The sequence below is a fragment of the Polaromonas sp. P4_F9 genome, from assembly GCF_056401235.1.
In genome coordinates this window covers 1-57,671 of record NZ_JBFUJT010000005.1, presented here as the reverse complement: position 1 = coordinate 57,671, position 57,671 = coordinate 1, and the positions used below count along the sequence as shown (strand labels likewise).

Below are 57,671 nucleotides of genomic sequence, written 5' to 3'. Positions count from 1 at the left end.
GTCCTGGTAGGCGCGCTGGTAAAGCTTCCACTGCTTGCGTACCTGCAAATCATCCATACTGAACTTCCAGTGCTTGGTGGGGTCGTCAATGCGCTCCTGCAGCCGCTGGCCCTGCTCCTCAAAGCTGATGTGCAGCATGAATTTCAGGATCACCGTACCGGTTTCGCTGAGCATGCGTTCAAAGTCGTTGATGTGCTGATAGCGCTGCAATGTCTGCGCCGGCGTGATCCAGCGATTGACGGCCGGCACCAGCACATCTTCGTAGTGGCTGCGGTTGAACAGCATCATCTCGCCGGCGCCCGGCGCCCTCTGGTGAATGCGCCACAGGTAGTCGTGCGCGCGCTCGTCTTCGGTGGGGGCCTTCCAGGAGGTCGTGTGCACGCCCAAGGGGCTGATGCGCCCGAACACGCCACGCAGCGTACCGTCCTTGCCGGAGGTGTCGGTGCCCTGCAGGACCACCAGCAGCTTGTGGCGTTTGTCTGCATAAAACAGGTTCTGCAGTTCATCGAGCTCCAGGGCCAGGGCTTCGACCGCCGCCTTGTCGCGCTGTTTGTCCCCGCTGGAAAACGGCTGGGCCGACGGGTCGAAATCGGCCATGGCACTACCCCTGGCTCCCTTGGCTGGCTTGGCCCTCTTGCCATCCGCTGCCGTGCCTGCCACGGGCGGCTGCCATTGGGCCATGATCTGGGCCAGGGACTTGGGCGTCATGCGTGAGTTGGCACGGGGGCGGGTCGAGGGCATCGTGGTCTCCGGTGGTAGCGGTGGTCGTTCGCCGTGAAGCAGATTCTGCACCGCGTCCGGCGTTCATGCCGCATCCGCCGGTGCATCGCCGGCGCATTTCACCCCGTCACCCATGCGGTTGGCGCCGGGAGAATAAACTTGATTTGAATGCTCGCCCAGCCCGGCATCCTGCCTGGGCGGGCCGTGCAGAATAGATCAATAGACATAAAACACAGGAGTTCCGCCATGAATACCGTTGCCGCATCGAATGCTTCCACGTCACCTCAGGTCCGGCCAGCATCGGGCTATGCCGGCGATATTCCGGTGCAGCTTGCCTATCAATGGATGCAGTCGGGCGAAGCGGTCCTGGTGGATGTGCGCACCGACGCCGAGCGCGAATGGGTGGGCTACGTGCCTGGCGCCATTGCCCTGGCCTGGAAACAGTGGCCCGGCATGGCCATGAATCCCCATTTTGACGAAGGTCTGAAAAGCGCGGTGCCGGCCGGCAAGAAAGCCGTGCTGCTGTGCCGCAGCGGCGTGCGTTCCATCGCTGCCGCGAAACGGGCGACCGAGTTGGGCATAGAGGCCTACAACATCCTGGAAGGCTTTGAGGGTGATGCCGATGAACAGGCGCAGCGGGGTCGAAAGGGCGGCTGGCGATTTCGGGGTTTGCCCTGGCGGCAAAACTGAGCGGGCGTGCCGGGCGCGTTGCGAAGAATCTGAAGGAGCGTGAAGGAGTTCACAAAAGGCGCCTGGAAAGCGTGGCGCAAGCACAACTTTTTGTGACACAAATTGCAGGAGTGAGGTGTTGATTTCTGCTCGACTGTAAGTCGATAGTTAACAAAAAAACCGACTGAACAGCCAGTCTGGGGCCGCACCCTGTCAGTTCTGACAGGGGAGGGGACGTATCAATTTGTGATAGCGCTTTCAATGGGGTTTCTTTACCAAGGAGCGACCCCATGCAAGTTCTTGAACGCAAGCCAGACCTTTCCCCCAAGATCTATCGTGAACCACCGCTGCTGCCGGGCCTGCGCGAGCGTCTGGACAAGCAGTTCATGCCGCACTGGAACACTCAGTGGGGTGGCAAGTGCATTCTGCACGGACGCAACCCGGGACCCGACTCTATTCGGCTCGATGGCAACGATTACCTCAACATCTCCGGGCACCCCGAGATCGTCAGCGCGCAGATTGCCACTTTGCGCCGCGACAACGACAGCGTGATCCAGTCGGGCGCCTTCCTGCTCGATGCGCATCCTTCCCGCCGGCTGGAGGCGTCCATGGCCGCGTGGATTGGCAAGGAGGATGGCTTCATCTGCCAGTCCGGCTATGCCGCGAACGTCGGTTTGCTGCAGGCCATCGCCGACGAGAAGACGCCGGTGTACCTCGACACCCTGGCCCATACCTCGCTGTGGGAGGGCGTGCGTGCCGCGCGCGCCCCGGCCCATCCGTTTCGTCACAACGACCCGGCCCACCTCTCGCGCATGATTGCCCGCAACGGGCCTGGCGTGGTGGTGGTGGATTCGGTGTACAGCACCACGGGCGCCCTGTGCCCGCTGGTGGAAATGGTGGAGGTGGCAGAGGAGCACGGCTGCACCATCCTCGTTGATGAGTCGCATTCGCTGGGCACCCACGGCCCGCAGGGGGCCGGCCTGTGCGCCGAGCTCGGGCTGGTGGACCGCGTGCATTTCATCACCGCCAGCCTGGCCAAGGCCTTCGCGGGACGGGCCGGCTTCTTCACGGTGCCGGCGGAGTTGCGCTACTACGTGCTGCACCACAGCTATCCCAATATCTTCAGCTCCTGCCTGCTGCCCCATGAAATCGCCGGACTGGCGGCCACGCTGGATGTCATTCGCGCCAGTGACGAGGCGCGTGAGCGCTTGCACACCAACACGCAGCGACTGCGTGCCAGCTTGTCGGACATGGGATACCCGATTCACCAGGGCAGCCAGCAGATCATTTCGCTGGAGGCCGGGACCGAGCCGGACACCATGGTGCTGCGCGACCGGCTCGAGGAGCGCCAGCTGTTCGGTGCCATCTTCTGTGCGCCGGCCACCAGCCGCAACCGCGCCATGGTCAGGCTGACGCTCAATGCCGGCCTGACAGCCTCGGAGCTGGACCGGATCGAAAAGGTGGCGCGGGAAGTGGCGCCGCTCGTCAAACCCTGGGACTGGCCGATTGCGCGGCGTGCGCGCGCCGGCCAGGCTGAAATCTAGTACTCCGACCCAGAAATATCGAAACATGAAAGCGCGCCTTCGAACCCATGCCGTCGTTGCAAATCCTCGCCATGGCTACGGCTATGTCTGCGGTTTGCGCCTAGGCCTGGGTCCGAATCCATCGCTTTCATTGTGCTCCGATACCTCTGTGTCAAAGTACTAGTGGACTGTAACGGAAGAAAGAGAGTGGACATTTCCCTCTGTAGAGCACTTTCGATTCAATCGTTACAGTCCACTAGTCCAGCAGTTTTCTCTCGCCCCGGGTCGCTATGAAGCGCTCATGGCTGTTCATGAACCCCGGGCTGAGGGCCTCGTCGACCGAAAAAAGAGCGGCGTAGAGGAGGGGCGGCTCGGAAGCGATGGCAAATGCCTGGCGGGGCTGGGGTGGCTGGCTGGCCCCCAGCGCCAGTTGCAACTCGAGGTCGATGAGTTTTTTTCCGGTCCGGATGTCCTGGACCGTCGGCGCGTCCCAGCCCTGGGATTCAGCCATTTCCGCGAGTTCCGGCAGGTTTTCGGCCGGCTCCAGCTGCAGCCAGCTCACACGGCCTTTGGCGTCCAGTGCGAGCACGCCAAAAGGCGCGCCGATCACGACGTGTTCCACCCAGCCCTGCCTGAGCACCAGGCTTTCCAGCTCCTGGGCGATGGATGGGGCGCACAGCAGCGCGTGTTGCTCACGCGTCAGGGTGGCACGCCAGGTCTGCTGATGCCGTGGATCGGGAAGGCGGCGCAGGCCCTGGATGGCGTCGGTCAGGCGCAGGCGGATGCCAGGGGCCTGTTTGGGGATGAACTGCTCGATCAGCCCGCGATTGAATGCCGAGACGGCCAGTTGCTCGTCCGCCCGGCCGGTGAGCAGCACGCGCGCGCCCGACCAGCCGTTCAGCTCGCTCAAAACGCGCAGTCCACTCATGGCCGGCATGGAATAGTCCACCACGCATACCCGGGTGAAGGCAAAGCGTGCCGTGCCGTCCTCACGCCAGTACTGCAGAATTTGTGGAAGCAGTGCGGCGCCCTCGCGCCAGCGGTTGATGATTTCCTGCTGGCGCCATGCGTCCGCTTCCCACAGGGGGGGCTCCTGCATCAACGTGTCGATGCAGCCCACCGGCCGCAGGAACAGCTGCACGTGCCAGTCAGGGGGCATGACTTGCGCCAGCATTTCGAGGTAGTCCGGATCATCGTCCAGAAAGACAACGCCGCCCGGGCGGCGATAGAGTGCAAAGGTCATGGTTGTCGGGTTTCTCGGGTTGTCAAATTCAGCCCTGTATAGGTGCTTGCCAGGGGCAACTCAATGGTAAAAATTGCACCGACGGCAAACTCTGATTTCACATGAATCTTGCCGCCTGCACTTTGCACCACCTGCTGGCAAAAAGCCAGTCCAAGGCCGTGGCCGGTGCCGCGGTTGCTGGAGAAAAAAGGTTTGAATATCTTGGCCTGCAGGGCGGGGTCAATCCCCATGCCATCGTCGGCCACCACGATGCGGCCGCGGTTGCGCGCCACGCCGACCTCGATGCGCAGCGCGCCATGGGGGTATTTCGAGTCGGCCGCCATCAGGGAGTGCAGCGCATTCTTGATCATGTTGTCAAGCACCTGGGAAAACTGCGTGAAGGAAGCGCGGAATTCGAAGTCGGTGCGGATGAGTACCTGCACGCATTCCCGCTGGCGCGTGGACTGGTAGGGGTAGTTGCTGGTGACCTCGTTGACCAGCTTGCTGGCCAGAATGCGCTGGTCGTAGCGCGGCAGCTGCAGCAATTTGGCATTGGCAATCTGGGTGTCGATCTGGTGGTTCATGTGGCGCACCAGGCCGTGCAGGCGCACCGCCAGCTTTTCGAATTGCTGCGCCCTCGGGTGATCCGGCTGGCGCTCGATCTCCAGCTGGATCGCATCCCCGATCAGCGCCGCCGTTGACAGTGGCGTGCGCAGCTCATGCGCCATGATGCCGATGGTCGTCAGTGTGTGGGCCAGGTGCTCACGCCGCAGGTTGGCCGACGACAGCCCGAGCAGCATGGCGCAGCCCCAGCTGAAGGCGATCACCACGGCATCGACGGCGCCCAGGTTGGCGAGGCCAGCGAGGGGTGCGCCCAGGTGGGGCAGCCAGCTGAGCAGGCCCCAGGCCACCAGCGCGCCGCTCACGGTCCCCACGGTGGCGATGCGCCAGTCGGTCAGGTGGTAATAAATCAGGATCATCGCGCACATGCTCGACAGCCAGACCATGCCGCCGGCATTGTTGAGGTACATCCAGCTGAAGAAGAAGGGAAGTTCAATCCAGGTGATCACCGGAACGATCACGCGCGTGAGCGGGCTGGAAAGATCGCTGATCACCGGCGGAAGCATCAGGACCCCGGCCAGCGCGCTCATCACGCCGCGCAGCCAGGCGTTTTCGTAAGGCTGAATCAACCAGCTGGACCAGATCCAGCCGAACAGCGGATTGCCGAGCAGCAGCGACAGGCCGAGCAGGCGCAGCCGCCACGGCGATGGGTGCAGAATCGGCTCCAGGGGCGAGGGTACCCCGTGCGCAATAAGATGCCGGGAAAGCCATGGTGGGACACGAGATTTTCTCAAGTGCAGAAGATCTCCGGCGAAACTTGTGAGCTGACCAGGAATGCGTTTGGCATTTGCCTGTATTGTCCCTGTTTTGTTTTAGGCAAGCGAATGCAACTACCTGCTAACTTTGACAGTGTCAACCTGGACGGCGTGATCAGCGACTGGCTGTGTGCCCTGCGCGAGTTTTCGGTGGAGGCCCTGATGGTGCTGGGTCCGGATCCCTTTGGCGGCCAGGAGGATAGGCTGGTGCTGGCTTTGCACCCGCCGCGCTTGCTGGATGCGGCCGAGGCGCTGGCGGAGAGCCGGGACTTCGGTGCGCCCTGGCGGGACTCCGATGCTCCGCTCGTGGCCTGGCAGGACATTTCAAGGTCCGCCTTCGAAAACCTGGGCCGCTGGCGCAGGCTCTGGCTGGGCCATGGCTACCAGAGCGTCGTGCGCATCGCGTTTCCGCTGACCGTGGGGCGCGCGTTCGAATGCTATCTTTTCAGCCCGCGCCAGTGGCATGACCGCAGCGAGGCGGCATTGCTTGCCTGGTCGGCACTCAATATCTGGCCTTTGCTCAAGCGCGTGCTGGCCGAAGCGCGCAGCCCCCTGAGTCCGCGCGAGCTGGAATGCCTGAGCCTGGCCTTTCAGGGCAGGACGGCGCGCGAAAGCGGCGACATCCTCGTCTGCAGCGAACGCACCGTGAACTTTCACCTCTCCAATGCGATGGCCAAGCTCAAGGTCGACAACAAGCTGGCGGCCATTCAGCGCGCCTGCTGGTTTGGCCTGATTTGAGGTCGGCGTCCCGGCAGGGCGCCTGGCGCCTACTGGTAAACCCTTTGACTTACAGGCGGCCGGGGTGTGGCAAATCTGTTCATAATCCAGCCAAATGACCTTTCTTGCGCTTGACGTGGGCAACACCCGCCTGAAATGGGCCCAGTACGAGGCCCCTGCCGTTGGCGCCAGACTGCTGGCGCATGGGGCGGTGTTTCTGGAAAACATCGACAAGCTCGCCGAGGAGGAATGGAGCGAGATGCCCCCGCCGACGCGGATTCTCGGCTGCATTGTGGCCGGCGACGCGATCAAGCGCCGCGTGACCGAGCAGATGGAACTGTGGGATGTGGCGCCGCGCTGGGTGGTGTCGAGCCCGCAGGAGGCGGGCCTGATCAACGGCTACGAGCATCCGGCGCGGCTGGGCGCTGACCGCTGGGTGGCCATGATCGGTGCGCACCATCGCTTGCTGGCACGCGGCGTCAGCAAGCCCTGCATCGTGGTCATGGTCGGCACGGCCGTGACGGTCGAAGCCATAGACGCCTCCGGCAAATTTCTCGGCGGCATCATCCTGCCCGGCCACGGCATCATGCTGCGGGCGCTCGAGTCCGGCACAGCCGGCCTGCATGTGCCGACCGGCGAAGTCCGCGACTTTCCCACCAACACCAGTGACGCGCTGACCAGCGGCGGGACCTTTGCGATCGCCGGCGCCGTGCAGCGCATGGTGGAAAACATCACGCGCCATTGCGGCGAGCCACCCGAGTGCATCATGACCGGCGGCGCGGGCTGGAAGATGGCGCCCAGCATGTCCGTCAAGTACGAACTGGTGGACAGCCTGATTTTTGATGGCTTGCTGGAGATCGCCTCGCGCCGCTTCGCCCCCTGATTCCGTTCCCAATTCCACGCGATATGTCGTTGCGGCCCCTTGCCGTGCTAAAGCACTGTCTGCGGGGCCGCGCCTAATCTCGCGCGGAATTGGAAACGGAATGAGCGGCCTGCGCAGCTGCCGTACAAGTCAAAATCCGTCACTCGCCCCAGGGCAGCATCAGCGTCACGATGGACAGCTTGGCAAACTCCGGCACAAACTCGTCAATGATGCGCTGCGGCTCGGGGCACAGCAGGCAGTCGGTGATCACGCCAAACTGCACACCGCCGCCGTAGCTGAGGATGGACACCCCCAGCCCCACGTCGCCCGACTGCGGCACCCAGAACATGCTTTGCTCCAGCGTGGCGCCGCAGAACTTGAGCTTTTCGCGCGGCCCCGGCACGTTGGTCATCACGGCCGTCGTCTTTTTGGAAAACAGGTTGAGCATCATGTCCTGCGCGGGCTTGATCAGCAGGCCCGCCACGGCCAGCAGGCTGAAGGCCAGCAACGGCTGGTAGCTGCCCTTCAGGGCCGCCATGCGGCGGCGCACTTCGTACACGCGCTCGACCGGGTTGTCCATGCCGATGGGGAGCACCAGCGGTACCAGGCCAAAGCGGTTGCCAAGCTTGTGGGCCTGCTCCATGGGGCGCAGGTTCACCGGCACCATGGCGCGGATTTCCTGGCCCGCCACATCGTCGCCGCAGGACTTGAGGTATTCACCAAGCGCACCCGCCACGCAGCTGAGCAGCACATCGTTGATGGAGCAGTTGAGCGCCTTGCCGACGGCCTTGACCTCGTCCAGCGGGATCGGCTGGCACCAGGCCACCTTCTTGGCTCCGCCGGGCTTGCCCTTGAGGCGGGTTTTGGCGTCGTCCGGCATCAGGGCCAGCGCGGCCGAGTCCGAGATCAGCTGGAGCAGTACCCTGGCCATGTCGAGCGAGCCGCTCACGCCTTTTTCCAGGCCTTGCGCCATGCCCTTTTTCGGATCGCCCAGCAGGCCCAGCGAACGGGCCGCCCCTTCACCGACGGCGCCCAGCGCCTTGACGGTGATGTCGGTGAAGGGCTTGAGCAGGGTGTCGGTGATCCAGTCTTCGGCGCTGCCGGTGCCGGCCGCCTTCCGGGGGCGCTCGGGCGGCGGTGCGCCGCCGTCGACCAGGGACATGGTCACCGAGATCAGCGCAATGCCGTCGGCAATGCAGTGGTGGATGCGCACGATCATGGCGCTGCCCTTCACGCCATCCGCACCCAGGTAGTCCTCGATCAGATGGATCTGCCAGAGCGGGCGCTTGCGGTCCAGCGGCTGGGCTGCGAGCTCGGCCACGCGGTCCTGCAGCGCTTCTTGCTGGTGGCCCTGCGCGGTGCTGGCGGATGGCGGCAGCTTTTCCAGCACCACATGCCTGGCAAGGTCAAAGTTCCGGTCGTTCACCCAGGTGGCGCCCGCCGCATCCTCGACCACGCGTTGACGGAAGCGGTCGTACTTGAGCAGGCTGCCCTCAATGCGCTCGCACACCGCGGCGTACTTGACGCCCGGCGCCAGCTGCCACACGCCGACAATCATCATGAGGTTGGCGGCGCTGTCCATGCGCAGCCAGGCAGTGTCGATCTTGCTCATGCGTTCGCCCGACAAACCCAGCGTGCCGGAGACGGCCCGCCTGAGATTGGCCTGAAGGTTTTTCTGAACGCTTCCAGCGCCTCCCTGAGCGCTTCCCTGAACGTCTTCCCGGGCACTGTCCTGAACCCTTGTTGCCACTTTCTGGGCGGCTTTCCTGCCAGTAGCCTGGGCGGTAACGCGTGTGACCATGAACTTTTCCAAAATGAATAAATCGGGCGAGCTTGCCAATTTTCCGCCGGGCCGTCACAAGAAAAATCAGCCTTCCTCGGAGGGCAGCGCATGACACGCGGTGAAAAGCGTGGAGGCAAGCCTCTATTTTGCGGGCAAGCGTGTGGCTAAGATACCGGGCAGTTACCCCAAGCACCATCTTTGGTGCCCCACTTCTAAAAACGGAGCACGCTTATGTCAGACCTGAAAGCCGCCTTTGAGAAGGCCATGGCCGATTCGAAAAACCTCAGCGAGCGTCCCGACAACGCCACGCTGCTGAAAATCTACGCCCTCTACAAGCAGGGCAGCGCGGGCGACAACACCGAGAAGAAGCCGGGCTTCGGCGACATGGTGGCCCGGGCCAAGTGGGACGCCTGGAACAGCCTCAAGGGAGCCTCGCAGGACGACGCGATGCAGCAGTACATCGACCTGATTGCCGAGCTGAGCTAAGCCCAATACGGTTCAGTGAGCACACCGCGTGCAGTGCCGATCATCTGCTTCCCCCGCTGGGGGAAGGCCGGGATGGGGGCTCACGGCGTGGGCGTCGGGCCGCCGTGCTTGGCTGGTCGCCGCAGGCCCCCACCCCAACCCTCCCCCAGCGGGGGAGGGAGTTTTACGGGTCCTTGACTGAACCATACTGGAGCTAAGCCCTCGACCAAGCGCCAGGAGTCACCCGGGACAAGCGTGGCTTGAGCCAAGCCGCAACCGCGCCGCGAAGGGCCGCCCCAAGCAAGCTCGGCCCCCGAGGGGCTGGAGCTTGCGGCCCCAAACCTGCTTGAGCAGGTTTGGACAGGCGACAGAGGTGAAGCGTCTCGCGAGCCGCGGCCTGCAAGGCCTCGCGCGCTACACGCAGTGAGCGAGCGTGGGGGCTCTTCATCCCAGCAGGGGCCGCGGGACTGGCTTTGCCAGACCGCAGGCGCAGCGGCCCCCTCGGGGGGCAGAGAGCTACACGCAGTGAGCGAACGTGGGGGCCCTATTTCTAGTCAGCCTTGATATTGGCCACTTTGACGATGCGTCCCCACATCTTGCGTTCGTTGCTACCCAGCGCATCCAGTTCCGTGCCATTCATGGCGATCGCCTTTGCGCCCTGTTCCTCGGCGCGCTTCCTGAAGTTGTCCGATTCGACCACCTGCCGGATGGCCAGGGAGAGGCGATTCTGCAGGTCCGCAGACACACCCGTCGGGCCGTAGACCGCAAACCAGGAAGACGCCACCAGCGGCACTCCCATCTCGGTCGCGGTCTGCACATTGGGCAGTGCGGCCAGTCGCGTGCGACCGGTCACCATCAGCGCTTTCAGCTTGCCGGCACGGATGTGCGGCAGCAGTGGCGGCGGCGTGGTGATGGTGCAGTCCACCGTGCCGGCCAGCAGGTCGTTCAGTGCAGGGCCCGTACCGCGGTAAGGGATGTGCACCATGAAGGTTTTGGTCAGGTCCTTCAGCAGCTCGGTCGTGACATGCTGCAGTGATCCGTTGCCGCTGGACGCGTAGTTGACCTTGCCGGGATTGGCTTTGACGTAGTTGAGAAAATCCGCGAAGTTGTCGGCCGGGAAATTAGCGCGTACCACCATCAGTTGCGGCGCGTCGATCAGATGGCCCAGCGGCTTGAGGTTGGTGGCCGGGTCAAAGCCGGCCACCGGCTGGATCAGCGGCGTGATGCACTGGTAACCTGAATACTGCACCAGCAGGCTGGTACCGTCGGCCGGTCCGCGCGCGACGGTCTGGCCGGCAATGTTGCCGTTGCCGCCGCCCCGGTTGTCCACGACGACCGAGGTCTGCAAAATCCGCCCCAGCGGTTCGGCCAGCATGCGCGCCGCGATGTCCGTGGTGCCGCCGGCCGCCGCGGGAACGATCAGGGTGACCGGCTTGCCTGCGAGCTGCGCGCGCACCGGGTTCAACCATGAGGCAGCGGCCAGGCCGGCAACGGTTACAAGGGTTCTGCGGGAAATGAAAGTCATTTTTGTCTCCTGGAATGGTGTTGTGAATGCCGGTTCAGGCCAGCTCGGAAATCTCGATCAGGTTGAGGTCGGGGTCGCGTACATAGACCGAGCGGATTTTTTGCGTGGCGCCAGTGCGTACAACCGGCCCCTCGACAATCGGCCAGTGTTCGCGCTCCAGCCGTTCCATCACCTGCTGCAGGGGCACGCTGGCGATGAAACACAAGTCCAGTGCGCCCGGCACCGGCAGATGCGCCTTGGGCTCGAACTCGGCGCCCTTGACATGCAGATTGATTTTCTGGTTGCCGAACTTGAAGGCCTTGCGCTCCACCGGCGGCGTGCCACCGACAAAGCTTTCCAGCGTCATGCCGAGCACCCGGGTATAAAAATCGACGCAGGCGGTTTCGTTGGACGTGGTCAGTACCAGATGGTCCAGATGGTTAATCACGCGAACTGCTCCCGCAGGGCCGCCACAAATTCCGGCGCCGGATGCAGGTCCTCAATGCGCCCCGCCTTGGCCACCTGGCCCGGCACCTCGTGGCCGACGATCTGCGGCATCTGCCGCGCCACTGCCAGCAATCTGGGCAAATCGATGCCGGTGTCGTAGCCCATGGCGGCCAGCATGTGGATGGCATCTTCGCTGCTGATGTTGCCGCTGGCGCCGGGCGCGTAGGGGCAGCCGCCCAGGCCGCCCAGCGAGCCGTCGAAGCGCGTGATGCCGCCTTGTACCGCGGCCAGCACGTTGGCCAGACCCATGCCGCGCGTGTTGTGAAAGTGCAGGGTGAGCTGCAGCTGTTCAAAACGTCCTTGCAGCGCCTCCACCATGCGGCTGACCTGCGCCGGGTGCGCCATGCCGGTGGTGTCGCAAATCGTGACGCCTCTGACCCGGTCCTCGCCCAGCTCGGCAAAGCGGTCAACCCAAGCCAGCACGCTTTCCTGCGGCACATCGCCTTCCATCGGGCAGCCAAAGCAGCAGGACAGCGAGATGTTGATGGGCGTTTTTCCGTCAACATGCTGAATCACTTCCGACAGCGCCGCAAAACTGCGCGCCATCGGCATGCGCAGGTTGGCCAGGTTGTGCGTCTCGGAGGTGGACATGACAAGGTTAAGCTCATCGGCCCGTGATTCCAGCGCGCGCTCTGCCCCGCGCAGGTTGGGCACCAGCACCGTGTACTCGACACCGGGCACACGGCGTATGCGGCCCATCACCTCTTCGGCGTCGCGCAGCATCGGGATCGCCTTGGGCGAGGTGAACGAAGTCACTTCGATCTTGGCGTAGCCGCATTCGCTGAGGGCATCAACCAGCGCCACCTTGGTGTCTGTGGGGATGAAGGTGGGCTCGATCTGAAAGCCGTCGCGCGTCGCGACTTCATTGAAGAAGATCCGTGTTGTCATGATTGGGCTCCTGTAGCAGTGCATGAAACGATGCCTTTGTCCTTGAGGCCCTGAATCTGTGCGGGCGTGAGGCCGAGTTCGTGCAGCACGGCGTCGGTGTCCTGGCCCAGCACGGGGGCGTTGCGCCGGTGGCCACCGGGTGTGAGCGACAGTTTGGGCGTGATGCCGGGCACGGTCAGCGTGCTGCCATCGTCCATCTGCACGCTGTCCAGCATGCCGCGCGCCTGGTAGTGCGGGTCGGCGGCGATGTCGGCCACCGTGTAGATGCGGCCTGCCGGCACCGAGGCCTTGTCGAGCGCTGCCAGCGCCTCATCCACGGTGCGCTGCGCCGCCCACTGGCCGATGGCTTCGTCGATTTCGGCGACGCGCGCAACCCGGCCGGCGTTGTCTGCCAGCGCCGGGTCGGCGGCCAGGTCGTCACGGCCAATTACGGCCATCAGCCGCTTGAAAATGCTGTCGCCATTGCCGGCGATCAATGCATAACCTTCATCCTTGCAGCGGTAGGCATTGCTCGGCGCAATGCCGGGCAGGGCGCTGCCGGCCGGGCCGCGCACGGCGCCAAACGCGCTGTACTCGGGCAGCAGGCTTTCCATGCAGTTGAAGACCGCTTCATACAGCGCCACGTCGATCACCTGGCCGACGCCGTGGGCCGTGCGATGGTGCAGCGCCAGCAGGATGCCGATCACGCCATGCAGTGCGGCCAGCGTGTCGCCAATGCTCACGCCGACGCGCACCGGCACGCGGCCCGGCTCGGCCGTGAGGTGGCGCAGGCCGCTCATCGCTTCGGCCACCACGCCAAATCCGGGGCGGTCGCGGTAGGGGCCGGTCTGCCCGTAGCCGCTGATGCGCAGCATGATCAGGCGTGGGTTGAGTTTGAGCAGTTCGTCGGGCCCCAGGCCCCAGCCTTCCATGGCACCGGGCCGGAAGTTCTCGATCAGCACGTCGGACTCTAGCGCCAGCTTGCGCACAATTTCTTGCGCCTGGGGGTCTTTGAGGTCGAGCGCCAGCGAGCGCTTGTTGCGCGACTGCACCTGCCACCAGACCGAGGTGCCGTCCTTGAGCAGGCGCCACTTGCGCAGCGGGTCGCCCGCGCCGGGCGGTTCGATCTTGACGACGTCGGCGCCAAAGTCGGCCAGCGTTTTGGCGGCAAACGGCCCGGCAATCAGTTGCCCGAGTTCAAGAACCTTGAGGCCGGCCAGCGGGCCGGGATTGGCAGATGAGGTGGTGTCCATGGCTGCATAGTGTGCGGTTGCCACCCCCTGGCGTCCATTACTGTTTGTGGCGCGCGGCCTTCGCATTTTGCGAAGGCTGAATCAGAAAGTTCACCAGCGAAGCGATGGATGCATCACTTTCATTGCCGCTGGTGGCGACCAGCAGGCGGCGCTGCGCCCAGCTGTCTGCCAGCGGCCGCCAGCTCAGCTTCATGGCCTTGACGATAGGCAGGCTGGCCCCTTTGGGCAATATCGCAATGCCCAGGCCAGAAGCCACCATGTGGCACACCGCGTCAAAACTGCGCACCTGCATGCGCAGCTTGAGCGGCCGGTTGGCCGCCAGGGCCGCCTGCTGCTGCTTTTGCAGCATGGCGGCGCCGGAAGTCAGGCTGATCCATTCTTCGTCCAGCGTGTCGGCAAAGGCGATTGGCGCCTTGGTGCCCGCCAGAAGGTGTTTGCCGGGCAGCACCAGCACCAGTTCGTCCTTGCGGAAAAGATGGGTGTCCAGCCCCACGGTGTCGGGACCTTCGACAAATACCGCCACATCGGCACGGCCCTCGCGCAGGGTGGACACCACTGCTTCCGACACCTGCTCTTCCAGGTCGACGTGCACTTGCGGATGCAGCTCGCCGTAGCGAGCCAGCAGCGGCGGCAGGAACTGGCTGATGGCGGCGCTGCTGGCGCACAGGCGGATGTGGCGCGCGATGCCGCGCCGCAGGTCGGTCAACTCGGCGCCGAGCTGCTCCATGGTCTGCAGCAGCGTCAGGCCGTGCTTGACGAAGACGCGGCCGGCCGCGGTGGGCAGCAGGCCGCGCGCGTGGCGCTCGAACAGGGGGTCGCCCAGCGCATCTTCGAGTTCGCGGATGCGCCGACTCGCGGCGGCCAGCGCAAGGTGCGAATCGCGTGCCGCTGCGGTCAGGCTGCCGCTCTGGGCGCAGGCGACAGCCAGGCGGATGGACACCAGGTCAAACCTGGCGAGGTTGTAGGTGGCAGTGGCCACGGTGCTGCCGGCTCAGGCTTTCCTGGCCGGGGTTTTCGGCGAGGAAGCTTTTTTCGTCGCGGGCTTTTTGGCGGCGGTCTGGTGGACGTCGGCTTGGGGATCGTTGGTTTGGCGTGCTGCGGGTGCGTTTTCCGCGATCAGCACATCGAGGTTCCTGACGATTTCGCTCTCGATCTTGTCCTTGAAGGCGCCGAGAAAAAAACCGAGCCTGGCCTGCAGCTCGAAGCTGTCCGGGGTGACGGTGAGGGTGCCCGAGACGCCCGAGCGCTTGAAGCTCACTTCATCGGTGGTGGCGCCTTCTTCATAGACGCACTCCATGTCGAACTCTTCTTCGACCTGCTCGGCCCATTGAAAGGCCATCTTGCGCGCCTGCGTCAGGCTCAAGCCGTGCTGGCGATGGATGTGAATCTCTGCCATGGGCGTCTCCTTGCTTGTTGGTTTATTTATCGGTGTTATGGGTCTCAAGGGCCTGGCGCCGCGCTTCCTTGGGCAGGCCGGCCAGTCGCTTCACCGCATCATAAAACCGCTGCCAGTCGCCGCCTTCGCGCTTGAACAGTGCCTCAAAGCCGGGCACCAGTTCATCGTAGGCGGCCTGCGCGCCAAACGCGGCGTTGTTGGCCTGGGCGACCCAGGGGTCGTAGCCGGCAAAACCGCCCCAAGTGCTTTTGAGTTGCTCATACTGTTGTTTGAAATCTGAAATGGCTATGCTTTTCATGGCAACTTGCGCGGCTCTGGCGGGCGCTGGGGCCCAATTTAAATCGTAAACTGCATCCAGCCTGTGCCGCGTGGCCCGCACCAGCGCCTGGAATTGCTGGCGCCGGCTGTCAAAGGCCGCATACTCGGCCCGGGCCGCCGGGCTGGCCTGGGTGGCCAGCCAGCGCTGGCTGCCCAGCCGTTCCACCGCCGTTGCAAATGATTCGTTGAACATGGTGTCATCGTGGGCGTAGACCACCTGGTGCGCCAGTTCATGAATGATCAGCCGGGCCAGCTCGCCTTCGGGGTAGGCGATGAAGGTGTTGAGCAGCGGATCGCCGCCGGCCCAGTTCAGCCAGCCCAGGGTGGAGTAGGCCGGCACGCCGAAGACGCCGACTTCCAGCCCCGCGGTTTGCAGCCGTGCCGCTTCGGCGCGCGCCTCGGCTTCGGAAAAATAACCGCGGTAGCCCACGCAGCCCGCCACGGGAAAGCACCAGGTCTTGAGGGTGAGCGACAACTCGGGGGCCGCCACCACGTTCCACACCACGGCCCGGCGCTCCAGGTCGGCGTAGCGGCGGTAGCTGGCGTTGTCGGGCAACTTCAGTTCGCTCGCGGCAAAACTGCGGATGCGCTGGCTCAGGGCCAGCCGGTTCTTGAGCTGCTCGGGGGTTTGCGCATCGTCCAGCCAGTCGCTGACCGGGCGTGCTGCATTCATCATCTGCAGGTGGCCGCTGACCGACTGCCAGTAGTAGCCGATACCGGTGCAGCCCGACAGACCCAGGGCGGCGATGGCTGCCATGGCGGTGGCCCGGATGGCGGGCCAGGTGAGGGCCACTTGGGCCACCCGGGTTTTCACACCACAGGCTCCCCGGGCTGGCCGGCCTGAACTTCAACCAGGCAGTCGTAAAACACCGGCCCACGGCCCAGGTCGGTCAGGTGCTGGCTGGTGAGTTGGTTGACGTTGGTGCCATCGAGCCCCAGCTTGCGCCACCAGATGCCCAGGCCGTTGACCACGCCGGGGCGGGCGCGCGCCGAGACTTCTGCCTTGACGCGGTATTTCCCGCGTGCATTGAACACCGTGACGACGGCGCCGCTGCTGATACCGCGCGCTGCCGCGTCGTCGGCATGCATCTCCAGCACCGGCTCGCCCTCGATGTCGCGCAGGCTTTTGACATTGACAAAGCTGGAGTTGAGAAAGTTGCGCGCGGGCGGCGAGATCATGGCCAGAGGGTACTGGCTGGATGCGCCTGGTGTTTCGTAATTGGGCACATGGTCGGGCAAGCCGTCCAGGCCAAGCGCGGCCAGCCGCTCGCTGAAAAACTCGCAGCGGCCCGAGGGCGTGGGGAAGATGCCCGCGGCGAACGGTGCATCGGGCAAATTCAGCGTGACAAAGCCCTTGTCCAGCAGTTGCCCGAAGTCGATCCTGTCGCCATAGACGGTACGGCACAAGGTCTCGTCGTCCTCGGAAAAGCAGGGCTCGGTAAAGCCCATGCGGGCCGCCAGCTCGCGAAAAATCTGGGTGTTGGGTTTGGCCTGACCGAGTGGCGCGATGGCCGGGCGGTTCAGCAGCGCGTCGGTGTGGCCATAGGCGCTGTGTACATCCCAGTGCTCCAGCTGCGTGGTGGCGGGGAGCAGGTAGTCGGCGTAGTCGGCGGTGTCGGTCTTGAAATGCTCCAGCACCACGGTGAACAGGTCTTCGCGCGCAAAGCCCGCCACCACCTTGCCCGATTCGGGCGCCACCGCCACCGGGTTGCTGTTGTAGACGATGAGGGCTTCAATTTTCGGCCCGAACGGGGCGGAAGTTTCGGCCAGCAGCGCGTTGCCAATCGTGCTCATGTTGATGGTTCGCGGCTGGCGCCCCTGCAGAAGATCGGGCCGTTGCAGTGCGGCCTTGTCCACCGGAAACTGCCCCGAACTGCTCAGCAGCACGCCGCCGGCGCGGTGCCGCCAGGCGCCAATCAGCGCCGGCAGGCAGGCCACCGCGCGGGCCGCGTTGCCGCCGCCGCGCACGCGCTGCATGCCGTAGTTCAGGCGAATCGCAGCGGGTTGCCGGTTGACAAAACACTGGCCATAGTCGCGGGCCAATGCCCTGATCTGCTCAACCGGCACGCGGCACACCTCGGCGGCGCGTTCAGGGGGCCATTGCAGGGCACGTTCCTTCAGCGCCTGCCAGCCCAGCGTGTGGCGGGCAATATAGTCATGGTCCAGCCAGTCGTGGGTGATGAGTTCGTGCATCAGCGCCAGCGCCAGCGCCGCGTCGGTGCCGGGCAGCAGCGCGATGTGTTCGTGGCATTTCTCGGCGGTTTCGCTTTTGCGCGGGTCTATACAGACCAGTTTGGCGCCATCGCGTTTGGCCTGCTGCGCATAGCGCCAGAAATGCAGGTTGCTGCCAATCGAATTGCTGCCCCAGATGATGATGAGCTTGGACTCGGCAAAAAACTCCACCCGCATGCCAACCTTGCCGCCCAGGGTTTGCGTGAAGCCTTCGCCGCCCGCCGTCGCACAAATCGTGCGGTCCAGAAACGACGCGCCGAGACGGTTGAAGAAGCGCGCCGCCATGCTTTCGCCTTGTACCTGGCCCATGGTGCCGGCATAGCTGTAAGGCACGATGGCCTCGGGGTTGCGCGCGGCGATGGCCTTCAGGCGCCCGGCAATGTCGGTGAGTGCGGCCTCCCAGCTCACCGGCTCGAATTGGCCCGAGCCCTTGGGCCCCACACGCCTTTGCGGCTGCAGCAGGCGCTCGGGGTGGTAGGTGCGCTCGGTGTAGCGCGACACCTTGTTGCACAGCACGCCGCCCGTTTGCGGGTGCTCGGGGTTGCCGTGCACCTTGACGGCCACGCCATTTTCCACCGTCGTGAGCAAGRAGCAGGTGTCGGGGCAGTCGTGCGGGCAGGCGCCGCGCACCTGGACGGTCTGACTGTCAGCCTTCACGAAACTAACGCTAGGGGAGATGCTGATGGTATTGCGCATGGTGTAACTCTATATTGACTGCCATATCGGCAATCAGGAAAAGGGTAATTCATGTCTGTGATCAAAAACGGCGGGCAAATGCTGAAAGCCCTGGCTCGGGTGTCCATGGTAACGGCCCTGCTGGCTGCCATGGCCGCCATGGCAACAGGGGCCAGCGCGCAGGATGGCTTGAGCAAAACCACTGTCACGCTGGGGCAGTCGGTGGCCATGACCGGTCCGGCTGCCGTGCTGGCACTGCCGTTTGCGCAGGGTGCCAGGCTTTATTTTGAGCGGGTCAATGCGGCGGGCGGCATCCATGGCCGCAAGATCGAGCTGATTACCGCGGACGATGCCGGCAACCCCGAAACGACCTTGGCCAATACCAAAAAGCTGCTGGACCAGCGGGTTTTTTCGTTGTTTGGCTATTACGGCTCACCCCAGGTCACCGCCGTCAATCCCCTGCTCAAGGACAGCGACTTGCTGCTGTTTGGCCCCATGGCCGGGGCCGACGAGTTGCGCGGCTCGCTCTATCCCAATGTGTATTCGGTGCGACCCGGTTACTCGGAAGAGGCGATCGTGATCACGCGCCATGCGGAAACCCTGGGGATGCGCAAGCTGGCCATATTGCATGCCAAGGATCCTGAATCGCTGGCGGCGCTGGACTCTGCCGAGCGCACCATGACCGGTTTGGGCGCCAACTTGTTGCTCAAGGCCCCGCTGGAGGGCGCCGACAAAGTGCTGGCGGTCAAAGCGGAGTCCGTGCTTTTGATCAGTGCCCCCAAAGGCGCAGCCATCGCCATCCGCGACTTGCGCAGCAAGGGCTACAAAGGGCCTATCTACGGGTTCTCCAATACCGGGGAAAGCCTGCTGGCCGATCAGCTGGGGGCAGCGGGCTCGGGCGTGGTGGTGGTGCGGGTGACGCCCAAGTCAGACAATGCCAAAAGCAGCCTGGTTCGTGAGCTGCAGGCCGAGGCGGCCGCGGCCAAGCTGGGCAAGTCCAATGTCTACATGCTCGAAGGCTATATCGCCGCCTGGGCCTACACCGAAGCCCTGCGCAAGGCCGGCAAGGAGCCCACCCGCGTCAAGCTGCGCAAGGCGCTGGACACCATGCAGGAGATGGACCTGGGCGGCTTCCGGATCCATTTCGACGGCGACCGTGTGGGCTCCAAGTTGGTGGAACTGAGCCTGATTGATTCGCAGGGCCGCGTGCGGGAGTGAGTCTGCGCGAAAGCCCTTGTCGGGCTGTGGCCTGTTCACACTAAAACGGGAGTGCGAAGGAGGGGGTGATTGAGACTCTGGCCTGATTTTCAGCCCTTCCGGAGAAATTATTGACGTTTTCGTAAATCATGACACCAAGCCGTTCGGGCTGAGCTTGGCCTGTCCTGAGCTTGGCCTGTCCTGAGCCTGTCGAAGGGTCGAAGTGGCGAAGCCCTTCGACAGGCTCAGGGCGAACGGTAATACGGTACTTGTCGCTATTTATGAAACTCTCGATAAGAGCCGGCCCGCTCAGTTATGCTTGAATGTCGTCCCCAGACCGGAGACTTTCCCTCCCCTATTGATGTCTTCTCTCCCCTCATCCCTGCTTGCGCTGATCAGGCTCATTCGGCCGCACCAGTGGCTTAAAAATGGTTTTGTGTTTGCCGGCCTGGTGTTCAGCCAGGCCTGGCAGGACGGCCCCCTCGTCGGGCGCGTCCTGCATGCCTTTGCCGCGTTTTGCTGCGTCTCCAGCATGGTCTACATCGTCAACGACTGGCATGACCGCGCCAGCGATGCCCTGCACCCTGAAAAAAGCCGCCGGCCGCTGGCCAGCGGCAGGGTTTCCGTCCCCGTGGCGCTGGTGCTGGCGGGCCTGCTGCTGGCCAGCGGGCTGCTGCTGGCCGCCGGCAACCGCACCCTGCTTGCGCTGCTCGCGGCCTATGTGGTGTTCAATCTGGCCTACTCTTGGCGGCTCAAGCAGGTGCCGGTGGTCGATGTCTCCATCATCGCGTCGGGTTTCATGCTCAGGCTGCTGGCGGGCACGGTGGCTGTTGGGATTCCGCCTTCGCGCTGGCTGCTGCTGACCGGCATTTTTGTGGCGCTTTTTCTGGGCTTTTCCAAACGCAAGGCCGAAACCTTTCATGAGGAAGCCAGCCAGCGCGCCGTGCTGGCGCATTACCCGTCGGCCCTGCTCGATACCTTCATGGCCGTGACCATGACGGCCACACTGACCAACTACAGCTTGTTTGCCACCAGCCCCGAGGCGCAGTTGCAGCATGGCGAGCGCCTGCTCTACACCGTGCCCGTCGTTATTTTTGGCATGCTGCGCTATACCTACCAGGTGCACCGTGGCCGGGGCGAAGACGTCGCGCGCGACCTGCTGAGCGACCCGTGGATTCTGGCGGCCGGCGTGTTGTGGATGGCCATCTTTCTGGGCCACCGGCTGTGACACCCGAGGACGCACCGCTGGCGGCGCGCCCTTCGCCCACCGGCAAGGCAGACGAAGGGCCGGTTCATCTGCCTATCAAACAGCTGCTGCTGGTGCTGGGTGTGGTGGCCACCGCCTACGCGGCCGCCCTGCTGGTGTGGGGCGACAGCCCGCGGGCCTCGCTGGCGCGCCTGGGGTCCTGGACCGGCGTGCAGGCCATCGCGTTGTGCCTGCTCAATTACCTGCTGCGCGGCATGCGCTGGCGCTTGTGGATGGCGCACTACGGGCGCCATTTTGGCTGGGCGAAGGGCCTGCGCCTGTACCTGGCGGGCTATGCCTTCACGCCCACCCCCGGCAATATCGGGGAGGCGGTGCGCGGCCTGATGCTGGCGCGCCAGCCCCTGGGCGCCGGGCAAAGTCTGGCGATTTTCGGTGCCGAGCGGCTGGCCGATCTGCTGTGCCTGCTGCTGCTGTGCCTACCCGCCGTGTGGTGGATGCTGACGCATGGCGCGGTGCGGGCGGCGCCCCTGTTTCTTGCCGGCCTGGTGGCAGCCGCTGTGTTGGTGGCCGCGATCCTGCTGGGCCTGGTGCTCAGGTACCGCGCCACGCTGCGCCATCGTTTTGCGTGGCTGAAAGAGGCCTGGCATTGCCTGGCGGTGCGTCCGCTGACCTGGTTTGCGCTGACCCTGACCGCCTGGGCTGCGCAGGGGATGGCGGTCTGGCTGATCTCCCGTGACCTGGACATTCACCTGCCGCTGCTGACGGCGACGGGCTTTTACGCCGTGGCCATGGTGGCGGGTGCGCTGTCTGCCTTGCCCGCCGGCCTGGGCGGTACCGAAGCCGTGCTGACCGGCCTGCTGGTGGCGCAGGGCGCGACCCCCGGCGAAGCCCTGACCATCACCGTGCTGACCCGCCTGCTCACCCTGTGGCTGGCGGTGGCCATCGGCGTGGTGGCCTTGCTTTATAGTGCGGCCATTCGCAAGGAAATCAGCTTCCGGTAAAACCTGCCGACGGCCCCAGCTTGCGCCCATCGCGCCCATAGCGCCCCTTACGTCTTTTGCGCCCTTGAGTCAGCCTTCCATGCCCCAGAATCACATCCTCCCTCCACTAGCCGTCACGCTGCGCACCACCTCATTGAGCCGATGGCTGCTGGGCGTGGGGCTGGCGTCGTTGCTGCTCCGGCTCTGGATTTCCGCGACATTCCCGATCAGCGGGGACGAGGCTTTCTTCTACTGGTGGGGCGTCTACCCCAACTGGGGCTACTCGGACCATCCGCCCATGGTGGGCTGGCTGATCGCCCTGATGCGTGCCACGTTCGGCGACAGCATCTGGTCGATTCGCCTGCCGGTGGTGCTGCTGCCGCTGGGCGTGGGCGCTGCGCTCTGGTTGGCGCTCAAGCCTCTCGACCGGGAGCGTGCGGCCTGGGCCGTGCTGCTGTTCTGGCTGGCGCCGCTGAACTGGCTCAACACCCTGATCACCACCGACACGCCGCTGATTTTCTGGTCGGCGCTGTCGGTGGCCGCCTTGCTGCGCGCCGAGCGCCGCGAGCAGCTTGACCGGGCGGCCTATGGCCTGTACGCGCTGTCGGGCCTGTTTCTGGGCTGCGCGTTTTTGTCGAAGTATTTCTCGGTGGTGCTGGGCCTGACCTACCTCGTGTACTTTGCGCTCTACCGTCGCCAGCGGCTCGCGGGCTTTGCCTTGCTGGTGGTCTGCGCGCTGCCCGGACCGGCCATCAACATCGCCTGGAACATGTCGCACGGCTGGCCGAACATCATGTTCAACGTGTACAACCGCAACGAAGAGGCCTCGTTTGAGTGGCGCAAGCCCTTGCTCTATGTCGTCATGATGGCCTACCTGATCACGCCCGTGGCGGTGTGGCTGGCTTTCAAATACCGCAAGGCGCTGGTGGCCAGCGCGGCGCTGGCGGCGCCGGCCCAGCGCCTGCTGGCTTGCCTGGTGGTGGTGCCCCTGCTGTTTTTTGCGCTGCTGTCAGCCAAAAAGGTGATCGGCCTGCACTGGGTGCTGTCGTTCTACCCCTTCGGCTTTGCGTTTCTGGCGTTTGCCTTGCCGGCCGACAAACTCAAGACCGCAGCCAAGGGCCTGGCCGTGTTTGCGGGCCTGCATGTGCTGGTGGTGGCCGGCCTCTACCTGACCACGCTGGACACCTGGCGCAGCACCACGCTTTATCCGCAAATCATCCGCAGCTATAAAACCGCCGAGATCCTGCGGCAAGTCAGCAGCCCGGGCGTGGTGCTGATGGGCGATGCCTTCACGCCGGCCTCGATTTACGGCTTTGAGCGCCGGCAGTACATGCCGGTGTTTGGTGTCGGGAAGTTCCATTCCCGGCAGGACGATCAGCTGGTTGATTTTTCGCTCTACCAGGGCAAAACCATACGCGTCATCACGTTCGGCAGCCCCAGGCTGGAGGACTTCCAGCCCTATTTTGAAGCGGTGCGTGTGCTCAGCTTCACACAGAATGGTGCGCCGTTTTATGCGGTGGAGGGCACCGGATTCAACTACCAGGCCTACCGTGAAGGCGTGCTGGGGACTATTTTCAAGCGCTACTACAACATACCCTCCGCATTGCCGATGACCGGGTGCCCGTTTTGCGAACGCTATTGCGGGCAAGTGCGATGTCCGAGGTAGCTGGCCCCGTTGTCGCCGCGTTTGACTTCGACGGTACGCTGACCCGGCGCGACACTCTGCTGCCGTTTCTCGCCCGTGGCCTGGGCTGGCCCGGATTTTTACGGGCCCTGCTGCTGAGCGGGCCGTGGATGGCCGGTTATGCGTTGAAGCTGGTACGCAATGACGTGGCCAAGGCGCGCCTGCTCAAAATGGCGCTGACCGGGCGCAGCAGTGTCGAGGTGGCGCACTGGGCGGCTGACTGGGCCGGGCGTGACTTGCCGCACCAGCTGCAGGACTGGGCCATGGCGCGGCTGGCGCAGCACCGGCAGGCCGGGCACTGCTGCGTGATCGTCAGTGCGTCGCCCGATATTTACCTGCAGCACGCGGCCCGGCAACTGGGTTTTGACGCGCTGATCTGTACCGGCCTGGAGGTGGTGGATGGCCGCCTGACCGGACGCATGAGCACCGCCAATTGCCACGGCGAGGAAAAGGTGCGCCGGCTCAAGGCGTGGCTGCCGGAACGCTTTGGCGCGGACGCCGCCAGCCAGGTCACGCTCTATGCCTACGGCGATACGGCGGGGGACAAGCCCATGTTGCGTCTGGCCCGGCATGCTTGGTACCGGGGGGAGCCGTGGAGTGATGTGTCGTCGCGGAGTGAGTGAGCTTTCTCGCCCTTAGGGGTCAGGCGTCGTTAGCTATTGAATTTATAGCGGGTTGACTCTGCTGAGGGTTGCTGGCCGGGGGTAGCCCGGCGGCTACTCACTTTCTTTTGCGTTCGCCAAAAGAAAGTAAGCAAAGAAAAGGCGACCCTGCTGTCTGCGTCCCTTCGCTGCGCTGCGGGCAGCCTGTGGTGCTCGGTCCAGGCGGGGTCTCGCTCAACTCGCCTGCGGCTCAGACAATCGCGATCCCTGATCCGCCTGGCCCTGTGCTCCTCGGCGCAGACAGAAGGGGGGTGGGTGCAGGTACGGATGCGGGTTCGGGGTCAGCCCCCACCCCAACCCTCCCCCAGCGGGGGAGGGAGTGAGGCGTCGGTGTAGTTTTTTGTCTTTTGACTTTCCCCCCAAACCCGTCCTGGCTGGGCCTGTGCTGCGCCAGAAAAGCGGGATCAGGGCCGCGCGCTGTTTGAGCCGCAGGCGAGTTTGYGCGGACCCCCGCTTTTCTGGCGCAGCGCAGATTGCCCGTAGCGTAGCGAAGGGACCCAGACTGCGGGTCGCCTTTCTTTTCCTTAGGTTTCTTTGGCGAAGCAAAGAAAAGTAAGTCGCCCGCCGGGGCGAGACCCGGGCATGCTCGCAAACAGCGCGACTTGACCCTGCCAGCGGCATCAAGACGGAGGCGCAGCAAAAATACATCAACGGCAGTTTTGAACTGCGACCTTTGATGATTTGGGCGGTAAAGTCTAAATAAAGACGGACCTAATTTGCTATAAAAACATAGCAAAAGGCCCGCGCACGTTGCGACACACGGACCTGGCTGAGCGCAGGAAACTCAATCTTCCAGTTCAGCCTTCGCCATCTCGACATCCAGCCGTTCGCAGGCATCCATCGGCTTGCTGGCCGCCGCCTGCTCATACAGCTTCGTCGCCTCCGCCATTCTCTTGTCGCCTTCGAGCATGACCAGGCCGTTGGCATATTCGACCATGGCAATCGCGGAGCCGGGGTTCAGTTTCAGCGCGTCCTTGTACAGCACCAGGCCAATGTCCTTTTTGGCGCCGTAGGTCATGCCGCCTATCAGCGAGCCCACCTTGTCGATCACTTCGGCATGAAAAGCCGCCAGCGCGATATGGGCATCGGCATGCTTGGGTTGCAGCTTGATGGCTTGCTCCAGTGCATGTTTGACCTTGCTGCCCAGGCCCTGCGCCAGCGCCTTGGCCACACTGATGCCCTGGCTGTAGCGCCCGAGGGCATAGGCCTGCCAGTACCAGGCATTGGGATTTTTGGGGCCGGCCGCCTGCTGCGCCTCGGCGCGCGCGGCGACTTCCATGAACAGCTCGAGCTTGGTCTTTTCTTTGGTTTCGAGGTAGTTGGCGTAAATGCTGGCGGCCTTGTTGGCGACCGTGAGGCCGTGGCCACCGACCTTGAGGCCGGCCTCTGCTGCCTTTTGAAACTCGCCATTGTGAAAAAGTACCCAGGCCTCCAGCACGTCCGCCTCTTGGGGCAGGGGCTCGCAGTCCCCTTGGTGCAGGCGGGCCCAGTTCTTTTTCAGGCTGGCGGCATTCAACGTGTAGTCGCCAGCGTGTGGAAAAGCGGTCCATTTGGCCATGGTGTTATCTCCTTGATTAACGTTGTTGGTGTTATGGGTGAGGAAAGCGAAATTGGGAAGTGGGAAGTTGGGGGGGCGGGCAGTGGTTGGCAGGGCTCACGCCGGGGTGTTGTAGGCGCTTATCAGGGCCTGCAGGTGGGCGCGCTGGCCCTGTTCGAGGTAAGGAATCAGCAGGTTCAGCACGTGGTGCGCACCGCGCAGCAGCGCGGCCTGCGCGTTGCCCGGCTCCAGGGCGTTGCGCGGGTCGCGCACGTACTCGAAGCTGAGCCAGTAGGTCAGCACCACCACCATGCTGGTGGCCGTGGCTTCCACCTCGCGCGAATCAATCGTCACGGCGCCGGCGCGGCTCATGCCGTCTAGCAGGGCCTTGACAGCGCGGGTCTTGTTTTTGAGCACCCATTGAAAGTGGGTTTCCAGCCGGCGGTTTTTGCTCAACAGGTCGTTGAGGTCGCGGTACAAAAAGCGGTATTGCCAGATCAATTCAAACAGCGTGTGCATGAAAAACCAGGCGTCTTCAACATTGCGCACGCCGTCGCTGGCATTCAGGAGCTCGGTCAACGAGCGCTCGTAGCGGTCAAACAGGGAGTTGATCAGCTCGTCTTTGGCGGGGTAGTGATAGTAGAGATTGCCGGGGCTGATGCTGAGTTCGGCAGAAATCAGCGTGGTCGAGACATTGGGCTCGCCAAAGCGATTGAACAGGTCCAGCGTGACCTCCAAAATCCGCTCTGCAGTACGGCGCGGCGCTTTTTTCGCCATAAATTGTCTACCTCGTTTTGTTCTGTACTCTAACCCAGAGCCCCCCGGCGCGGAACTGGGGAAGTCCAGCGGCAAAGCCCGCCGACGGGCGGCCGATCATACAGCCATGTAGCCGTGCATGGCTCAACCCCATACCCTTCAGTTAACTGTTCGCCGGACAGGCGTAAAAAAAGGGACGCGCGTCCCTTTTTCAAAGCGCCGAATGCGCCGGGTGCTCAAGCGGATTTGCGTGCGGTGGGGCGCTTGGCGGCCGCGGGCTTGGCTGCTGTGCTGGCCGGCTTTTTGGCCGCAGGTTTTTCAGCTGTCCTGGCAGCAGGTGCCTTGCCGTACATTTTCTGCATGTTCTTGTTGAGTTCGTCAATGCGCGCAGCCAGGGCGTCCACGTCCTTCGCAGACGGCACGCCGAGCTTGTTCAGGGCTTTGGCCACGCGCTCTTCAAAAATATTCTCCAGCTTGTCCCACTGATGGCCGGCCTTGGACTGGATGTCGGTGGCCATGTTGGTCATTTTGCTGGTCGCTTCAGAAATCTTTTCTTCAGCAGCCGCCTGCGTTTTGCGCTGGATGGTCAGGCCTTCCTTGACCAGGGTCTCAAACACTTTCCCGCCTTCTTCCTGGGCCTTGGAGAAAGCCCCCAGGCCGGCCAGCCAGATTTGCTGGGCGGACTCCTTGACGGCGCTGGCCAATGGAGGAGCCGCTTTTTTGTCGGCACTCATTCTTTGCAATTTCTTGACCATGATTGTCTCCATGCTGATGGTGGATATGAGGTGCTGCGCGGTGGGTGTACTGCGCACGCAGCAAATATAAGGCCTTCAGGTGCCGGTGTTTAGATGCCGGGTTCTAGAAAACCAAAAAAGCTCAAAGCCCCCGCACCGGGACACGGGTTTCTGCTGAATGGCGGCTACCATGGCTTGGGCAAGAATCGGCTTTCTGACCGCCGGTTCAGCACGCGTCAGCACAAGACACAAGGACAATCGCAATGCATTATTTCGTCACGGGAGCCACCGGCTTCATTGGTAAACGCCTGGTTAAAAAACTCCTGGAGCGAAAAGGCAGCACCGTTCATTTCCTGATCCGCCAGGAAAGCGCGGGCAAATTGGCCGCACTCAGGGCGTACTGGGGCGTGAGTGCCACGCGGGCGGTCGCCGTGCATGGCGACCTGACCGGAAAAAAGCTCGGCGTCAGCAGCGAAGACATCAAACAACTCAAGGGGCAGGTGAGTCATTTTTATCACCTGGCGGCGGTGTACGACCTGGATGCCGACGAAGAAAGCCAGATCGCCGTCAACATTGACGGCACCCGCAACACCGTCGAATTTGCCAAGGCCATCGAGGCGGGCCACTTTCATCACGTGAGCTCCATCGCGGCGGCAGGCCTGTATGAAGGCGTGTTCCGCGAGGACATGTTTGAGGAGGCTGAAAACTACGAGCACCCGTATTTCATGACCAAGCACGAGAGCGAAAAAATCGTGCGCAAGGAGTGCAAGGTGCCCTGGACGGTGTTTCGGCCGGCCATGGTGGTCGGCGACAGCACCACCGGGGAAATGGACAAGATTGACGGCCCTTACTATTTCTTCAAGCTGATCCAGCGCATGCGGCAACTGCTACCGCCCTGGATGCCGGCCGTGGGGCTGGAGGGCGGGCGCGTCAACATTGTTCCGGTCGACTTCGTGGTCGATGCACTGGACCACATCAGCCACCTTCCCAAAGACAAGAGTGACATTGCCAAAAAATGCTTCCACCTGGTGGATCCGGTGGGTTACCGCGTCGGCGATGTGCTCGACATCTTCAGCCGGGCCGCCCACGCACCGAAGATGAACCTGTTCGTCAATGCCGCCCTGCTGGGCTTCATTCCGCGCGGCGTCAAGAAAAGCCTGATGGCGCTGGCACCGGTGCGCCGCGTGCGCGCCGCCATCATGGCCGACCTTGGCCTGCCCGAGGACATGCTGACCTTCGTGAATTACCCGACCCGGTTTGACTGCCGGGGCACCATGGCGGCGCTGAAGGGTTCCGGCATTGAATGCCCCAACCTCAAGGACTACGCGTGGCGCTTGTGGGATTACTGGGAGCGCCACCTCGACCCCGACCTGCATATTGACCGCACGCTCAAGGGCACGGTCGGCGGCAAGGTGGTGCTGATTACCGGCGGCTCTTCAGGCATTGGCCTGGCGGCAGCGCACAAATTTGCCGAGGCCGGCGCCATCACCGTCATCTGCGGCCGCGACCAGGACAAGCTGGATGTTGCCTGCAAAGAAGCGAAAGCCAAAGGCTATAGCTTTGTCGCTTACCCGGCCGATATTGCCGACATGGCAGACTGTGACCGCTTCCTCAAGGAGTTGATCGCCAACCACGGCGGCGTCGACTTCCTGATCAACAACGCCGGACGCTCGATTCGCCGCGCCATTGAGGCCAGTTATGACCGTTTTCACGATTTCGAACGCACCATGCAGCTCAATTACTTTGGCTGCCTGCGCGTGACCATGGGCCTGCTGCCCGGCATGGCGGCCAAACGCAAGGGCCATGTGGTCAACATCAGCTCCATCGGCGTGCTGACCAATGCGCCGCGCTTTTCGGCCTACGTGGCCTCCAAAGCCGCGCTGGACGCCTGGACGCGCTGCGCCTCCAGCGAGTTTTCCGACCTGGGCATTGGCTTCACCACCATCAACATGCCGTTAGTGCGCACGCCCATGATTGCGCCCACCAACCTCTACAACAACGTGCCCACCCTCTCGCCCGAAGAGGCCGCCGACATGATCGCGCAAGCCTGTATCTTCAAGCCGGTGCGCATTGCCACCCGCTTGGGCATTACCGGCCAGGTCATGCACGCGCTGGTGCCGCGCATCGCCCAGATTGCCATGAACACCAGCTTCCGCATGTTCCCTGACTCATCGGCCGCCAAGGGCGAGAAGGGCGGTAAGGGTGAAAAGAGCGCCAAGCCGCAGCTGTCGGCCGAGGCAGTGGCCATGCAGGAGATGATGCGCGGGATTCATTTCTGATCCCGTTTTTTGATCATGTGGTCGTCCTTGGCCGTTGACAAACAGGTCGTTCTTATGGGCAGGCGACCACGGTTACACCGCTAAAACGGTCTTTCCGTGCGTCGCGCCGGATTTTGGCGGGAGACTGCACTCGCTATGTGGTTGGTTGTAAGTCCCGGTTTACAACTGAAACTGGATGATGCGGTGGGATAATCGCCGGGTCAAGGGTGACTGCCCTGCTGCGTCCTTCAGTGACCTCCCTCAAAGGCTTGCATGATTTTCGTTACCGGAGGCGCCGGCTTTATTGGCGCCAATTTTGTGCTCGACTGGCTCGCGCAAACCGATGAGTCTGTGGTCAATATCGACAACCTGACCTACGCGGGCAACCTTGAAAACCTCTCCTCCTTGCAGGCTGACCCGCGCCATGTCTTTGTCAAGGGCGGCATCGGCGATTCCGCGCTAGTCACCCGGCTGCTAGTTACCCACCAGCCCAGAGCCATCCTCAACTTTGCGGCCGAGTCGCATGTAGACCGTTCCATTCACGGCCCGGAAGACTTCATTCAGACCAATATCGTCGGCACGTTCCGCCTGCTGGAGGCCGTCAGGGCGTATTGGGGCGGCTTGCAGGGTGATGCCAAGGCGGATTTCCGCTTTTTACATGTGTCAACCGACGAGGTCTATGGCTCGCTCGCGCCAGCGGACGCCGCCTTCACGGAAACGCACCGCTACGAGCCCAACAGCCCGTACTCGGCCAGCAAGGCCGCCAGCGACCACCTGGTGCGCGCCTACCACCACACCTATGGCCTGCCGGTGCTCACCACCAACTGCAGCAACAACTACGGCCCCTACCATTTCCCCGAGAAGCTCATCCCCCTGATGATCGTCAATGCCCTGGCCGGCAAGCCCCTGCCGGTGTACGGTGACGGCATGCAGGTGCGCGACTGGCTCTACGTGAAAGACCACTGCAGCGCCATTCGCCGCGTGCTGGAAGCCGGCAAAACCGGCGAGGTCTACAACGTGGGCGGCTGGAACGAAAAGCCCAACATCGAGATCGTCAATATCGTGTGCACCCTGCTTGACGAATTGCGACCCCGCGCCGACGGCAAAAACTACGGCGAGCAGATCAGCTACGTCAAAGACCGCCCCGGCCACGACCGCCGCTATGCCATAGACGCCAGCAAAATCCAGCGCGAGCTGGGCTGGAAGCCGGCTGAAACCTTTGAGACCGGTATCCGAAAAACCGTCCAGTGGTACCTGGCCAACCCCGAGTGGGTGGCCCACGTGCAAAGCGGGGCCTACCGCGAGTGGACGGCCAAGCAGTACGGGCAAACCCAAAAGGCTACGGCTTGAAAATCCTGCTCTTCGGCAAAAACGGCCAGGTCGGCTGGGAATTGCAGCGCAGCCTGGCTCCCTTGGGTGAACTCACGGCGCTCGACCGCCACAGCACAGACCTGTGCGGCGACCTCAGCAACCTGCAGGGCTTGGCTGCCACGGTGCAAGAGCTACGGCCCGACGTCATCGTCAATGCCGCCGCCTACACCGCCGTAGACAAGGCCGAAAGTGAGCCTGCACTTGCCCGCACGCTCAATGCGCTGGCCCCCAGCGCGCTGGCGCAGGAGGCAGCCAGGCTCGGCGCACTGCTGGTGCACTACAGCACTGACTACGTGTTTGACGGCAGCGGTATCCGCCCCTGGACCGAGGCCGACACGCCGGCGCCGCTCAGCGTCTATGGCCAGACCAAGCTTGAAGGCGAGCAGCTCATCCAGGCGGCCAGCCCGCGCCACCTGATCTTTCGCACCAGCTGGGTCTATGCCGCGCGCGGCGGCAATTTCGCCAAAACCATGCTGCGCCTGGCGCAGGAGCGCGAATGCCTCACCGTGATCAACGACCAGTTTGGCACCCCCACCGGCGCCGAGCTGCTGGCCGACGTAACCGCCCATGCCATCCGCCAGGTACTGCAGCGCCCCGCTGATGCCGGCCTTTATCACCTGGCGGCCAGTGGCGAAACCAGCTGGCATGGCTATGCAAAATACGTCCTCGCCCAGGCAGAACGGGGCCATGAACAAGGGAAGTTAGCTATAAAAATAATAGCCAAAGCGGTGGACCCCGTTCCCACCAGCGCGTTTCCCACACCCGCCAAACGGCCCACCAACTCTCGGCTAGACACCACCAAGCTGCAAACCGCCTTCGGCCTGACCCTACCGCCGTGGCAGCAGGGCGTGGACCGCATGCTCGCTGAAATCCTCTGAACGCAAAGCAGGAACACATGACCCAACGCAAAGGCATCATCCTCGCCGGGGGCTCCGGAACCCGGCTGCACCCGGCCACGCTGGCCATCAGCAAGCAGCTGCTGCCGGTGTATGACAAGCCCATGATCTACTACCCGCTGAGCACCCTCATGCTCGCGGGCATGCGCGACATCCTCGTCATCAGCACCCCGCAAGACACACCGCGTTTTCAGCAACTGCTGGGCGACGGCAGCCAGTGGGGCCTGAACCTGCAATACGCCGTGCAGCCCAGCCCAGACGGCCTGGCGCAGGCTTTCGTCATCGGCGAGCAATTCATCGGCAACGCGCCCAGTGCGCTGGTACTGGGCGACAACATCTTTTATGGCCATGACTTCCAGGGCCTGCTGGCCAGTGCTCACCAACGCACCGCCGGTGCCACGGTATTTGCCTACCATGTGAACGACCCCCAGCGCTACGGCGTGGTGGCGTTTGACGCCCAGGGCAAAGCCAGCAGCATCGAAGAAAAGCCCGTCCACCCTAAGAGCAGTTACGCCGTCACGGGCCTCTATTTTTACGACAACCAGGTGGTTGACATCGCCAAGGCCGTCAAGCCCAGCGCCCGCGGTGAGCTGGAAATCACGGCGGTCAACCAGGCCTACCTGGAGCATGGCCAGCTCGACGTGCAAATCATGCAGCGTGGCTATGCCTGGCTCGACACGGGAACCCACGAAAGCCTGCTTGAGGCGGGCCAGTTCATTGCTACGCTGGAGAATCGTCAGGGCCTGAAAATCGCTTGCCCGGAAGAGATTGCCTGGCGCAACGGCTTTATCACCGCAGAGCAGTTTGAAAAACTTGCGCAACCATTGGCAAAAAACGGCTACGGCCAGTACATGCTGCGCTTGTTGAAGGAAGAGATCCAGAAATGAAAAATCACCCCGACCGGCGAGTTCGGGCGGGGGTTTGATGTCACGAATTGAGCTGGACCCACTACTGCACCCGACAAATAGATGCGATGTTTGTTGCGGCTGCCTTGGTGTCTCCTTCCCCCTCTGGGGGAAGGCCGGGATGGGGGTCGGATAGGCGCGATGCGGTTCAGTTAAGCACCCAAACCCCGTTCGGGCTGAGCTTGTCGAAGCCTTGTTGGCCTGCGGCCCGACCCTTCGACAAGCTCAGGACAGGCCGAGCTCAGGGCGAACGGCTTAACTGAACGGTATTGCGGTGCACAGATCCCCCATCCCGCCTTCCCCCAAAGGCGGGAAGGAGTAAAAGCGGGTTGCCAGCGCCTTCCGCAGGCTGGCTCAATCCTTGGGAAAAGAAATGGCGCCTTCGTTTGCGATCGAAGTTTGGGATATACTTATGCTATATCCAAGGTAAAATTTAAGGAGTCAAGCCGTGACGACGACCACCGTATTCACCAACAACCGCAGCCAGGCCATCAGACTTCCTGCGGACCTGCGCTTGCCTGACAGTGTCAAGCGGGTGGACGTGCGGGCACGCGGCTGTGAGCGCATCATTGCGCCGCTGGGGCAGACATGGGACAGCTTCTTTTTGAACAGCCCGCAGGTGGCCGACGATTTTCTGGAGGCGCGCGCCAGTCAGGATCAGCCTGAGCGCGAAGCCTTGTGATGCTGCGCTATCTGCTCGACACCAATATCGTGATCTATGTGATCAAGAGCAAGCCATTGTCGGCGCTACAGCTGTTCAATGAACATGCAGGCCACATGGCCATTTCAGTCATCACGCTGGCCGAATTACTGCACGGTGCGGAAAAAAGCAACGCGCCAGCGCGCTCCCTGGCCGTCGTGGAAGACTTTTGCAGCCGTCTGGATGTGTTGCCCTATGGACCCAAGGCGGCGCAGCATTACGGCAGCATTCGCAGTGCACTGGAAAAGCAAGGGCAACCCATCGGTGTGAATGATCTGCACATTGCTGCCCATGCCCGCAGTGAAGGGCTGACGCTCGTGTCCAACAACCTGCGCGAATTCGAACGCGTGGAAGCGCTGCAACTGGCCAACTGGGCGATTTGACGCCGCGCAATAAGAACCAAAATAAATGACCGCCTTCCCCGCAAAGGCGGGAAGGCGTAAAAGCGGGTACCGTCTTAAGCTCTAATTCTCAGCCATGCAAATCACCCCCACCGCCATCCCAGACGTGCTCATCATCGAACCCAAAGTTTTCGGAGACGAGCGCGGCTTCTTCTTTGAGAGCTTTAACCAGGCGAAATTTGAGGCGGCCATTGGCAGGCAAGCCAGCTTTGTGCAAGACAATCATTCCCGCTCTGCGAGAAATGTGCTGCGCGGCTTGCATTACCAAGTCCAGCAACCCCAAGGCAAGCTTGTGCGTGTGCTGCAAGGCGAGGTCTTTGACGTTGCAGTTGATATCCGAAAATCATCGCCAACTTTCGGGCGTTGGGTGGGTGAAATCCTGTCTGCAGACAACAAACGCCAGCTTTGGGTGCCTGAAGGCTTCGCACATGGGTTTCTGGTTATTTCTGACGCCGCTGAATTTCTTTATAAAACCACCGACTATTACGCCCCCGAGTTCGAGCGCTGCATTGCCTGGAACGACCCGGAACTGGCCATCCATTGGCCCCTGCCCCTGAATACGCCCCCACTTCTTTCAAGCAAAGACCAGATGGGATTAAACATGCATGACGCTGAGATGTTTTTATAAGATGTTTTTAATTCAATGAGAGTACTCCAATTTGGGCGCTTCTGGAACGACCAGCATGGCGGACTTGAGCGCCATGTGGCCTTGCTTAGCAAAGAGCTGGCGCTTCTCGGTGTTGAGGTTGTCAATCTTGTGGCCGCAAAAGGCTTGCAGGGCAGCGACACCATGGTCGACGGGCATCGCCTGGTTCAGGCCTCATCGTTTGGCATGGTTTTCAGAACTGCCATTGCGCCTGCGCTGGTACTCAAGGCGCTTGCCCTGCATCGCGAGAAAAAGTTTGACATCGTGCATTTGCATTTTCCCGACCCGCTTTCGCATCTGGTGTCTCTTGTGTTGCCAGCCAACATCAAGCGGGTGATTACCTGGCATAGCGACATCATTCGCCAAAAGCGCCTGCTGGCTTTGTATGAACCTTTTTTACGGCGCATCGCGCGGCAGGCCGACGCATTGGTTGCGGCCACCCAAGCGCACTTTGATGCGTCTACGCAGATCCCGCGCGACATTCCAGCGCAACGGCGTCATGTGATTCCTTATGGACTTGACTACGCACCGCTGGTATTGAACCCGCGAACTGCCGCACTGCGGGATGAGTTGCGCGCGCGGGCACAGGGCAGGGGGCTGGTGTTTGCCTTGGGCCGCCATGTTTATTACAAAGGTTTTGATGTGTTGATAGAGGCCCTGCAGCACACCGATGCCTTTCTTATCTTGGGCGGTGACGGGCCCTTGATGCCTCAGCTGGAGCAGCAGGCTGCGGCAATGGGTATGAGCGACAGGGTGTTTTTCAGCGGCCGCATCCCCGAAGAAGATATTGCCGCTTACTTCAACGCCTGCGACGTGTTTTGTTTGCCGTCGGTAGAGCAAAGCGAAGCGTTTGGCCTGGTACAGCTTGAGGCCATGGCCTGCGGCAAGCCCGTGGTGTGCACTCAGCTGAACAATGGCGTCAACGTGGTCAACGTGGATGGCCAAACCGGCTTTGCCGTTCCGGTGCGCGACCCTCTGGCCCTGGGCCATTGCCTTGCCCGTTTGCTGAAGGACGACGTCTTGCGCGAGAAACTGGGCCAACAAGCCCTGGCCCATACCGACAACTACTCGGTGCCCACCATGGCGGCGAGCCACCTCAGGCTGTATCAGGATTTACTGAGCACCAGTCGATAGGCCTCTACAGTCTGGCTAACGCAGCTTGCCCATGTGAACTGGGCGCTGCGCGCAAGCGCCTTCTGGGCCATGGCCTGGCGGACGTCAGGCGCGGTGAGCAGGGTTTCCATGCCTTTTGCAAAGCCGTCCACATCCTGCGGATCCAGCATCAAACCGGTGTCGCCCACCACCTCAGGAATGGAGGACACGTTGGATGTGATTACGGGCACGCCGCAAGCCATGGCCTCAAGCGGCGGCAAGCCAAACCCTTCGTAAATAGAGGGGTAGATCAGCGTGGTGGCCCCGGCAATGATGGTTGCCAAATTTTCCCGCGGCAAATAACCCAACTGGCGAATTTCGCCCGCCGCAATCAGCGGTGCTATCTGCTGCTCCAGAGCCGAGGTGTGCCACCCTTTCATGCCCACTAGCACCAGCGGAAAGCGCTTTCTGAGCGCAGGTGCCAGCTGCATGAAGGCGCGCAGGGCCACTGCCAGATTCTTTCTGGGCTCCAGCGTGCCTACTGCCAAAATGTATTGGCCGTGCACCAAACCGTGTGCGTCCAAAACCGCGTGTGTCTCGTCGGCCGACCGGGGGTAAAACTGGGCTTCGACGCCCAGCAGTACCGGGCGGATTCGCTCGGGCTTCACGCCAAACACATCCATCAACTCGCGCTTGACGAATTCAGAGTCAGTCAGGATCACTGACGCACGTTCAAGCCCCGGCTGGAAGTATTTGTCCATCGCGCGCACGCGCTCTACCGGATGCATTTCAGGAAAACGTATCCATGAAAGATCGTGAACGGTGATGGCGCTGGGGCCATCAAAACGATAGGCCAGGAAATTCGGCTCATGGTAGATGTCGTGTCGCGTTCGTCGAGCGCCCTTTGAGAATTGGTGTTGCTGAATTGCCCGGGCCACACCATATGAATTAGGCAGAAGCCGACGCACCAAGGTCTTGATGGTGGTCACACTAGGCAAGGGCTTTGTGCGAACATCGGCACTCCAGCCAGAACCATAGAAGAAGTTGGCGCTGACCTCGCCAGGTTGCTGCAACCCCAATGCCAGATGATGGGCATATTGGCCAATACCTGTCAGCGGTGAAAGTAACGCTGTGGCGTTAAAGGCGACTTGCATCAATTCGTCTTTCATTCAATTGTTTTTTGCTTGAACGCTGATTGCCAGCGTACCTTCAAATACTGCGCCTGGTGYCAGCTCTGCTGGTCGCGTCACGCATACCGGCTCCACGCACACAAAGCGCCGCCAGTCACCTGCGGGCAGATCCGGCAGTGCATCGCCGCCCGCACGACCAGGGTTCCACACCATCCATTGCTCAAAGCCGCTGGCGGTGAGTTTCAGCCACCGGGAGCCGGTGAACAGCGTGAGCGGCGGGCAGGCGCCATAGAGCCGTTCAAAAGGCTCGTCGCCCCAGTTGCGTGGACTGCCTGGTTCGGTTGTCAGGTTTGCATCGTAGCGGTCCTGAACGGGTAAGCCGGCAAGACCAGTCACGGAGCAGGCGTGCAGGTCATCCACCGCAAAGTAAGGGTGCAGGCCACCTGTCCAGGTAAAGGTGTCGTTACCGGTGTTGGTGACCTGCAGGCTCAGGCGCAAGTCGTCTTGCAAAGCCTCAGCTTTCAAAACCAAGTGTGCGGCGTGCGGCCAATCGGTAAATTGCCCGGCCGCTATCGCCAGCTCAAAGGCCACGCTATGCGCCTGATCTGACGTGGACTCTTGTATCAGTGTCCAAGGCACAGTGCGCACTAGGCCATGCTTGGGCAAAGGCCCCCGGTCTGCAAACTGGGGGAACAGCACCGGCACGCCGCCGCGCGCAGGCACTGCGCCAGTGGGGGTAATGGGGCTGCGATAGAGAATTCCGGCACCCAATTCCAGATGCGCCTGCAAAATCTGCGCACCAGCCCGTGCATAAGTCAGTCTCGGCATTGCCGTTCAGGCGTTAGCACCTGCCGTGGCCAGCATGCGCCGCAGCGTGTCTTCCAGTGGTAGATTGTTTAGCGTGTAGTCATGCTTGGCCAGCAGCGCCTTTAGCTTGGCCGGGCTGCCGCACAAGCGGTTTACCTCGTTGGAGCGCACAAAGGCGGGGTCGACCTCGACCTCGATGCTGTGCCCCGTGATACGTACAAGAGTGTCAATCACGTGCTGCAATGTATAGGGCTGGCCAGAGCACACGTTATACGTTTCGCCAGGCTGGCCATGCTCAAGCAGTTGGAGGTAGGCCTCGCAAACAAACAATACGTCGTTGAACTCTCGCTCTACGCTGACGTCTCCTAGCTGAATGCGCGACGCGCGACGGCTGAAGTGGTCAATCAGTTTGGGAATGACAAATGTGAGTGCTTGTCCTGACCCCGTGTAATTAAACGGGCGGACAATGACTATGGGTAATGTGTCTGAATAGGTGCGTGCCAAATGCTCCATTGCCAGTTTACTGATGCCGTAGTGGTTCAATGGCGCTGGAATTTGGTCTTCGGGAATGGGTGATGCAGCGCAATTGCCATACACATTGGCACTACTGGTAAGAATGACCGAACGTGGTGACATCTCAAGCGCTGCGATCGCGTTCAGAAGGTTGAGCGTGCCGAACAGATTGACATCATAAAAAGCCCGCACATCAGCATGGCCTACAAAGCTAATGGCAGCAAGATGTACCACATGAGAGGGCTGTATAGAGGCAACTTCCGCCTTCAGTGCCTCGGCGTCCGTCAAGTCTGCCGCAAGGGCCACTACCTCATGCCCTTTTTCTCGGGCCAGGGCAGTAAAGTGCCGCCCTGTAAACCCATTGGCACCTGTCAACAAAATCTTCAAAACGAAAACCCTGCCTGGTTGCGCCGCAGGTCAGCCTCGACCATCATCTGGCACAGCTGTTCAAGCGTCGTCTTTGGTTCCCAGCCCAACTTGGCTTTGGCCTTGGTCGGGTTGCCAATCAGCAACTCCACCTCTGCCGGTCGGTAAAACTTGGGGTTGATGCGCATCACGGTTTGCCCAACTTTCAACTCCCTCTCTCCCTCGGAGAGGCTTGGCCTGTCCTGAGCCTGTCGAAGGGGGGTGAGGGCCGCCACCACCGCTGTCTCGTTCTCAGCAGCGCCCTTGAAGTCCACTGTAATACCTGCACCCTTGAACGCCATGCGCACAAAGTCGCGCACGGTCTCAGTGCGGTTGGTGGCCAGCACAAAAGTGTCTGGCTCGTCAGCCTGCAGCATGCGCCACATGCCTTCAACATATTCTTTGGCAAAGCCCCAGTCGCGCTTGGCGTCGATGTTGCCAAGATCCATACAGTCAAGCTTGCCCAGTTTGATTTTGGCCACCGAATCGGTAATCTTGCGCGTCACAAACTCGCGGGCGCGCAGCGGGCTCTCGTGGTTGAACAAAATGCCGCTGCTGCCAAAGATGTTGTAGCTTTCCCGGTAGTTCACCGTCATCCAGTGCGCGTAGAGCTTGGCCACACCGTAAGGGCTGCGCGGGTAAAACGGCGTGTCTTCCACCTGCGGAATGGCCTGCACCTTGCCGAACATTTCGGATGTGCTCGCCTGGTAGAAGCGAATCTTGGGGTTGACCAGGCGAATCGCCTCCAGCAGGTTCAGCGCACCAATGCCGGTGATTTGCGCCGTGGTGGTGGGCTGGTCAAAGCTCACGCCCACAAAGCTCTGCGCGGCCAGGTTGTAGATCTCGTCGGGCTGAACTTTCTGCACCAGCGCAATGCTGCTGCCCAGGTCGGTCAGGTCGTACTCGACCAGATGCAGATTAGGGTGGTTCTGGATGCCTAGCTCTTCAATGCGCCAGAAGTTGACTGAACTGGTTCGGCGGTACGTGCCGTAGACCTTGTAACCCTTTTCCAAGAGCAATTGGGCGAGGTAGGCGCCATCTTGACCTGATATGCCGGTGATGATTGCTTTTTTCATAGTTTTAACTCGCTTCACTTTACTCAATCTGGGCGAAATCTCGCATAAATTCAAAAACGCTGCCTAGAGGCATGCACCCGTGATCGGCCCGAATCATGGTTTCCCTCGATCGCATCGGAATAGAATTCGACGCACTAAAGGTTTCATGGCTGTACTAAGGCTAAGGTCGGCGGCTAGCCCCCTCTCAATCAACACAACTGTCCAAGGGTGCGGCGCGGATTGGGTGATAACTGTTACTCATTCGTGGGCTCGAAGCTTGCACGCAACACCGCCTCTGCTTCGACGCGCATCATTTTAATGCATTGAGGTGGTCGCCCCTTAGCACCTCACCACATCATGCGACGTCGTGTGACGAGCAGCGCAACGTACGGCGTGTCCTAGTTTTTTTGCTGTCCGTCAGGTAATACTTCTGCCCTGACTAGCTTCGCTGCTTATCGGGCTTGAGGTCCGATTCAGTGCCGCTGATGCGCTGGTGGTGGCGGGTCCTCTGAATTTCAAGCGCCGAGCTGGGCGCTCGACCAAGATTACCGTAGCCGTTGCCAGCAGGATCGATACGAGCGCGAAGATGAAGCCACTTGGGGCTACGACCGAGCCAACGAGCTGAATAACGATGAAGTGATTGATGTAGACCGGATAGGACAAATCCCCCGCCAACCGGTCTAACTTATTAGATGCTGTCTTGGCGAACAATAGCGGCACGGAAACGGTCAATGCGACGAACAGCCACCATGGGAACGTTTGCATTGGGAAGAGAATTGGAGCACGTGAAGCCACATACGCGTACATCATCAGTAGCAAGACAGTGGGCTGCCAGAGCTTCTTGCGGCCTGCACCTCGTGCGGATAGGAAAGCATGCGCGAGCATGGCACCAATCATGAACATCCAGAGAAATTTCGGTGCTTGGACGTAAGTGAGGACAGGCGGAAGATCTACCCATTTTCCAAGTTTGACCAAGGCCTGCTCCAAGTAGCCGCTGGCGCTGAGTGCGAACAGCAAAGTAATGCGCCACATGCTTTTCGCCACCAATGGTGCGAGCGCATAAAAGCAGAGCTCAACCCCAATACTCCAGAATTGGCCAAGGAACATGAAGCCCATGGCCCATGTGGGCGCGTCCTGCCGGGGGTTGGCTACCAACGTCCCAGTTGCTTTGTCGAATCCTAGATAAAGCAGCGGATCCGACAGAAAGCCCGTCATGTTTGCAAATGCGGCTACCGCAAGCGTACTGGCCGATGCGCCATGTGCATTGTCGGCCCAGAAGCCACTTGCTTGGACCGAGCCGTCGACTACGAACCGCTGGTATGTCAGCAACGAGGGCGGAATCAGCAGGTAAGCGGCAATCGTCAGAGCCAGCCAAAGCCAGTACGCCGGGTAAAGGCGAACCACCCGGTTCCAGTAAAAGTGAGCCAGATGCCGTTCACCAACCGCATACTTGTTGTTGAGCGCCACCGTGATGAGGAAGCCTGAAATCGCAAAGAAGGTCCAGACGGCTCCAGTGCCGTCGAACAAGCGTATGCCGAGAAATGTTGTCAGCCCATGGCTCATCACCACGCTCAACGCAAGTACCAGACGGAGTACGCCCAATTCATCGTCTCCGTGAAGGGATTTGCACGACACGACGCCCCGAGGGAAAAAATGGCGTACTCACGGCAGCAGAACGGCGCAGCTGATGTCGCCGAACCAAGCGTTGCCATCCTGTACCAGGGCGAATTCGGCGACCAGGGCGCCGCGGCCTTTGGTTTCGGCGCGCATCTGCAGGCTACTGAGTGGCATGCGAATGGTGCGGCTGGCCCCCCGACCGACGTAGGCATCCGCAGGTACGCGGATGCCGTCGTCCCAGCGAAGGAGCTTGCCGTCCGGCTGGCGGATGTGGACGCCGATCCGGATCGGGAAAGGCCCATCGTTCAGTTTCCAGTCGAAGCGGCTTTGGTTGGCAAGAGTCAGAAGGAGCGTATCCGACGCGCCGCCATCCTCTGGCCCCGCTTCCACCTTGCAGCTTAGGTGGCCGCGCATGTCCGAGATTGGAGCAATGGCGGCTTGCCCGAGGCCGCGTACCAGCGCGGCGCCATCCGCAAACAACTCTGGATGATCGGCCTTCCCGATCACGCTGTTGCCTTTGTCTGCCTGCTTGCCGACAAAGCGGGTGAGCGCTTCCCCGTCTATGAGTTGGGGAAGGTTGCTTCCTCTGAGACGGGCGGGATCGGTAACGACGATACGGTCTGCCTCGCGGTAGGTTGGGTCATAGATCAGCCGGAAACCCGGATCTCGCAGCCGTACGAAGGTGAACTTGCTGGCGGCGTCTTCGAGCATCTCATAGCCCCGGCGGGCAAGGACCTCGCGCACGCTCTGGTAAGCGTTGGCAGTGAGTACTGTGCGGTCGATGACAAAGCCGGTGAATCCTACGGCTTCCACCTCAGTAATCAAGTATTCCAGCGGTAGTTGTGAAATGCGGTAGTTCCAGTCGTCCGCCGGGCTGTTTTTGGCTCCGCCGTTGCTCCAGCGCAGCTGCTGCGAATGAAGATAAAGGCGGATGTGAGAGAACGAACCCCAGCCGTAGTATTTGTTCTCACGCAGGTACTGTGAATAAGGGTACTGATACACCATCGCGCCGGGCGGCAGCTCGGCTTCCACCTTCTGCACGAACCGGCGCTCAGCGAGAAACTGTACTTTTGACTGCTCGTTGCCCTTGCGCGAGTCGCGTGGGATCTGGTCGTACAGTGCCGCCGCTGTCACCAGCAATGTGAGGGCGAACCATGCGGCCCGTCGCTGCCATTCTGCGTTTCGCAGCTTGACCGTGACGAACCGGGCGGCGCCGAGGTATAGCACGAAGATCATGAAAAGCGGGAACCGGTCATAAGATCTGATTGTCGGGAACACCAGGGCCACCAGTGTGCCGATGCCCCCGACGATAGAGCCGAGAAAAATGAAGAGCGTGAGGGAAAGCAACGCGTCTTCCATCTCTTGCGAAGGAGCAACCGGGTCTGGCCGCCAACTATTGGAGGACGCCTGTTTGCCCGCTTTTCTTCTGAGTGCCGGGAAGGCGAGCAAGACCAGCGCTACGCCGAAGAGCAAGGAGCCCAGCATTCCCAATGGCACGAGGTTACGGCCATTTTTGAAGAGGCGCGCCCCGTCGCTGGTTTCCACCATCCATTTTCCAAAATTTCCCCAGCGTTCGATCCGGTGGTAGGTTATCGGGGCCACGAGCAGCTTCAGGCTGGAAGAGTAGACCTCAGCTTCGAAGGGGTGCTTGACCAGTGCCGAGTCCTCGACGCCGTTTGGGTAGAACTCGTTGCCGTGCGTCTTCTTGTACAAGTGCAGCGGAAGTGACAACGCAAGCGACACCGCCATTAGTGAAAAAATGTAAACGACCGCCGGCACCAGCGCCAGTGGCCGCCGCCAGTCTCCAGCCAAGACCCTGGCAAAGGCAGCGAAACCCAGTAGCAGCAGGGTGAAGAATGCGTAGTACCCATCACACGCCGCAGTTAATACTACGAAGACGAGGCCCAGTCCGAAATCGCGAGAGCGCAGCAGGCGACCCAGGTTTTGCAGGCGGCGCCCGGGGGCATCTGGCCCTTCGAAGAAAGTGGCAAACCGGCCGGACATGATCCAGATGACGGCCACCAGTGCGAGCGGCACCATGAAGTAGTTGGAGAGGAACGAATACAGCATCTCTTCGATGCGGAACGTCGTGAACGCGAACAGTAGACCGGCGCAGAAAGCCGGCAGACGCGATATGCCGAGGAGCCTGCATGCCACAAAGGAAGTTAGGCAGATCAGCGGAAAATTGAGTAGGTAGTAGACCTGCTGCAGCCGCACCGGGTCATGAAGGAGCGGTGATAGGGCGAGCATCAGCACCGAATGCAGCGCACTGGTCTGGGCCGCGGCGTTGTGGTGCCAGCTCGCTACTTCGGGAGCGCCGAGGTAGGGGTTTGTCAAGATCCAACCGGTGTCGTGCAACACCTTGGTGAGCGTCAACTGCCAGATGTCATCCGCATTGCGATAGATTAGTGGGATGGAAAGGTCCCAGCCCTTGATTCCAAGGACTCGCATCGCCAGCACCAGTGGGATGGCTAAGAGAAGCGTCGTCCACAAGAGGGCCAGGAAGATCTTGCGGCGGGTGCGGAGGAAGATGAATGCCATTTAGAGCGCGTGCTGGTGAGGTGGGGATGCAGGTGGCTTAGCGTGGCGTAAAGACGAACCAGCGGCAGCCGAAGAAAACGCAAACCGTGTAGATGCCTACGCCAAGCAACTGCGCGAGGTAGGGGTTGGCGGAATAATGCGACGTGGCCGCAATGACTGCCCCCAAGTTCAGCAGGTAGGACAGGGCCGCGACCAGCAGGTATTTCGGCAGCACATGAGCGACCGGCCGGTCGCTATTGAAGGTCCATACACGGTTCAGCGAAAAACTGACAGCCAAGCCGATCACATAGCCGACGGCGTTGGCAATGGCAGGCCCGGTCCGGAAGAAGAACATCACGGCATAGATGGCGGCCAAGCCAATCGCTGTGTTGACGAGGCCCACAGTTGCGAAGCGAAGCGACTGGCGCAGCAGCCCAGTCATGCCGGCCTGCGCGCCGCCATACGGTATTGCGCGCCGAGGCCGAGCCAGGTCAAGTGCCGCTCCAGCGGCCGTAGCGATCTGAATATCGACGGGAAAAATAGCTTGTAGTCGACGTGGGCGTCTTCCCAGCCTCCAGCCAGTGCCCGCTGTTGCATGGTGCCGCCGCGAATTAGTCGGGCGTTCACGTCGAGTGGGCAGGTATTAACAGCGCGCACTGTTAACGGATTCAGCGGATTGTGTTCATAGATGGCCAGCACCCCACCAGGCTTGGTGATTCGGCGTAGTTCTGCCAGCCAGTGCAAATGCTGTTCGTGCGGAATATGGTGAAACACGCAGGCGGAGAAGACCACATCCTGGCTCGCAGTGGGCAGCGGGATGCTCTGGTCGATGAGCACGTAGTTTTCTTGCCCCGGGAAACGGGTTTGTGCAATCTCAATGCTGCGTGCAGAGACGTCGGCACAGCTTATCACGCTGCTGGAAAAATATTTACGCAAGTAAGGCAACGAATTGCCGATGCCGCTGCCGAAGTCCAGTATCTTTGCTGTTGGCAGTTTCATGCGATCAAGTAAACCCGCCAAGTCTGCAATTTTGTATTCGGAGAAGTACTCCGGAGGCTCGCCTGTAATGGCGACGTTTGCCTCGTGCTGCACGCGGTATTCGTCTGCCAGCAGGTCAAACTCGGCTTGCATTTGGGTAGAGCCTGCGCCTTGGCTCGCAGTGTCTTTGTTCATGCTGCTAAAACCTTTGGGCTTGCAATAGAAGTCTCTTGGGTCAGCTCAGTCGAACAGACGACTTCCTGAATGACGAAGAGCGGGCGACGCTTGGACTCGATGTAAAGCCGTCCCAGGTATTCGCCCATGACGCCTGCCACAAACAGTTGCACGCTGCCCAGCGCAAGAATAATGACGGCCAGCGATGTCCAGCCTTCCACCGTATTGCCAAGAAAATAGTGCACCAGTACATAGGCCAGCAACAACAACGTGGCAATGCCAAAGCAGAAGCCAAGATAGGACGCCAGGCGAAGAGGGCGAACAGAGAACCCGGTGATGGCATCTATCGCAAACCGGATCATTTTGGAAAGCGGGTACTTGGTCTCGCCTGCAAAGCGCGCTGCCCGCTCATAGGGCAAGGCCTCCTGGCGCATGCCGATCCAGCTCACCATGCCGCGAATAAACCGATGGTGCTCGGGCATGCTGTTCAGGATGTCTACTGCACGTCGGCTCATTAATCTGAAGTCGCCGGTGTCGCGAGGAATATCGATGTCCACCATCCTGTTAAGCAGCCGGTAAAAGGCAAAGGCGGATGCCTTCTTAAAAGCTGTTTCCCCCTCGCGCTTGATACGCTGACCGAACACCACATCGCAACCGTCATCCATGCGCTCCATCATCTTGGGCAGCAGCTCCGGCGGGTCTTGCAGATCGGCATCGATGATAAAGATGCGTTCACCCCTGCACATTTGCAGGCCGGCTGAGAGTGCGAGTTGGTGCCCGTGGTTACGCGACAAATTGACGGCCACTACATTTTTGTCGAGTTCAGACAACTCACACATGAGCTTCCAGGTGGCATCGCTAGAGCCGTCGTTGACGAGAACCAACTCGTACGCGTTACCTACACAGGCGTGGCATACAGCGGTGACACGTCGATGCAGTTCACGAACCCCTTCTTCCTCGTTATAACAAGGCACTACCACCGACAAACCTGTTTTGACCATTTACATAACTCCCCAAAATTTCTTTTCAAATGACTCAAAATTATTCCGCAAGTCGGTGCGTCAAAGTTCATTCTCCTGGCACGCATCGAAGGGCGTAAATGCCTCAGTTCGTAGTGTGCCAAGCCACCGCGTGCGCAACGATGTCTCCAAGTGCCGGATATTGCGGCCGCCAACCCAAGGCGCTACGTGCTAGCGCTGAATTCGCCACGAGCACAGCGGGATCGCCCGCCCGCCTTCCCACCACATCATGCGGGACGGCGCTGCCAACTACCTCCCCGACGGAAGCCAATACCTGCTTGACGCTGTAACCCGACTCGTTGCCCAGGTTCAGTCGTAAAGAATTGCCGCCTGCGCGCAAATGTTCCAGTGCCAGTAGGTGCGCACTCGCCAGGTCGCACACGTGCACATAGTCCCTGACACAGGTACCGTCGGGGGTCGGATAGTCAGAACCGAAAACCTTGAGGGCGCCGCCTTGCCCTAACGCTGCCTTGATGGCCAGCGGTATCAGGTGGGTTTCAGGCTCGTGTCGCTCGCCCAGACTGGCGTCGGGTTGTGCCCCCGCCGCATTGAAGTAGCGCAGGCACACAGACCGCAATCCATAAGCTAATTCGTAATCATGCAGCAATTGTTCGACCATCCACTTCGAGCGGCCATAGGGGTTGATTGGACTCTGAGGATGCTGTTCGTCGATAGAGGAGCTGATCGGGTTGCCAAAGATAGCGGCGGTAGACGAGAAAATAAAGCTTCTGACGTTGTGCCGGACCATGGCTGCCAGCAGTACCAGGGTCTTTGCGACATTGTTTTCGTAGTACTTTGCGGGTTTGACAACGGATTCGCCAACCTGGATGAACGAGGCGAAGTGCATGACCGCGTCGATGGAGTGGCTAGTAAAAATACTATCCAGAAGCACGGCATCTGCGACATCTCCGACGATCAGCTCTGCGCTTGGGACTGCGTCAGAAAAGCCGGAACTCAGATCGTCCARAACCAAAAGCGCAAGTCCTTGATCTTGGAGACCTCTCACCATGTGCGAGCCTATGTAGCCTGCACCACCCACTATAAGTATTTTTTTACTCAAAATAAATATTTAGTAAAAATGCCGAAGAAATTGATAAGCCCAATTGGGAGCCAACAACCATAAAATTACGTGTTAGATATCTTTTGAGCAACAAACAAAAATCCTTCATCCGGATTTAAAGCGTAGTTGTGAAAGTCCTGAAAGCGCGGGCCATTCCCCCGGCAAAATAATTTTTCATTGAATGGGTGGCTGTCAAGCATCACAAGGCCGCATGCCTTGAACTTTGCCTTCCACCACTCGCGTGGTTTAAGTGTCACATGGTACGGACTACCGGTGCCGTCCACATATTCCAAGAGTGAAATGGATCCTATAAAGTAGCCGCGCTCATCCAGATGGCGCCTAACATTGATGAACAAACTGGCGAGATCCTGTTCAGCAATGTGCTCTAGCACCTCCCACATCGTGATGACGTCGAAGTTAGTCACCGCTTTAGTGTCTCGCGACACAAAGTTGAATGGCTTAGTTATGTCGCAAGTAAATAAATTGTTTGGTAGAAGTGGCCAGTAACCAATACGATTCATACGACAGAAGTTGGACCCATCAACGCCAACAGCTAGCACGCTGTTCATTGCAAACTCAAACACCAGCCCGGCCGCCCCGGTGCCAAGATCCAGGCTTTTGATATTGCTACCCAATACGTCAATGCAGTTTTGGACGAAGAGCGTTGGACGGGGTACTCCTTCTGTTGTTGAGTCCGGGTTGATATGGTCGTTACTGCTCAAAGCGATCGGATAGTCCGTTTTCAACTCGAGGATGCTAGCGGCATTAAAAGCGGGTCGACTATTTAAGTCCAACAAACGAGGTATCGACTCGACATATAGCCTCTGAAGAAAATCAATTTGATGATTCACTGCAAACATGGACTGTCGTGCCACATACTCCAGCGTTCTTGTTCGCTCGTCAACAGTGAGCAAAAGAGATTCAATTGTCCTGGAGCGTTCTTCGGTGATAACTACCAGGGCAGACAGATCATCCCGTCGACCTAGTGCTTTTTTAAGTCGTTGTAGTAGTGAGTTAATGAAAATTCTCATATAAGCCTGCTATCAGAAGGCGTGATGGGCTGATGTGACTCGACCCTCAAAGTATTGCTGCCCAGTTCTACGCTTGACCTTAAACCTAAATCACAAATCCCATCAAAAACATATTCTTGGTTTTTCAGGATCACAGTAAAGTGGCTCGCCTCGTCCAGCCAGTGAAGCACTTGTTGATTACCGTAGTATTGGTCGTGCTCTCGTGTCACGGTCGTTTGTATCTCGTACAGATTTGCGCTGAGATTGCAACTACCGGTAAAATTTACTTTGAAGGTGTCGCCCTTGGAAAAGTGCTTACTCCAAAAAGTACCTTGGAGATTACCGGAGAAGTTTGGCATGTCTTCGTTCAATGTCCCCCACGTGGTGACCTTGACACCTTCCTTGTTCAGTATGCGAAAGGCGATATTGAGGTTTTCAATATCTGTATTGCATACGCATTCGATAGCAATCGTTATGGTGTCACCCGCATAAAACACACTTTGTCGAGTTTTATCGGATGCAAGAACTTCAACGCCCAGTATCTCAACATCACGCCTGCCATAAGATTTCTTGGTGGTTTGGGGCAAGAGCTCTTGTTTGGATCTTTCCTGAAGATCAATGAAGGCGGCCTCTTCCTGTTGCTGAAGAAATTCCCGGTACGCAAATAAAACGTCGGTTGTGATGCCATATTTGACCGGGAGTCCCGCATTCAAAAAGACTGCCCTGCTCGTGAGCGTCCGTACTATTTCCTGGTCGTGAGACACAAAAAGCAGGGTACACCCGTTGTTCAGTAATTTATCAATTTGCCGATAGCAGCGTTTTTGAAATAGGGCATCGCCGACAGCGAGTGCTTCATCAACAATAAGTATGTCGGGCTCCACCTGAGTCTGTACGGCAATAGCAAGGCGGACCACCATTCCGCTTGAGTAGGACTTAATGGGCTGATCCAGGTGCAAGCCTATGTCGGCGAACGCGGCGATGGCATCAAATTTCTGGTCGATTTGCTGGCGATCAAAACCCAGTAGCGCCCCGTTCATGTAGATATTTTCACGCCCGGTGAATTCAGGGTCGAAGCCAGAGCCCAGTTCAAGCAAGGCTGCCACCCGTCCCCTCGTGGAAACGGTTCCGGTTGTTGGCGAAAGAGTCCCTGTAATGATCTGGAGCAATGTGCTTTTGCCGCTACCGTTGCGGCCCACGATGCCAAAGGCCTCACCTTTTCTTATATCGAAGGAAACATCCTTCAGCGCCCAAAACTCCTGAAAGTAATGGTGCTGCGGTTGCCCGGTGAGACGCTGAAGCCGCGGCAGCAGGAACTGTTTAAGTTGGTCACTGGGTTTGTGGTAAAGCTCATAGCGCTTGGACACGCCCTGAACGGTGATGGCAATATCGTTAGAGGACATTGGCAAAACCTTTGCGGGTTTTTTGGAACCAGGCATAACCTGCCCAAGCAATAAATACGGAAACAAGGCTATAGGCTGCCAGCCCCGCCCAATCCGGTAATTGTCCAAAAATCAAGACGGCGCGGGTTTGTTCAATAACAAAGGTGAGCGGATTCAGCATCAGCCAGGGCCGGATGCGCTCAGGCAGGGCTGTAATTGGATAAAACACCGGGGAGGCGAAAAGCAGTACTGTCATGATTAGGCCAATGGGCTGCGCGACGTCCCGAAGGTAGACTCCTAGCGAGGCCAGCGCCCACGCAGCACCTAAAATCAGGACCAGCAGTGGAAGGAGTATCAAAGGCAAGAATACAGTGGTCCACTGTAGATAACCATTGAGCAGTACAAAGGCGATCAGAAGAACCAACACGCTGACGATCGCGTGAAATAGCGCCGCGCCAACAGCCACGACGGGCAAAATCTCGAGCGGGAATACGATCTTCTTCACATAACTGACATTGCTCAGGACAAGCCCCGGCGCACGATTCAATGTTTCCGCGAACAAGCCGTGCACGATCATGCCAACAAACAACAAAATGGCAAATTGAGACTTGCTTTCATGAAGGTCAGTCCCCCAGCGGGCCTTGAAAACCACTGAGAACACAAAGGTGTATATGAGCAGTAAAAACAGCGGATTGAAGAGGGACCACATCACGCCCATGACCGAGCCTTTGTAGCGGCCTATTACGTCGCGCTTGGTCATCTGCAGAATGAGCTGGCGGTTGCTCCACATGCTTCGAGCAAGTGATGCCAATGAAATTGGTTTTGCGGCGTGGGGATTCATATTTGCCTGGATGGCTTTAGCGGGAGTATGTAGCCATGTTTTCAGTTTAAACAGCATGGTCAACGTGTTCAAACCCGAGTCTGGTTTTCAGAACCTTGAACCGCGCCAATAAACCGTCCGCGCGCAGCGCTCTGACTTGGTGGGACAGCCAGCGCCAACTGAGCCTTGGGTAAGGAGGGGGTGGGGCAGGGGCTGCGATGCGAGGTTCCAGAGAGGGCAAATCGCGGGTGAAACCTCTATAAATGGCGAAGGACTTTGGCGCAAAGTCTCCTATCACCTCATTTTCTTGCTGCTCATCCCACGGGCCGCCAGGGAACTCTTGCGTTACATCAATGACCAGTGTTGCAGGAATTTCCTGATGGATAACATTTTCACCGAGCATGGCGGCGAGTGATTTTCTATCCAAATAAGGCAGGGCTATACCTAGGCTGGCAGGGAGCGCTGAGGTCCGGAAAATAAAGCGTGCATAGCCGTTTGGAGCAGCTGGATTGAGGAAGCCGAAGTCCAATAGCTCATGTATCCCGTGCACCGGAGCGTCTCCGTGTTTGATGATGGCAGCCGTGGCCGCGCAGTTTGCGTCCGGGTTGCGTATCAAACTGCCTGCAAGAACCTGAAGGTGATTTGAGAAAATCTCTTCATTGGGTGCAACAACTACGATGGCCTCTACCTGCTGGGCATTTTTCAGAACGTCAGCAATAACCGCTCCAAGCTTGCGGTGGTACTGGATGCCGGCCACGGCGCCGTAGTTAAAGAAGTCGACCTCAATCAACTCAATTGGTACTGATACCTTTTTAAGGGCATGCGCAATATCAGATCGATTCCGCGTCGAGAAGGATTTGTCGATAACAAGAACCGGTGAAAACTCTTTGTATTCCTGAGCCATGACGCTGATGACGTGTGCGTGCAAAACTTTCTCTGAATACACCGGTAGAAGAAGATAGAGGCYAACCTTGATTTGTGGTGCGTGGCCGTCCAGTCCTTGTCGCTTTAGCAGATTGGCCTTCCGCTCCTGAAAGCCTGCATAAAGATCTCTCAGATTTTTCTTGAGCGTGAATTTTTCCCTGAAAATCCCCTGCGCTTTCTCGATCAAGGCAAGCGCCTCACCTGGATTTGCTTTTGCCCAAGCCAGGTGCTTTTGAATGTCTTCAAAAATTTTCTCGACGGAGCAGCGGCTGTCAATATAGAGCAGGGAATCGCCAAAGAATTTCCTGGCAAAGTTGTTTTCATCGCAAATAACCAATGCCCCAGCTGCCACACTTTCGAACAGTCGATTTGACATCAATTCTGAATTCTTGTGTGCTTGCGAGGATAAGACCAGAGCAATACCCGCCTTCGCTATTTCGTCGAGCATGGAAACTCCGTCAAACGGAATCTCTCGCACGTAGTTAGCGTATCCATCCCAGACTTTTACGTTCTGAAATATTGTTGGGCCGTAGATGCGAATGAGCCCAGCCTGGTCGAGGAGCTTGAGTACGTCCTGATGACGGGATTTGCCACCACTGATGGCTTCCCAGTTAATCCCCGCGTAAAAGAGCTTGTGCTCCCCCAGTGAGGGCGGATGGACAATATCGGCCGTGGAATGGTAAAGGTTGAATAGTGCGGGAAGATGTGTTGCAACACTTCGCACCATACGTCCTACATGATCGTCTGCCGCTGGCGAACTGCAACTGACGAAATCATCGTGGGTTAACAAATTTCGTGAGGTACGTTGATAGCCCCACTCATGGTAGAACTGAGTCGGGTTCCACAGGGCTACAAATGAAAATGCATCATAGAATTTTGGCGTGTCGTAATGAAGATGCAAAACAAAATCAACATCTTTTTTGGTTATCACGGTATCCGGGTCGCTCAAGAGTGAGCCATTGGCATGAACCTCGACACATTCCAGGCCAAGAGCAGTCGCCGCTATTTTTAACCGGGCTATGCATTCGTCCTCTGCTGTCTTGATCGCTGGCCACAACTTGACCACGGCAAAGCGACCAATCAGCCCCTCGGGCAGAACGAAACTCTCAGCCATGCTATTACTTTCCCATGATTATTTATAAAAACGAACAGGCGCTATTAATCTCAAGCGGAGGTTAGAAGCCCATTGCAGTGACACGACCGGGAATTCATTTGCTTTGTACGGACCAACCGCCGTCAAGCGTGGACATTACAGTCGCCCAGCAAGTTCCGGTGTTTCGAGAAGGGTCAGGAGGTCTCTGTAGGCGCTCTGCAGTCCGGTTTTTTCATCTATTTTTGGACGCCAGCCCAAAGAGTGAATGCGTGAACTGTCCAATAACTTTCTCATCGTGCCATTGGGCTTGGACTTGTCGTAGACGATGCTTCCCTGGAAGTCGACTACCTCGGCAATCAGCGTCGCCAGTTCCGCAATTGACAAGTCATGGCCGCAGCCAATGTTGTACAGATCATGAGTGACGGGTGCCGCCATGAGGGTCTTCATGGCATCAGCCAGGTCGTCCACGTGCAACAATTCGCGTCGCGGAGTGCCGTCACCCCAAACAACAAACTCTGATTTGCCGGCCAGCTTTGCCTCGTGGGTACGGCGCAAAATGCCCGCAACGACGTGGCTATGCTGTGGGTGATAGTTATCACCAGGACCATACAAATTGGGAGGGATGACGGAGATAAAGTTGGAGCCATGCTGCTTGCGATAGGCTCGGCACATCTCAATGCCAGCGATTTTGCTGATGGCATAAGCGCGAATGTTCTCGTCGAGAGGGCCGGTCATCAGCGCTTCTTCGGGTATAGGCTGTGCTGTCTTTGTTGGGTAGGTGCAATTCGATGCCACGAACACCAGCTTCTTCACCCCGAAAAGATGCGCTGCATTGATGACATTTGATTGAATCATCAAATTGCTATACAGAAAATCTGCAGGAAGCGTGGAGTTGGCGTGTATGCCTCCTACCTTTGCGCCGACGTGAAAAATCAACTCAGGCCGGTTTTCGTCGACCCAATTGAAGACGGCGCTTTGGTCGGACAAGTCAAGTTCCTGGCGAGAGGTCAGCAATATATTGGCATCCTCTTTGGCAAAGCTGCGAACCAGGGCAGATCCAAGCATTCCGCGATGTCCGGTTATCCACGTCTTTTTGCCTGCAAACGAAGAAATCCCCTCGTATGCAGGACTTGATCCCGATATGTTGATCATTAATCTATTCACCAATACATTTACATTTTGTCGAAGCTAACACTCAATTGTGACATTCGATTACGTTTGATCGGTCGCAATAATTCCGGGTTCTCAGACGCGTCCGTAGCTGTCAGCTAACCGCACGATGTCATCTTCGCCCAGGTAGGCGCCACACTGCACTTCAATCAGCACCAGTTCATTTTCGCCGGTGTTGGTGAGGCGGTGCTTTTCCTTGAGCGGAATGTAGCGGTATTGGCCGGGCAGGGTGGTGTGTTCCTCATCGCCAACCTGCACAATGGCGGTGCCCTGCACCACCACCCAGTGCTCTGCCCGTTGATGGTGGTATTGCAGGCTCAGCGACTGCCCCGGGTTTACCGTGATGCGCTTCACCTTGTAGCCATTTTCTTCTTTGAGCGTGGCGTAGGTGCCCCAGGGGCGGTTTACGGTAGCGGGTAACTGGGTGCTTTCGTGCTTGCGCTCTTTCAGCGTGTCGACCACGGCCTTGACTTTCTGGGCTGCGCTTTTGTGGGCGATCAGCAGGGCATCGGGCGTGTCCACTATCACCAGGTCGTGCACACCTACAGTGGCCACGACTTTGGAGGTGTGGCTGTCCGTCTGCACATGGGTGCCGGTGGTGTCTACCGTAATAAACTCCGTGCCATCGCCATCGACAAAGGTGTTGCCGCTGGTGTCGGCTGTGTAAGCCTGGGCCACTGCAGGCCAGGTGCCTACGTCGCTCCAGCCAAATTTGGCGGGCACCAGGGTCACGTTGTCGGCGCGCTCCATCACGGCGTAGTCAATGCTGATGTCGGGTTGCAGGCCAAAGGTGTGGGCGTCAAACCGGGTGGCGTCGCTTTGTGTGCTGCTGGTGGCCCAAGCGCGTTCTGCCGCCTCCAGCACCTCGGGGGCGTGCTCCTTCAATGCCTGCAAGATGGTGCCTGCGGTAAAGCAGAACATGCCGCTGTTCCAGTAATACCGGCCGGTGGCCAGGTAACCCTGTGCGGTGGCCAGGTCGGGCTTTTCAACAAAGCGCAGGGCTTTCTGGGTGTGGCGGCTCACTTTTTCTACTTCTATATAGCCAAACCCGGTTTCCGGTGTGGTGGGTGAAATGCCGAACACCACCAGTTGGCCCTGCAGTGCCTGCCGTGCAGCCTCCAGCGCGCTGGCCACAAAGGCCTCTGTGTCGGGAATCAAATGGTCGGCGGGCAGCACCAGCATGACGGCTTCAGGCCCGTGCTCCTGGGCGCAGGCCAGGGCGGCCAGGGCGATGGCGGGGGCGGTGTTGCGGCCTTTTGGCTCCAGCAGGTAGCGGGCGTGGGGCGGGTCGTTCAGTTGTTTGATGACGTCGCGTGTTAAAAACAGATAATCCTGATTGGTCACAATGACGCTGTCATCGGTGCCGCAAGCTTGGCCCCGCTCAATGGCCTGCTGCAGCAAAGAGCTGCCGCCGAGATGCATGAAGGGCTTGGGCAGCGCCTGGCGCGATACCGGCCACAATCGGGTACCCGCACCCCCTGAAAGAATGACTGAAACTAGTTTCATCCCTGCTTAAACTCTTGTTGTAAGGGGAATGATTTTACATGGGGGCATCTCGCACTTTTAACACTCTGACACATGTGGAGTGCGGCATTAATTACGCCGTGCGCCGAGAACAAAAAAAGGAGGTGATGGTTCATGGTTTTGCTGATCTTTATAAGCTTTGCCGTATCGCTGTTGTTGGGCATTTTTTTCATTCGCGGTGCGCGCCAGCATGCCCGGGGCTACGGGGCTTCCAAACCTCAGCGCTTTCATGCGGGTGATGTGCCGCGGGTGGGCGGTATGGGCGTGTTGGCGGGCGCTGCTGCGGGCTGGCTGGCGGCCGCCGTTTCGGGTGTCTTCGGGGGGCGTTTAAACGTCCAGGTTGATGGGGCGTTTGCCTGGCCCTGGGCCGTTTTGGTGCTTCCGGCTGTGCTGGGGGGCGTGTATGAAGACGTCACGCAGCGCCTTTCAGTACGCTACCGGCTTGGCTTGACTGCCATGTCTGCCGCGTTGGCGTGTGGACTGCTGGGGCTTTCAATTAACAGGCTGGGCTTGCCGGGGGTAGATGGCTGGTTGCTGGCCATGCCTTGGGCGGGGGTTGCGCTGGCATTTTTTGCCATCTGTGGCTTGCCGCATGCCTTCAACATCATTGACGGCTACAACGGCCTGGCGGGCACCGTTGCCCTGCTGGTGTGTGCTGCGATTGCCCACGTGGCACTGCAACTGGGCGACAGGCAGCTGGCCGCCATGGTGATTTGCCTGGGGGGGGCAACAGCGGGTTTTTTATTCTGGAACTACCCGCGCGGGCTGATTTTTGCTGGCGATGGGGGGGCCTACCTGTGGGGGCTGGTGATTGCCGTGGCCAGTATTTTGCTGGTGCAGCGACATGAGCAGGTGTCGCCGTGGTTTCCCATGCTGTTGCTGATCTACCCGGTGTGGGAGACGGTTTTTTCCATCTACCGCAAGCTGGCGCGGGGCGTGTCTCCGGGCGTTGCCGACGCGCTGCATTTTCACCAGCTGATTTACCGGCGCATCGTGCGGGGCGTGTTTGATGACGATGCCTCGCGGCGCATGCTGATGCGCAACAACCGCACATCACCCTATTTATGGAGCTTTACGGTGCTCTCGGTGGTGCCTGCTGTGCTGTTCTGGAGCAACACGCTGGTGCTGATGGGGTTTTGTGCCTTGTTTGTGGTGAGCTATGTGGCCGCTTACGTAGCCATCATCCGCTTCAAGGTGCCGCGTTGGCTGGGCAGCCGCCGGTAAGCAATGCTTGCCTCGCCAGGCCCCCATCCCCACCTTCCCCCAGAGGGTGATGGAGCCAAACCCACAGGCACATGGGCTGGTGCAAAACAGGCTTGCAGAAGGTTCTGGCTACCCGTTTTACTCCTTCCCGCCTTTGGGGGAAGGTGGGGATGGGGGCTTTGTGCACTTCTTTCAGACAAAGCAGGTGCGCTTGCTGTGCCTTTCGGCCTGCCTCGTCGGCGCCCATCCCGAGGGTGAAGGAGCCAAAGCAGCAGGCGCTTGATCTGGTGCAAAGCAGACTTGTGTATAACGGCATGTCTTGACGGCTGCTTTTAGTGTCATAAAAAATTCTTCCTATGCAAAGTACTTCTCTTGCCCGCACTGTCGCCATCATCGGCCTGGGCTACGTAGGCCTGCCACTTGCCGTTGAGTTTGGTAAAAAACGCAAGGTTGTGGGCTTTGACATCAGCGCTGCACGGGTGGCCGAACTCCAGGCCGGGCAAGACCACACGCTCGAGGTGGAGCCCGAGCAAATGCGCGAGGCCGTGCACCTGCAGTACACCACCGACCCCGCCGCCTTGCAGGGGTGCGACCTGTTCATCGTCACCGTGCCCACCCCCATCGACAAGTACAAACGCCCCGACCTGACGCCCCTCATCAAGGCCAGTACCACCATAGGCAAGGTGCTGAAGAAGGGCGATATCGTCATTTACGAATCCACCGTGTACCCCGGCGCTACCGAAGAGGACTGCGTGCCCGTGCTGGAGCAGTATTCGGGGTTGAAATTCAACGTCGACTTCTTTGCGGGCTATTCGCCGGAGCGCGTCAACCCGGGCGACAAGACCCATCGCGTCACCACCATCAAAAAAGTCACCTCCGGCTCCACCCCCGAGGTGGCCGACCTGGTTGATGCGCTCTACAACGAAATCGTGACTGTTGGCACCCACAAGGCCCCCAGCATCAGGGTGGCCGAGGCGGCCAAGGTGATTGAGAACACCCAGCGTGATGTCAATATCGCGCTCATTAATGAACTGGCGCTTATTTTCAACAAACTGGGCATAGACACCGAGGCAGTGCTGCAAGCGGCAGGCACCAAGTGGAACTTTTTGCCATTCCGCCCCGGCCTGGTGGGCGGGCACTGCATTGGCGTGGACCCGTACTACCTCACGCACAAGGCCGAGGCCATTGGTTATCACCCCGAAATCATCCTCGCCGGCCGCCGCCTGAACGACGGCATGGGCGCCTACGTGGTCACCCAGCTCGTCAAGGCCATGACCAAGCGGCGCATCCATGTGCGGGGCGCCCGCGTGCTGGTGATGGGCCTGGCCTTCAAGGAAAACTGCCCGGACCTGCGCAATACCCGCGTGGTCGACATCGTGCGGGAGCTCACCGACTACGACGTGCAGGCCGATGTGCACGACCCCTGGGTTTCGGCCGAAGAGGCGCAGCACGAATACGGCATCACCCCGGTGCGGCGGCCTGAAGCGGGTACTTACGACGCCATCATCGTCGCCGTGGCGCACGAGCAGTTCAAGGCCATGGGCGCCGCTGCCTTTCGTGCCTTGGGCAAACCCGAGCACGTGCTATTTGACCTGAAGTACGTGCTGACGGCGTCTGAGAGCGACCTGCGGTTATGAAAACGCGCGCCACGTCCATAATCTGCCTGTCCCAGTGGTCAATCCGTGGGGCAAACGCCCCGCGTTATGGGATGGGCATGCAGCTGAACGTACCGTTCAACACTTGATGGATGTGCTGTGAGCCGAGGCGCTATTGTTCACATGTTTGGCTGGGACAAGAAGTTTTTTCTACCCTTCAGAGACTTGATCCGCGAGCACTTCGCCGATGGCCGACACAAGTTCATCGTTTATGGCGATGTCGAACAAGATTCGATACCACCGTCGGCAGATACAGTGACCTATCGCAGCCTGCTGAAGAACTTCCTTGCCCTGTCAAAGACTCTGTACCTTGCGGAAAAAATCATTCTTCATGGTCTGTTCAGTAGCCACCTGCTCTACATTCTTGTCCTGCAGCCCTGGCTGCTGAAGAAATGTCACTGGGTGATTTGGGGTGGAGATTTGTACTGCTCTACATTCTTGTCCTGCAGCCCTGGCTGCTGAAGAAATGTCACTGGGTGATTTGGGGTGGAGATTTGTAC

At 60.0% G+C, this 57,671-nt stretch carries 52 protein-coding genes (1 of these 52 running past the window's edge); 21 read left to right on the top strand and 31 right to left on the bottom strand.

The window, feature by feature from the left end; translation table 11 throughout:
- On the bottom strand, positions 1–741 hold the 5' portion of the coding sequence (locus AC1DUB_RS06170; RefSeq protein WP_477728765.1) for a PPK2 family polyphosphate kinase. 189 nt of this gene lie to the left of the window's left edge; only the first 741 of its 930 coding nucleotides appear in the window; its start codon is at positions 739–741; the stop codon falls past the left edge of the window.
- Positions 742–966: 225 nt separating this feature from the next.
- Between AC1DUB_RS06170 and AC1DUB_RS06165 the strand changes: the two genes are divergently transcribed.
- A complete protein-coding gene (locus AC1DUB_RS06165; RefSeq protein ID WP_477728764.1) occupies positions 967–1,410 on the top strand; it encodes a rhodanese-like domain-containing protein in 444 nt (147 codons plus the stop codon).
- Positions 1,411–1,679: 269 nt separating this feature from the next.
- A complete protein-coding gene (cqsA, locus tag AC1DUB_RS06160; protein WP_477728763.1) occupies positions 1,680–2,933 on the top strand; it encodes an alpha-hydroxyketone-type quorum-sensing autoinducer synthase in 1,254 nt (417 codons plus the stop codon).
- 235 nt (positions 2,934–3,168) lie between these two features.
- On the opposite strand, the gene AC1DUB_RS06155 is transcribed toward cqsA, so the two are convergent.
- Positions 3,169–4,155, bottom strand: a complete 987-nt coding sequence (locus AC1DUB_RS06155) for a response regulator (RefSeq protein ID WP_477728762.1) — start codon at positions 4,153–4,155, stop codon at positions 3,169–3,171.
- Positions 4,152–5,489, bottom strand: coding sequence for a sensor histidine kinase (locus tag AC1DUB_RS06150; RefSeq protein WP_477728761.1), 1,338 nt, complete (start codon positions 5,487–5,489; stop codon positions 4,152–4,154). Before AC1DUB_RS06150 ends, AC1DUB_RS06155 begins: the two co-directional genes overlap by 4 nt.
- A gap of 90 nt (positions 5,490–5,579) precedes the next feature.
- Here AC1DUB_RS06150 and AC1DUB_RS06145 point away from each other — a divergent pair, with 90 nt between their 5' ends.
- Together AC1DUB_RS06145 and AC1DUB_RS06140 are read left to right on the top strand one after the other, a co-directional pair.
- Positions 5,580–6,248, top strand: coding sequence for a helix-turn-helix transcriptional regulator (locus AC1DUB_RS06145; RefSeq protein WP_477720073.1), 669 nt, complete (start codon positions 5,580–5,582; stop codon positions 6,246–6,248).
- A gap of 94 nt (positions 6,249–6,342) precedes the next feature.
- Positions 6,343–7,110: a type III pantothenate kinase gene (locus AC1DUB_RS06140; protein ID WP_477728760.1), complete on the top strand. Its 768-nt coding sequence runs from the start codon at positions 6,343–6,345 to the stop codon at positions 7,108–7,110.
- A gap of 139 nt (positions 7,111–7,249) precedes the next feature.
- On the opposite strand, the gene AC1DUB_RS06135 is transcribed toward AC1DUB_RS06140, so the two are convergent.
- On the bottom strand, positions 7,250–8,890 hold the full coding sequence (locus tag AC1DUB_RS06135) for a wax ester/triacylglycerol synthase family O-acyltransferase (protein ID WP_477728759.1): 1,641 nt from the start codon (positions 8,888–8,890) through the stop codon (positions 7,250–7,252).
- A gap of 213 nt (positions 8,891–9,103) precedes the next feature.
- Between AC1DUB_RS06135 and AC1DUB_RS06130 the strand changes: the two genes are divergently transcribed.
- Positions 9,104–9,358: an acyl-CoA-binding protein gene (locus tag AC1DUB_RS06130; RefSeq protein ID WP_477720070.1), complete on the top strand. Its 255-nt coding sequence runs from the start codon at positions 9,104–9,106 to the stop codon at positions 9,356–9,358.
- 529 nt (positions 9,359–9,887) lie between these two features.
- Here AC1DUB_RS06130 and AC1DUB_RS06125 read toward each other — a convergent pair.
- From AC1DUB_RS06125 to AC1DUB_RS06090, 8 genes are read right to left on the bottom strand one after another with little or no spacing between them, the layout of a single operon-like run.
- A complete protein-coding gene (locus AC1DUB_RS06125) occupies positions 9,888–10,862 on the bottom strand; it encodes a Bug family tripartite tricarboxylate transporter substrate binding protein (RefSeq protein ID WP_477728758.1) in 975 nt (324 codons plus the stop codon).
- Positions 10,863–10,896: 34 nt separating this feature from the next.
- Positions 10,897–11,289: a VOC family protein gene (locus AC1DUB_RS06120; protein WP_477728757.1), complete on the bottom strand. Its 393-nt coding sequence runs from the start codon at positions 11,287–11,289 to the stop codon at positions 10,897–10,899.
- Positions 11,286–12,236: a hydroxymethylglutaryl-CoA lyase gene (locus tag AC1DUB_RS06115; RefSeq protein ID WP_477728756.1), complete on the bottom strand. Its 951-nt coding sequence runs from the start codon at positions 12,234–12,236 to the stop codon at positions 11,286–11,288. The genes AC1DUB_RS06120 and AC1DUB_RS06115 overlap by 4 nt, the downstream gene beginning before the upstream one ends.
- Positions 12,233–13,468 carry a CaiB/BaiF CoA transferase family protein gene (locus AC1DUB_RS06110; protein WP_477728755.1) on the bottom strand — a complete coding sequence of 412 codons (1,236 nt, stop codon included), beginning with the start codon at positions 13,466–13,468 and terminating at the stop codon, positions 12,233–12,235. Before AC1DUB_RS06110 ends, AC1DUB_RS06115 begins: the two co-directional genes overlap by 4 nt.
- A 37-nt stretch (positions 13,469–13,505) precedes the next feature.
- Positions 13,506–14,447, bottom strand: a complete 942-nt coding sequence (locus AC1DUB_RS06105) for a LysR family transcriptional regulator (protein ID WP_477728754.1) — start codon at positions 14,445–14,447, stop codon at positions 13,506–13,508.
- Between the two features lie 12 nt (positions 14,448–14,459).
- Complete coding sequence (locus tag AC1DUB_RS06100; RefSeq protein WP_477728753.1) at positions 14,460–14,864, bottom strand: polyhydroxyalkanoic acid system family protein; 405 nt, start codon at positions 14,862–14,864, stop codon at positions 14,460–14,462.
- Positions 14,865–14,886: 22 nt separating this feature from the next.
- Positions 14,887–15,939: an aminopeptidase gene (locus AC1DUB_RS06095; RefSeq protein WP_477728894.1), complete on the bottom strand. Its 1,053-nt coding sequence runs from the start codon at positions 15,937–15,939 to the stop codon at positions 14,887–14,889.
- A 53-nt stretch (positions 15,940–15,992) separates the two neighbouring features.
- On the bottom strand, positions 15,993–18,110 hold the full coding sequence (locus tag AC1DUB_RS06090) for a molybdopterin-containing oxidoreductase family protein (RefSeq protein ID WP_477728752.1): 2,118 nt from the start codon (positions 18,108–18,110) through the stop codon (positions 15,993–15,995).
- Positions 18,111–18,161: 51 nt separating this feature from the next.
- Here AC1DUB_RS06090 and AC1DUB_RS06085 point away from each other — a divergent pair, with 51 nt between their 5' ends.
- From AC1DUB_RS06085 to AC1DUB_RS06065, 5 genes are all read left to right on the top strand, one after another.
- Entirely contained in the window at positions 18,162–19,307 is a 1,146-nt protein-coding gene (locus AC1DUB_RS06085; protein ID WP_477728751.1) for an ABC transporter substrate-binding protein, read from the top strand.
- A gap of 340 nt (positions 19,308–19,647) precedes the next feature.
- Positions 19,648–20,514: a decaprenyl-phosphate phosphoribosyltransferase gene (locus AC1DUB_RS06080; protein ID WP_477728750.1), complete on the top strand. Its 867-nt coding sequence runs from the start codon at positions 19,648–19,650 to the stop codon at positions 20,512–20,514.
- On the top strand, positions 20,511–21,494 hold the full coding sequence (locus AC1DUB_RS06075) for a lysylphosphatidylglycerol synthase transmembrane domain-containing protein (protein ID WP_477728749.1): 984 nt from the start codon (positions 20,511–20,513) through the stop codon (positions 21,492–21,494). Before AC1DUB_RS06080 ends, AC1DUB_RS06075 begins: the two co-directional genes overlap by 4 nt.
- Before the next feature lie 79 nt (positions 21,495–21,573).
- Positions 21,574–23,139 carry an ArnT family glycosyltransferase gene (locus tag AC1DUB_RS06070; protein WP_477728748.1) on the top strand — a complete coding sequence of 522 codons (1,566 nt, stop codon included), beginning with the start codon at positions 21,574–21,576 and terminating at the stop codon, positions 23,137–23,139.
- The gene (locus AC1DUB_RS06065) at positions 23,127–23,780 is read left to right on the top strand and encodes an HAD family hydrolase (RefSeq protein WP_477728747.1); all 654 of its coding nucleotides are present in this window, start codon (positions 23,127–23,129) and stop codon (positions 23,778–23,780) included. Before AC1DUB_RS06070 ends, AC1DUB_RS06065 begins: the two co-directional genes overlap by 13 nt.
- An 823-nt stretch (positions 23,781–24,603) precedes the next feature.
- Here AC1DUB_RS06065 and AC1DUB_RS06060 read toward each other — a convergent pair.
- From AC1DUB_RS06060 to AC1DUB_RS06050, 3 genes are all read right to left on the bottom strand, one after another.
- Positions 24,604–25,377, bottom strand: coding sequence for a hypothetical protein (locus AC1DUB_RS06060; protein WP_477728746.1), 774 nt, complete (start codon positions 25,375–25,377; stop codon positions 24,604–24,606).
- A gap of 96 nt (positions 25,378–25,473) precedes the next feature.
- Positions 25,474–26,133 (bottom strand): TetR/AcrR family transcriptional regulator, encoded by a 660-nt coding sequence (locus tag AC1DUB_RS06055; protein WP_305637144.1) that lies wholly within the window; start codon positions 26,131–26,133, stop codon positions 25,474–25,476.
- A 215-nt stretch (positions 26,134–26,348) separates the two neighbouring features.
- On the bottom strand, positions 26,349–26,867 hold the full coding sequence (locus AC1DUB_RS06050; protein ID WP_477728745.1) for a phasin family protein: 519 nt from the start codon (positions 26,865–26,867) through the stop codon (positions 26,349–26,351).
- Positions 26,868–27,109: 242 nt separating this feature from the next.
- Between AC1DUB_RS06050 and AC1DUB_RS06045 the strand changes: the two genes are divergently transcribed.
- From AC1DUB_RS06045 to AC1DUB_RS06010, 8 genes are all read left to right on the top strand, one after another.
- Positions 27,110–29,125: an SDR family oxidoreductase gene (locus AC1DUB_RS06045; protein ID WP_477728744.1), complete on the top strand. Its 2,016-nt coding sequence runs from the start codon at positions 27,110–27,112 to the stop codon at positions 29,123–29,125.
- A 252-nt stretch (positions 29,126–29,377) separates the two neighbouring features.
- Positions 29,378–30,454: a dTDP-glucose 4,6-dehydratase gene (gene rfbB / locus AC1DUB_RS06040; protein WP_477728743.1), complete on the top strand. Its 1,077-nt coding sequence runs from the start codon at positions 29,378–29,380 to the stop codon at positions 30,452–30,454.
- Entirely contained in the window at positions 30,451–31,353 is a 903-nt protein-coding gene (gene rfbD / locus AC1DUB_RS06035) for a dTDP-4-dehydrorhamnose reductase (RefSeq protein WP_477728742.1), read from the top strand. The genes rfbB and rfbD overlap by 4 nt, the downstream gene beginning before the upstream one ends.
- Positions 31,354–31,370: 17 nt before the next feature.
- Entirely contained in the window at positions 31,371–32,258 is an 888-nt protein-coding gene (rfbA, locus tag AC1DUB_RS06030) for a glucose-1-phosphate thymidylyltransferase RfbA (protein WP_477728741.1), read from the top strand.
- A 466-nt stretch (positions 32,259–32,724) separates the two neighbouring features.
- Positions 32,725–32,958 (top strand): type II toxin-antitoxin system VapB family antitoxin, encoded by a 234-nt coding sequence (vapB, locus tag AC1DUB_RS06025; RefSeq protein ID WP_477728740.1) that lies wholly within the window; start codon positions 32,725–32,727, stop codon positions 32,956–32,958.
- Positions 32,958–33,359, top strand: a complete 402-nt coding sequence (gene vapC / locus AC1DUB_RS06020; protein WP_477728739.1) for a type II toxin-antitoxin system tRNA(fMet)-specific endonuclease VapC — start codon at positions 32,958–32,960, stop codon at positions 33,357–33,359. The genes vapB and vapC overlap by 1 nt, the downstream gene beginning before the upstream one ends.
- A 94-nt stretch (positions 33,360–33,453) precedes the next feature.
- Positions 33,454–34,005 (top strand): dTDP-4-dehydrorhamnose 3,5-epimerase, encoded by a 552-nt coding sequence (gene rfbC, locus AC1DUB_RS06015; RefSeq protein ID WP_477728738.1) that lies wholly within the window; start codon positions 33,454–33,456, stop codon positions 34,003–34,005.
- 15 nt (positions 34,006–34,020) lie between these two features.
- Positions 34,021–35,157 (top strand): glycosyltransferase, encoded by a 1,137-nt coding sequence (locus AC1DUB_RS06010; RefSeq protein WP_477728737.1) that lies wholly within the window; start codon positions 34,021–34,023, stop codon positions 35,155–35,157.
- On the opposite strand, the gene AC1DUB_RS06005 is transcribed toward AC1DUB_RS06010, so the two are convergent.
- The 16 genes from AC1DUB_RS06005 to AC1DUB_RS05930 form a co-directional block, all read right to left on the bottom strand.
- A complete protein-coding gene (locus AC1DUB_RS06005) occupies positions 35,130–36,284 on the bottom strand; it encodes a glycosyltransferase family 4 protein (RefSeq protein WP_477728736.1) in 1,155 nt (384 codons plus the stop codon). The genes AC1DUB_RS06010 and AC1DUB_RS06005 overlap by 28 nt on opposite strands.
- Positions 36,285–37,073: a D-hexose-6-phosphate mutarotase gene (locus AC1DUB_RS06000; protein ID WP_477728735.1), complete on the bottom strand. Its 789-nt coding sequence runs from the start codon at positions 37,071–37,073 to the stop codon at positions 36,285–36,287.
- Positions 37,074–37,079: 6 nt separating this feature from the next.
- Positions 37,080–37,952: an NAD-dependent epimerase/dehydratase family protein gene (locus AC1DUB_RS05995; RefSeq protein ID WP_477728734.1), complete on the bottom strand. Its 873-nt coding sequence runs from the start codon at positions 37,950–37,952 to the stop codon at positions 37,080–37,082.
- Entirely contained in the window at positions 37,949–39,046 is a 1,098-nt protein-coding gene (gene gmd / locus AC1DUB_RS05990) for a GDP-mannose 4,6-dehydratase (RefSeq protein WP_477728733.1), read from the bottom strand. The genes AC1DUB_RS05995 and gmd overlap by 4 nt, the downstream gene beginning before the upstream one ends.
- Before the next feature lie 396 nt (positions 39,047–39,442).
- A complete protein-coding gene (locus AC1DUB_RS05985) occupies positions 39,443–40,660 on the bottom strand; it encodes an acyltransferase family protein (protein WP_477728732.1) in 1,218 nt (405 codons plus the stop codon).
- Positions 40,661–40,687: 27 nt separating this feature from the next.
- The gene (locus AC1DUB_RS05980; RefSeq protein WP_477728731.1) at positions 40,688–43,183 is read right to left on the bottom strand and encodes a hypothetical protein; all 2,496 of its coding nucleotides are present in this window, start codon (positions 43,181–43,183) and stop codon (positions 40,688–40,690) included.
- Between the two features lie 37 nt (positions 43,184–43,220).
- Entirely contained in the window at positions 43,221–43,604 is a 384-nt protein-coding gene (locus tag AC1DUB_RS05975; protein WP_477728730.1) for a GtrA family protein, read from the bottom strand.
- Positions 43,601–44,335, bottom strand: coding sequence for a class I SAM-dependent methyltransferase (locus AC1DUB_RS05970; protein ID WP_477728729.1), 735 nt, complete (start codon positions 44,333–44,335; stop codon positions 43,601–43,603). Before AC1DUB_RS05970 ends, AC1DUB_RS05975 begins: the two co-directional genes overlap by 4 nt.
- Complete coding sequence (locus AC1DUB_RS05965; RefSeq protein ID WP_477728728.1) at positions 44,332–45,315, bottom strand: glycosyltransferase family 2 protein; 984 nt, start codon at positions 45,313–45,315, stop codon at positions 44,332–44,334. Before AC1DUB_RS05965 ends, AC1DUB_RS05970 begins: the two co-directional genes overlap by 4 nt.
- A gap of 103 nt (positions 45,316–45,418) precedes the next feature.
- The gene (galE, locus tag AC1DUB_RS05960) at positions 45,419–46,372 is read right to left on the bottom strand and encodes a UDP-glucose 4-epimerase GalE (RefSeq protein ID WP_477728893.1); all 954 of its coding nucleotides are present in this window, start codon (positions 46,370–46,372) and stop codon (positions 45,419–45,421) included.
- Between the two features lie 86 nt (positions 46,373–46,458).
- Positions 46,459–47,424, bottom strand: a complete 966-nt coding sequence (locus AC1DUB_RS05955) for a methyltransferase domain-containing protein (RefSeq protein ID WP_477728727.1) — start codon at positions 47,422–47,424, stop codon at positions 46,459–46,461.
- Positions 47,421–48,803: an ABC transporter ATP-binding protein gene (locus tag AC1DUB_RS05950; protein WP_477728726.1), complete on the bottom strand. Its 1,383-nt coding sequence runs from the start codon at positions 48,801–48,803 to the stop codon at positions 47,421–47,423. Before AC1DUB_RS05950 ends, AC1DUB_RS05955 begins: the two co-directional genes overlap by 4 nt.
- Positions 48,793–49,623 (bottom strand): ABC transporter permease, encoded by an 831-nt coding sequence (locus AC1DUB_RS05945; RefSeq protein ID WP_477728892.1) that lies wholly within the window; start codon positions 49,621–49,623, stop codon positions 48,793–48,795. Before AC1DUB_RS05945 ends, AC1DUB_RS05950 begins: the two co-directional genes overlap by 11 nt.
- Before the next feature lie 46 nt (positions 49,624–49,669).
- Positions 49,670–51,640 carry a glycosyltransferase family protein gene (locus AC1DUB_RS05940; protein ID WP_477728725.1) on the bottom strand — a complete coding sequence of 657 codons (1,971 nt, stop codon included), beginning with the start codon at positions 51,638–51,640 and terminating at the stop codon, positions 49,670–49,672.
- Positions 51,641–51,775: 135 nt separating this feature from the next.
- The gene (locus AC1DUB_RS05935; protein ID WP_477728724.1) at positions 51,776–52,771 is read right to left on the bottom strand and encodes a GDP-L-fucose synthase family protein; all 996 of its coding nucleotides are present in this window, start codon (positions 52,769–52,771) and stop codon (positions 51,776–51,778) included.
- Between the two features lie 93 nt (positions 52,772–52,864).
- Positions 52,865–54,295, bottom strand: a complete 1,431-nt coding sequence (locus AC1DUB_RS05930; RefSeq protein WP_477728723.1) for a mannose-1-phosphate guanylyltransferase/mannose-6-phosphate isomerase — start codon at positions 54,293–54,295, stop codon at positions 52,865–52,867.
- Positions 54,296–54,427: 132 nt separating this feature from the next.
- Between AC1DUB_RS05930 and AC1DUB_RS05925 the strand changes: the two genes are divergently transcribed.
- From AC1DUB_RS05925 to AC1DUB_RS05915, 3 genes are all read left to right on the top strand, one after another.
- Positions 54,428–55,537: an MraY family glycosyltransferase gene (locus AC1DUB_RS05925; protein ID WP_477728722.1), complete on the top strand. Its 1,110-nt coding sequence runs from the start codon at positions 54,428–54,430 to the stop codon at positions 55,535–55,537.
- Between the two features lie 335 nt (positions 55,538–55,872).
- The gene (gene tviB / locus AC1DUB_RS05920) at positions 55,873–57,153 is read left to right on the top strand and encodes a Vi polysaccharide biosynthesis UDP-N-acetylglucosamine C-6 dehydrogenase TviB (protein WP_477728721.1); all 1,281 of its coding nucleotides are present in this window, start codon (positions 55,873–55,875) and stop codon (positions 57,151–57,153) included.
- A gap of 141 nt (positions 57,154–57,294) precedes the next feature.
- Positions 57,295–57,633 (top strand): hypothetical protein, encoded by a 339-nt coding sequence (locus tag AC1DUB_RS05915; RefSeq protein ID WP_477728720.1) that lies wholly within the window; start codon positions 57,295–57,297, stop codon positions 57,631–57,633.
- The last annotated feature ends 38 nt before the right edge of the window (positions 57,634–57,671 follow it).

Coding starts and splice junctions, on each gene's coding strand:
- AC1DUB_RS06165 (WP_477728764.1), top strand. CDS start 967: ATGAATACCGTTGCCGCATCGAATGCTTCCACGTCACCTCAGGTCCGG.
- cqsA (WP_477728763.1), top strand. CDS start 1,680: ATGCAAGTTCTTGAACGCAAGCCAGACCTTTCCCCCAAGATCTATCGT.
- AC1DUB_RS06155 (WP_477728762.1), bottom strand. CDS start 4,155: ATGACCTTTGCACTCTATCGCCGCCCGGGCGGCGTTGTCTTTCTGGAC.
- AC1DUB_RS06145 (WP_477720073.1), top strand. CDS start 5,580: ATGCAACTACCTGCTAACTTTGACAGTGTCAACCTGGACGGCGTGATC.
- AC1DUB_RS06140 (WP_477728760.1), top strand. CDS start 6,343: ATGACCTTTCTTGCGCTTGACGTGGGCAACACCCGCCTGAAATGGGCC.
- AC1DUB_RS06135 (WP_477728759.1), bottom strand. CDS start 8,890: ATGGTCACACGCGTTACCGCCCAGGCTACTGGCAGGAAAGCCGCCCAG.
- AC1DUB_RS06130 (WP_477720070.1), top strand. CDS start 9,104: ATGTCAGACCTGAAAGCCGCCTTTGAGAAGGCCATGGCCGATTCGAAA.
- AC1DUB_RS06125 (WP_477728758.1), bottom strand. CDS start 10,862: ATGACTTTCATTTCCCGCAGAACCCTTGTAACCGTTGCCGGCCTGGCC.
- AC1DUB_RS06115 (WP_477728756.1), bottom strand. CDS start 12,236: ATGACAACACGGATCTTCTTCAATGAAGTCGCGACGCGCGACGGCTTT.
- AC1DUB_RS06110 (WP_477728755.1), bottom strand. CDS start 13,468: ATGGACACCACCTCATCTGCCAATCCCGGCCCGCTGGCCGGCCTCAAG.
- AC1DUB_RS06100 (WP_477728753.1), bottom strand. CDS start 14,864: ATGGCAGAGATTCACATCCATCGCCAGCACGGCTTGAGCCTGACGCAG.
- AC1DUB_RS06095 (WP_477728894.1), bottom strand. CDS start 15,939: ATGGCAGCCATCGCCGCCCTGGGTCTGTCGGGCTGCACCGGTATCGGC.
- AC1DUB_RS06085 (WP_477728751.1), top strand. CDS start 18,162: ATGTCTGTGATCAAAAACGGCGGGCAAATGCTGAAAGCCCTGGCTCGG.
- AC1DUB_RS06080 (WP_477728750.1), top strand. CDS start 19,648: ATGTCTTCTCTCCCCTCATCCCTGCTTGCGCTGATCAGGCTCATTCGG.
- AC1DUB_RS06070 (WP_477728748.1), top strand. CDS start 21,574: ATGCCCCAGAATCACATCCTCCCTCCACTAGCCGTCACGCTGCGCACC.
- AC1DUB_RS06065 (WP_477728747.1), top strand. CDS start 23,127: ATGTCCGAGGTAGCTGGCCCCGTTGTCGCCGCGTTTGACTTCGACGGT.
- AC1DUB_RS06060 (WP_477728746.1), bottom strand. CDS start 25,377: ATGGCCAAATGGACCGCTTTTCCACACGCTGGCGACTACACGTTGAAT.
- AC1DUB_RS06055 (WP_305637144.1), bottom strand. CDS start 26,133: ATGGCGAAAAAAGCGCCGCGCCGTACTGCAGAGCGGATTTTGGAGGTC.
- AC1DUB_RS06050 (WP_477728745.1), bottom strand. CDS start 26,867: ATGGTCAAGAAATTGCAAAGAATGAGTGCCGACAAAAAAGCGGCTCCT.
- AC1DUB_RS06045 (WP_477728744.1), top strand. CDS start 27,110: ATGCATTATTTCGTCACGGGAGCCACCGGCTTCATTGGTAAACGCCTG.
- rfbB (WP_477728743.1), top strand. CDS start 29,378: ATGATTTTCGTTACCGGAGGCGCCGGCTTTATTGGCGCCAATTTTGTG.
- rfbA (WP_477728741.1), top strand. CDS start 31,371: ATGACCCAACGCAAAGGCATCATCCTCGCCGGGGGCTCCGGAACCCGG.
- vapC (WP_477728739.1), top strand. CDS start 32,958: ATGCTGCGCTATCTGCTCGACACCAATATCGTGATCTATGTGATCAAG.
- rfbC (WP_477728738.1), top strand. CDS start 33,454: ATGCAAATCACCCCCACCGCCATCCCAGACGTGCTCATCATCGAACCC.
- AC1DUB_RS06010 (WP_477728737.1), top strand. CDS start 34,021: ATGAGAGTACTCCAATTTGGGCGCTTCTGGAACGACCAGCATGGCGGA.
- AC1DUB_RS06005 (WP_477728736.1), bottom strand. CDS start 36,284: ATGAAAGACGAATTGATGCAAGTCGCCTTTAACGCCACAGCGTTACTT.
- gmd (WP_477728733.1), bottom strand. CDS start 39,046: ATGAAAAAAGCAATCATCACCGGCATATCAGGTCAAGATGGCGCCTAC.
- AC1DUB_RS05980 (WP_477728731.1), bottom strand. CDS start 43,183: ATGGCATTCATCTTCCTCCGCACCCGCCGCAAGATCTTCCTGGCCCTC.
- AC1DUB_RS05975 (WP_477728730.1), bottom strand. CDS start 43,604: ATGACTGGGCTGCTGCGCCAGTCGCTTCGCTTCGCAACTGTGGGCCTC.
- AC1DUB_RS05970 (WP_477728729.1), bottom strand. CDS start 44,335: ATGAACAAAGACACTGCGAGCCAAGGCGCAGGCTCTACCCAAATGCAA.
- AC1DUB_RS05965 (WP_477728728.1), bottom strand. CDS start 45,315: ATGGTCAAAACAGGTTTGTCGGTGGTAGTGCCTTGTTATAACGAGGAA.
- AC1DUB_RS05955 (WP_477728727.1), bottom strand. CDS start 47,424: ATGAGAATTTTCATTAACTCACTACTACAACGACTTAAAAAAGCACTA.
- AC1DUB_RS05950 (WP_477728726.1), bottom strand. CDS start 48,803: ATGTCCTCTAACGATATTGCCATCACCGTTCAGGGCGTGTCCAAGCGC.
- AC1DUB_RS05945 (WP_477728892.1), bottom strand. CDS start 49,623: ATGAATCCCCACGCCGCAAAACCAATTTCATTGGCATCACTTGCTCGA.
- AC1DUB_RS05935 (WP_477728724.1), bottom strand. CDS start 52,771: ATGATCAACATATCGGGATCAAGTCCTGCATACGAGGGGATTTCTTCG.
- AC1DUB_RS05930 (WP_477728723.1), bottom strand. CDS start 54,295: ATGAAACTAGTTTCAGTCATTCTTTCAGGGGGTGCGGGTACCCGATTG.
- AC1DUB_RS05925 (WP_477728722.1), top strand. CDS start 54,428: ATGGTTTTGCTGATCTTTATAAGCTTTGCCGTATCGCTGTTGTTGGGC.
- tviB (WP_477728721.1), top strand. CDS start 55,873: ATGCAAAGTACTTCTCTTGCCCGCACTGTCGCCATCATCGGCCTGGGC.
- AC1DUB_RS05915 (WP_477728720.1), top strand. CDS start 57,295: ATGTTTGGCTGGGACAAGAAGTTTTTTCTACCCTTCAGAGACTTGATC.